General features: G+C 56.6%; 38 protein-coding genes, 1 tRNA gene and 3 pseudogenes. 23 read left to right on the forward strand and 19 right to left on the reverse strand.

Going from position 1 to position 56871, the window contains the following annotated elements:
- Nucleotides 1-316: pseudogene (locus ACFR9S_RS15470) on the forward strand (phosphomannomutase); the annotation flags it as partial.
- 7 nt (nucleotides 317-323) lie between these two features.
- Here ACFR9S_RS15470 and ACFR9S_RS15475 read toward each other — a convergent pair.
- Entirely contained in the window at nucleotides 324-752 is a 429-nt protein-coding gene (locus ACFR9S_RS15475) for a CoA-binding protein (protein ID WP_379730352.1), read from the reverse strand.
- Between the two features lie 38 nt (nucleotides 753-790).
- Nucleotides 791-1399, reverse strand: coding sequence for an RAD55 family ATPase (locus ACFR9S_RS15480; RefSeq protein WP_379730353.1), 609 nt, complete (start codon nucleotides 1397-1399; stop codon nucleotides 791-793).
- Nucleotides 1400-1611: 212 nt separating this feature from the next.
- On the opposite strand from ACFR9S_RS15480, the gene ACFR9S_RS15485 reads away from it, so the two are divergent.
- A tRNA-Arg gene (locus ACFR9S_RS15485) sits at nucleotides 1612-1686 on the forward strand.
- A gap of 225 nt (nucleotides 1687-1911) precedes the next feature.
- Here ACFR9S_RS15485 and ACFR9S_RS15490 read toward each other — a convergent pair.
- Nucleotides 1912-2250 (reverse strand): TraB/GumN family protein, encoded by a 339-nt coding sequence (locus ACFR9S_RS15490; protein WP_379730354.1) that lies wholly within the window; start codon nucleotides 2248-2250, stop codon nucleotides 1912-1914.
- 81 nt (nucleotides 2251-2331) lie between these two features.
- A complete protein-coding gene (locus tag ACFR9S_RS15495; RefSeq protein ID WP_379730355.1) occupies nucleotides 2332-2634 on the reverse strand; it encodes a hypothetical protein in 303 nt (100 codons plus the stop codon).
- A gap of 616 nt (nucleotides 2635-3250) precedes the next feature.
- On the opposite strand from ACFR9S_RS15495, the gene ACFR9S_RS15500 reads away from it, so the two are divergent.
- From ACFR9S_RS15500 to ACFR9S_RS15550, 11 genes are all read left to right on the forward strand, one after another.
- Nucleotides 3251-4168: a hypothetical protein gene (locus ACFR9S_RS15500; protein ID WP_379730356.1), complete on the forward strand. Its 918-nt coding sequence runs from the start codon at nucleotides 3251-3253 to the stop codon at nucleotides 4166-4168.
- Nucleotides 4169-4326: 158 nt separating this feature from the next.
- Nucleotides 4327-5169, forward strand: coding sequence for a hypothetical protein (locus ACFR9S_RS15505; RefSeq protein WP_379730357.1), 843 nt, complete (start codon nucleotides 4327-4329; stop codon nucleotides 5167-5169).
- Nucleotides 5170-5267: 98 nt separating this feature from the next.
- A complete protein-coding gene (locus ACFR9S_RS15510) occupies nucleotides 5268-6707 on the forward strand; it encodes a ribonuclease H-like domain-containing protein (RefSeq protein WP_379730358.1) in 1440 nt (479 codons plus the stop codon).
- Between the two features lie 2 nt (nucleotides 6708-6709).
- Nucleotides 6710-9145, forward strand: a complete 2436-nt coding sequence (locus ACFR9S_RS15515; protein WP_379730359.1) for a DEAD/DEAH box helicase — start codon at nucleotides 6710-6712, stop codon at nucleotides 9143-9145.
- A 117-nt stretch (nucleotides 9146-9262) separates the two neighbouring features.
- Complete coding sequence (locus tag ACFR9S_RS15520) at nucleotides 9263-11356, forward strand: minichromosome maintenance protein MCM (protein WP_379730360.1); 2094 nt, start codon at nucleotides 9263-9265, stop codon at nucleotides 11354-11356.
- Between the two features lie 235 nt (nucleotides 11357-11591).
- Nucleotides 11592-12995, forward strand: coding sequence for a metallophosphoesterase family protein (locus ACFR9S_RS15525; RefSeq protein WP_379730361.1), 1404 nt, complete (start codon nucleotides 11592-11594; stop codon nucleotides 12993-12995).
- The gene (locus ACFR9S_RS15530; protein ID WP_379730362.1) at nucleotides 12992-15715 is read left to right on the forward strand and encodes an AAA family ATPase; all 2724 of its coding nucleotides are present in this window, start codon (nucleotides 12992-12994) and stop codon (nucleotides 15713-15715) included. Before ACFR9S_RS15525 ends, ACFR9S_RS15530 begins: the two co-directional genes overlap by 4 nt.
- Nucleotides 15715-16947 (forward strand): DNA double-strand break repair nuclease NurA, encoded by a 1233-nt coding sequence (locus ACFR9S_RS15535; RefSeq protein WP_379730363.1) that lies wholly within the window; start codon nucleotides 15715-15717, stop codon nucleotides 16945-16947. Before ACFR9S_RS15530 ends, ACFR9S_RS15535 begins: the two co-directional genes overlap by 1 nt.
- A 34-nt stretch (nucleotides 16948-16981) precedes the next feature.
- Entirely contained in the window at nucleotides 16982-17659 is a 678-nt protein-coding gene (locus ACFR9S_RS15540) for a hypothetical protein (RefSeq protein WP_379730364.1), read from the forward strand.
- On the forward strand, nucleotides 17656-19314 hold the full coding sequence (locus tag ACFR9S_RS15545; RefSeq protein WP_379730365.1) for an ATP-binding protein: 1659 nt from the start codon (nucleotides 17656-17658) through the stop codon (nucleotides 19312-19314). Before ACFR9S_RS15540 ends, ACFR9S_RS15545 begins: the two co-directional genes overlap by 4 nt.
- 155 nt (nucleotides 19315-19469) lie before the next feature.
- Nucleotides 19470-21548, forward strand: coding sequence for a RecQ family ATP-dependent DNA helicase (locus tag ACFR9S_RS15550; RefSeq protein ID WP_379730366.1), 2079 nt, complete (start codon nucleotides 19470-19472; stop codon nucleotides 21546-21548).
- Here ACFR9S_RS15550 and ACFR9S_RS15555 read toward each other — a convergent pair.
- Complete coding sequence (locus ACFR9S_RS15555; protein ID WP_379730398.1) at nucleotides 21545-21754, reverse strand: hypothetical protein; 210 nt, start codon at nucleotides 21752-21754, stop codon at nucleotides 21545-21547. The genes ACFR9S_RS15550 and ACFR9S_RS15555 overlap by 4 nt on opposite strands.
- 65 nt (nucleotides 21755-21819) lie before the next feature.
- Here ACFR9S_RS15555 and ACFR9S_RS15560 point away from each other — a divergent pair, with 65 nt between their 5' ends.
- Together ACFR9S_RS15560 and ACFR9S_RS15565 are read left to right on the forward strand one after the other, a co-directional pair.
- On the forward strand, nucleotides 21820-23067 hold the full coding sequence (locus ACFR9S_RS15560; protein ID WP_379730367.1) for a hypothetical protein: 1248 nt from the start codon (nucleotides 21820-21822) through the stop codon (nucleotides 23065-23067).
- A gap of 144 nt (nucleotides 23068-23211) precedes the next feature.
- Nucleotides 23212-23340, forward strand: a pseudogene (locus tag ACFR9S_RS15565) (DUF6884 domain-containing protein); the annotation flags it as partial.
- A 91-nt stretch (nucleotides 23341-23431) separates the two neighbouring features.
- Here ACFR9S_RS15565 and ACFR9S_RS15570 read toward each other — a convergent pair.
- The gene (locus tag ACFR9S_RS15570) at nucleotides 23432-23662 is read right to left on the reverse strand and encodes a hypothetical protein (protein ID WP_379730368.1); all 231 of its coding nucleotides are present in this window, start codon (nucleotides 23660-23662) and stop codon (nucleotides 23432-23434) included.
- Between the two features lie 648 nt (nucleotides 23663-24310).
- On the opposite strand from ACFR9S_RS15570, the gene ACFR9S_RS15575 reads away from it, so the two are divergent.
- Together ACFR9S_RS15575 and ACFR9S_RS15580 are read left to right on the forward strand one after the other, a co-directional pair.
- Nucleotides 24311-24772: a helix-turn-helix domain-containing protein gene (locus ACFR9S_RS15575; RefSeq protein WP_379730369.1), complete on the forward strand. Its 462-nt coding sequence runs from the start codon at nucleotides 24311-24313 to the stop codon at nucleotides 24770-24772.
- Between the two features lie 83 nt (nucleotides 24773-24855).
- Complete coding sequence (locus ACFR9S_RS15580; protein WP_379730370.1) at nucleotides 24856-25785, forward strand: transcriptional regulator TbsP domain-containing protein; 930 nt, start codon at nucleotides 24856-24858, stop codon at nucleotides 25783-25785.
- 594 nt (nucleotides 25786-26379) lie between these two features.
- Here the strand turns inward: ACFR9S_RS15580 and ACFR9S_RS15585 are convergent.
- The 4 genes from ACFR9S_RS15585 to ACFR9S_RS15600 are packed head-to-tail and all read right to left on the reverse strand — an operon-like array spanning nucleotide 26380 to nucleotide 30560.
- Entirely contained in the window at nucleotides 26380-26832 is a 453-nt protein-coding gene (locus ACFR9S_RS15585) for a hypothetical protein (protein WP_379730371.1), read from the reverse strand.
- A gap of 1 nt (nucleotide 26833) precedes the next feature.
- Nucleotides 26834-28909, reverse strand: a complete 2076-nt coding sequence (locus tag ACFR9S_RS15590) for an AAA family ATPase (protein ID WP_379730372.1) — start codon at nucleotides 28907-28909, stop codon at nucleotides 26834-26836.
- The gene (locus ACFR9S_RS15595; RefSeq protein WP_379730374.1) at nucleotides 28906-29082 is read right to left on the reverse strand and encodes a hypothetical protein; all 177 of its coding nucleotides are present in this window, start codon (nucleotides 29080-29082) and stop codon (nucleotides 28906-28908) included. Before ACFR9S_RS15595 ends, ACFR9S_RS15590 begins: the two co-directional genes overlap by 4 nt.
- Before the next feature lie 53 nt (nucleotides 29083-29135).
- On the reverse strand, nucleotides 29136-30560 hold the full coding sequence (locus ACFR9S_RS15600; RefSeq protein WP_379730375.1) for a DEAD/DEAH box helicase family protein: 1425 nt from the start codon (nucleotides 30558-30560) through the stop codon (nucleotides 29136-29138).
- A gap of 104 nt (nucleotides 30561-30664) precedes the next feature.
- Here ACFR9S_RS15600 and ACFR9S_RS15605 point away from each other — a divergent pair, with 104 nt between their 5' ends.
- A complete protein-coding gene (locus tag ACFR9S_RS15605) occupies nucleotides 30665-31726 on the forward strand; it encodes a transcription initiation factor IIB family protein (RefSeq protein ID WP_379730377.1) in 1062 nt (353 codons plus the stop codon).
- 13 nt (nucleotides 31727-31739) lie between these two features.
- Here ACFR9S_RS15605 and ACFR9S_RS15610 read toward each other — a convergent pair whose 3' ends face one another.
- The 8 genes and pseudogenes from ACFR9S_RS15610 to ACFR9S_RS15645 form a co-directional block, all read right to left on the reverse strand.
- The gene (locus ACFR9S_RS15610) at nucleotides 31740-34580 is read right to left on the reverse strand and encodes a DEAD/DEAH box helicase (RefSeq protein WP_379730378.1); all 2841 of its coding nucleotides are present in this window, start codon (nucleotides 34578-34580) and stop codon (nucleotides 31740-31742) included.
- A gap of 99 nt (nucleotides 34581-34679) precedes the next feature.
- Nucleotides 34680-35570: a hypothetical protein gene (locus ACFR9S_RS15615; RefSeq protein WP_379730379.1), complete on the reverse strand. Its 891-nt coding sequence runs from the start codon at nucleotides 35568-35570 to the stop codon at nucleotides 34680-34682.
- A complete protein-coding gene (locus tag ACFR9S_RS15620) occupies nucleotides 35570-36517 on the reverse strand; it encodes a hypothetical protein (RefSeq protein WP_379819000.1) in 948 nt (315 codons plus the stop codon). The genes ACFR9S_RS15615 and ACFR9S_RS15620 overlap by 1 nt, the downstream gene beginning before the upstream one ends.
- 527 nt (nucleotides 36518-37044) lie before the next feature.
- Nucleotides 37045-37956, reverse strand: coding sequence for a DNA adenine methylase (locus ACFR9S_RS15625; protein WP_379730381.1), 912 nt, complete (start codon nucleotides 37954-37956; stop codon nucleotides 37045-37047).
- Between the two features lie 59 nt (nucleotides 37957-38015).
- The gene (locus tag ACFR9S_RS15630; RefSeq protein WP_379730383.1) at nucleotides 38016-39899 is read right to left on the reverse strand and encodes an ATP-binding protein; all 1884 of its coding nucleotides are present in this window, start codon (nucleotides 39897-39899) and stop codon (nucleotides 38016-38018) included.
- A gap of 58 nt (nucleotides 39900-39957) precedes the next feature.
- Nucleotides 39958-40572: pseudogene (locus ACFR9S_RS15635) on the reverse strand (transposase); the annotation flags it as partial.
- A gap of 308 nt (nucleotides 40573-40880) precedes the next feature.
- Nucleotides 40881-44501 carry a UvrD-helicase domain-containing protein gene (locus tag ACFR9S_RS15640; RefSeq protein ID WP_379730384.1) on the reverse strand — a complete coding sequence of 1207 codons (3621 nt, stop codon included), beginning with the start codon at nucleotides 44499-44501 and terminating at the stop codon, nucleotides 40881-40883.
- Entirely contained in the window at nucleotides 44498-48022 is a 3525-nt protein-coding gene (locus ACFR9S_RS15645; RefSeq protein ID WP_379730385.1) for a PD-(D/E)XK nuclease family protein, read from the reverse strand. Before ACFR9S_RS15645 ends, ACFR9S_RS15640 begins: the two co-directional genes overlap by 4 nt.
- A 136-nt stretch (nucleotides 48023-48158) precedes the next feature.
- Here ACFR9S_RS15645 and ACFR9S_RS15650 point away from each other — a divergent pair, with 136 nt between their 5' ends.
- Genes ACFR9S_RS15650 through ACFR9S_RS15660 form a run of 3 tightly spaced genes read left to right on the forward strand, consistent with a single transcriptional unit; the run spans nucleotide 48159 to nucleotide 53272 of the window.
- Complete coding sequence (locus ACFR9S_RS15650) at nucleotides 48159-51233, forward strand: hypothetical protein (protein ID WP_379730386.1); 3075 nt, start codon at nucleotides 48159-48161, stop codon at nucleotides 51231-51233.
- Nucleotides 51226-52587, forward strand: coding sequence for a hypothetical protein (locus ACFR9S_RS15655; protein WP_379730387.1), 1362 nt, complete (start codon nucleotides 51226-51228; stop codon nucleotides 52585-52587). Before ACFR9S_RS15650 ends, ACFR9S_RS15655 begins: the two co-directional genes overlap by 8 nt.
- Nucleotides 52577-53272 carry a hypothetical protein gene (locus tag ACFR9S_RS15660; RefSeq protein ID WP_379730388.1) on the forward strand — a complete coding sequence of 232 codons (696 nt, stop codon included), beginning with the start codon at nucleotides 52577-52579 and terminating at the stop codon, nucleotides 53270-53272. The genes ACFR9S_RS15655 and ACFR9S_RS15660 overlap by 11 nt, the downstream gene beginning before the upstream one ends.
- 208 nt (nucleotides 53273-53480) lie before the next feature.
- Here ACFR9S_RS15660 and ACFR9S_RS15665 read toward each other — a convergent pair whose 3' ends face one another.
- A complete protein-coding gene (locus ACFR9S_RS15665; RefSeq protein WP_379730389.1) occupies nucleotides 53481-53645 on the reverse strand; it encodes a MarR family transcriptional regulator in 165 nt (54 codons plus the stop codon).
- Between the two features lie 559 nt (nucleotides 53646-54204).
- On the opposite strand from ACFR9S_RS15665, the gene ACFR9S_RS15670 reads away from it, so the two are divergent.
- Together ACFR9S_RS15670 and ACFR9S_RS15675 are read left to right on the forward strand one after the other, a co-directional pair.
- Complete coding sequence (locus tag ACFR9S_RS15670) at nucleotides 54205-54513, forward strand: hypothetical protein (RefSeq protein ID WP_379730391.1); 309 nt, start codon at nucleotides 54205-54207, stop codon at nucleotides 54511-54513.
- Nucleotides 54514-54670: 157 nt separating this feature from the next.
- Entirely contained in the window at nucleotides 54671-56776 is a 2106-nt protein-coding gene (locus ACFR9S_RS15675; RefSeq protein ID WP_379730392.1) for an acetate--CoA ligase family protein, read from the forward strand.
- Nucleotides 56777-56871 lie beyond the last annotated feature (95 nt).

Raw genomic sequence — 56871 nt, forward strand, 5'->3', positions numbered from 1 at the left:
CGCGGAGATCCCGCTCGCGGAGCGCCGCGAGCCGATCCCCGAGCGCCCGTACAGGAAGGTGAGCGTCCCGTGTGCCGACGACGCCAAGGTCGACGCGATGGCTCGCCTCGCGGAGACGCTGCCGGAGCGGTTCCCGGAGGCGACTGTCGACGACGAGTACGGCGTCCGACTGGAGCTCCCGGACGCGTCGTGGGTACTCGTGCGACCGAGCGGGACCGAGCCGTACCTCCGGATCTACGCGGAGAGCGAGGACGTGGAGACGCTGTCGGAGGCGGCGCGGACGGTCGTCGAGGACGCGATCGCCGAAGCAGAGTAGCCCGGCTCTACGCTGACGCGATCAGTCGGTCGTGCTCGATCTTGATGCAGCGGTCCTGCACGAAGTCGAGGCCCGCCTCCTCGGCCAGTTCGGCGGCTTCGTCGTTCTCGATTCCCAGTTGGAGCCACACCGCGTCGGCGTCGCCCCGGCTCTCGTGGCGGTCGATCACGTCCTCGACGACGCCCGGCGTCTCCTCGCTGGGCCGGAACACGTCGACGAGGTCGATCTCCTCGTCCACGTCGGCGAGGGAGTCGTACGCCCGCTCGCCGAGGATCTCGTCGGCGTAGGGGTTGATCGGGACGATCCGGTAGCCGTGCTGCTGGAGGTAGTTCGGGACGTCGTGGGCGGCCTTCCCCTCGGTCGTGGAGCAGCCGACGACCGCGATGGTGTCGGCGTCGAGCAGTTCGCGCAGGCCGTCGTCGTCGGTGATGGGCATGGCTGTCGGTTGTGGCTCCACGGTGATAGGTGGTCGGCTCAGGCGTCCGCGAGGTGGATCACCGGCTCCTCGTCCTCGCGTATTTCGACGACGCCGTCGAACAGCTGTTTGAGCGTGTTGAGCGTCTGCTGGTCGTGGGCCGTCTCGTCGATGCAGTAGAGTCCGAGGCCGTCGACGCTCTGGACGCGGCCGGTGAACACGTGGAGGAAGCGGAACACGGTCTGGAGGTCCGAGTACATCAGCAGCGTCGTCAGCGAGTGGAGCATCACGCGGTTGTTGGTGATGTTCCGGTCCTGGTAGAACGCCTGCAGGAACTCCGAGAGCTGGATCCCGATGCCGGTCATGTCAACGGGCGATGAGGCGTACTTGACCCGGTTTCGCTCGGGCACGTCGTCACCCTGCTGTTTCGTCACGCAGTCGACGACGGCGACCGGCCGGCTCTCGTAGCTCGTCCGCTCGGCGAAGCGTTCGAGCATCACGTCGCCGCTGTCTTTGGTGGTGACGATGATCGACCCCTCGCCGTTCTCGGTGCCCGCAGCCAACAGATCGAGACAGAGCGCCCGCTTGCCCGAGAGCGGCGGTCCCGTGAACAGGATGTTGGTCCCGGGCTCAACGGTCGCGTCGAGATGTGGCTGGAGATCGTACATTAGGCGGCGGAGAGCGGACAGCGGGTAGATCCTACGGTGACGCGGTACCCAATCTGCCCAGGAGTCATCGGATGGTTAGACGATGCCCTGAGGCGTTATTATTCTTTGTGATTGGTGGATGATCGGGGGCGCCGACGACGCCGACGCCGGCGGGCGAACTGCCGTTCCGAACCGAGTGACTTAACTGTGGGTCTGCAGTACGAAGGCGTGTCGGGCGCTTAGCTCAGCCTGGACAGAGTACTTGGCTTCGGACCAAGCTGTCGCGGGTTCAAATCCTGCAGCGCCCATCCTTCTGCGTGACGATCAACATTTGGCAGACGGCGGTACGACCCTTATAAAGTAACCCCTCCGCGGCCGTGTTGATTTCATCACGCTCCGGAACGGGGGTCGCCGGTGTCATGCGATTCGCCTACATTTGAATATCACTCAGGACACATAATACTTGGGTGGCAGTCGATCTGCGCCTACTCGCGGTCGTCAAACGAGGTCGAAGATCGGTTCCGCCGCGAAGCTTATCGAATCCCGCCCGGCTGTGTTGATGAGGCGCTAGAGTACGGCGAGTCCCGCGGGAACAACTGATAATCGACCACCGGCGGGTTCTCGATGAGGTCATCAGGGATACTCGCCGGATCGCGCAGCAGATCGAGCACCCCAGTCAGATGTTGGACGCCGACTGCGGCGACGATCGTTTCACCCTCGTCTTGCTCCGCGAGCGCGTGCAGGTGACCCGCCATCACGGCGTCGCGGTCAGCAATCACGGTCTGGAACTGATCCGGGACGCGTTGTTCCGTTATCTCGCGCCACCGGCGAATCGCCGGAAGATTCAGTTCGCGGTACGTAGAGCGCGTCAACTCCTCCGGCGAGTCAAGGTACCCGAGTTCGGTAAACGCCTCGGCGTCGATTTCCGCGAAGTCCGCCGTGCTCTCGTACTCTCATGTGTCGATCCCGGCGAGTAGCAGGTCGTACCAACGGTCCGTGATGTACGCCGCAGCCTCGACTTCGTCACGAGGTGGCCGCCGCGCGTCCTGCACATCCGGGTGGTACTGCTGGATCGCGTCGGCACACGCTTCGACGGCGACGACATCAGGCCCGTACCGCGTGATCGCCCCGGTTACCCGAGCGATCGCAAGTGGAGTACTGTGCAGGACTCCCAGCACGTGGATGCCGCCGACGCGTCCAGCCGTGTCGCTGTTCGTGATCCCGGTCGCGTCGATAGGTCGCCGGTCCTCAGGCATCGCCGTCCACCCCCTGGGAGGCAGTTGAACAGCCTGCTTGGTGGAAAACACCCCCGGTGAGCCGTACTTTCACGAGTCGTGCATTCACATGTCGGAACTGCTTCATACGGGCGACAGTCGAGAATCCACTTAAAAAATTGCAAAGTTGCCGCGCCAAATCTCAACAACTCTCGACCGAGTCAACAGGTGTTGCCCACTGTTCGACGAAGAGAGACCGACCGTCAATCTTCGAAGAGCTGTCGTGCGTACCGATAGATCGGCGCACCGAGCCAGTCATGTCCCTCTGGGATCTTCTCAAAGGCGGTTTGCGCTCGTTGTTCGGACCACGTCCCTCGATTGACAAGCGCTCGGAGCACGATAGGGGACAACATGACATCGGCGTCCACCAATTCTTGAAGCTCGGGGAGCGCTCGATAGTCGTCGGTGACAAGAAACGATGTGTCCCGGGTTCGCGTCGCCGCGACGCAACTTGCCTCACCAGCATCAATGCGGCTAGTCTCAAACGCTTCGGCCTGTGTTTCGATGATACTGAACGCGTCCTCGCTGCCGAGCAGTTTGACGGCCGGTCAGTACCTGAGCCCCTACGTTTTTCGTATCACGCTTCCATCACTCGCCCGTGAACAGAACCCTGCTCACCTTCGCACACGACCAGCAACCCCGGTACTTTGCTCCTGGTCACGATCTCGAGGTGTACGACGAAGACGACGACACGTGGGAACCACTCGGAGCCTCTCCGTACTCACTGTCAGATTTTGTCGATACAGAAACAACCACTGCCAAGGCTGGCCCAGTCCCGATCCGCATCGCCAGCGACGAAGCAGCGCAGTACCTCGAATACTGCCAAGCCGGGAAGATCGGCGACACACTCCACGCTGAGACCGAACTCAACCGGACTTGCCTCGTCGCACTCGCAGACGCTGGGTACACGAGCGTCGACGACCTCCTCGGTACAGCCGACGCCGTCGACATTGAACGAGACACGGGTGTCGACCGTGACATCATCCAATCGGTCGCAGCGAACCACGTCGGTGGATTCTCCACCGGCGACGCATTCACGAGCGGCGGTCGATTAGCCGGCCTTGACCCGCAAGACGAATTCCACGGGTGGGAGTTGACGGCCAACAGTTCGAGCCGCATCCGCTGGGAATCCACTGGCGGCTTCCGATTGACGGCCACACCGACACCTGACGGGACAACAACGATCACGACGAACGCACCTGATGACCACCGGCATTCGTGGTACCGGAAAGGCTGGTCCCCATCGGTGAGCGATGCGGATGAACTCGATCCAGAGGCAGCACTCGAAAACGCACACGAATGGTTGGTGGACAACCAGCTCGAATTCACCGACGACTTACAAGCAATACAGCACATCGGGCCCGCGACCGCGGACTACCTCGCATTCGAATACGAAATCACGTCCTTCGACGCGCTCGCGACGTTCATTGACGACGAGCCGGGAGAGTTCGACGCGATCTTCGGGGAGCAAACTGAGGAAGTCGAAGCAAGTCTGGAAGCGGAACGAGAACAATAGCGACGCTGAGAATTTGCGGATAAGCAACTGAGTAGCCTGCACTCCTGTGGCTTCACTACTACTTAAATAAACAGTCAATATGATTACCATTATCGCTATACGGCGGCGGATTTCGTGAAATGAGGAACCCTATGGTATATGCGAGTCTATGATGTGACATGGCTGGGAGCACGGGCCACAAACCAGCGCCCTCGCAGATCGCCCAAGACCAGTTATCCCTGTTCGACTCGCTGTCGGACGCCGATCCAGAGCGGATCCTCCCGCTCAGCATGCTCGAGACACAGCACTACTGTGAGCAGAAAGCACAGTTCCAACGTGACCAGGGCTGGGATGAAGAGTCACTCCCGGAGCGGCTCGTTCGAGGCCGCGAACAACACAGCGAACTCGCCGAAACAACGGCCGCAACCGATGACGAGTATACGCTTGAGGACGTATGGGATGAGATCCAGTCAGGGGATGTGTCGCTGATCTACCCCCCATTCGCACACGAACTCGTGAACATGGTACTGGTGGGCCGCCCGATGTTTCTCCGGTTCACCGAGAGTCAACCATCCCAACTGACGCTCGTTCGCGGCGTCACCAAAGACCCGTACACGGAACGACTCTTCCCAAACGAGGAGTTCCTGCTGTGGTGTCACGGTAACTTGCTGGACCGGATCGGGTTCGACGTCTCAGACCTTTCGGTTCGGTACCTCAAGTACCCGCAGTCGAAGTTCGACGCCGTCGAAGTGAGCAGAGCACAGCTTCTGCTCGCCGCCGAAGACGGTGACGACATCACCGTCCAACTCGACGAAGACTCCTCACTGCATCCGAACATTCGCCGCCATCCGATCACGTACGAACGGGACAGTGAACGCGGGAAGCAACTCCGGGCGTACGCAGCGTTCTGGCGAGACGGTGGCGATGACCCTGACGGTGCGAATCACTGGAAGCAATGTGCAAGCTGTCGCTTCCGCGCACAGTGTGACTTAGCCCTCGTAGACGGGGACCACCGCGGGTGACCACTCATGAATGCACACACGCCGATCGGCCGAATACTGCACAGTCGAAGGCAAGCACCGGAGCCAACACTCCGACCAGCAGTAACTGGAGGTAGTCCATGATCGGTCTCACGGTCCTCCCCGGGACGACGATCGAACGGTGTGGAAGAACCCAACTCAAAGACATCGTCCACTACTTCGACTCTGAGATCGTCTTCACCCCGGACCAGGTCCACGAACCGTTTCTCCAAGACACGCTCCCGGATTCCGTGGAGGTGATGACCCAACCGCTTGCCCGTGGCCGGGCCACTCAGATCGCGTGCGATGACGATACGCGGATAGTCTGGGCCTCGACACCGGCCGAACTGGAGGAAACCATCCAGTTAACACAAACTGGTGCGCCCGAGGATCGCCCGGAGTGCTATATCCTCTCCGATCAGTTGAGCGTCTCCGTCGATCTAATCGACTTGGAAGCCCATCTCGACGGCCTCGCAGAGTACCGAGCCCCGTTCGACGAGCACGATGCCGTTGACGCGTTCACGCACCTCACTATCGAAGCGAACCCGAAGTACCGCGCAGAGTGGGACGGCATCGATGTTCAAGGCGTAATGCCCGGGGCAAACAAACAGCAAGGAGCCAGCGGCGCAGGCGTCGCACACTTCGAACTACAGGACGATGGTGTCGTCGGGGAAAGGACGAGAGAACTGGGGAACTTCGGGCTTCAAGCCGTCGACCAGGTCGGCCGGGCACGCGCCGCGACGCTCAGGGACGCCGGCATTCAATCCCGACAGGACCTCGCATCAGCCTCAGTACACGAAATCTCCCAGCTCTCGAAGTTCGGGCAGAAAACAGCCAGAACAGCAATCGAATCCGCACAAGTCATCGAACACGGCGAGATCCGGAAAGCACCGGGAGCAAGCCTTCCCGCGAACGACCCGATCTTCATCGACATCGAGACGGATGGCCTCAACCCAACGGTCATCTGGCTCATCGGCGTCTACCTCCCGTCACAAGACGACCGGTATATGCCGTTCATTGAGACCGACCCGGCGAAGCCAGCAGCGGCGCTCGAAGCATTCCTCTCCTGGCTGTCCGAACACGGTGCCAACCGGCCGATCGTCGCCTACAACGGGTGGGACTTCGATTTCCCGGTCATCGAGGAACACATCGTCGAGCACTGCCCCCAATACTTCGACTTCTGGGACAGCACACACCGATTCGACCTGTACGACTGGGCAGTTAGACAGAACAACGCACTCCTCCCCGGGTTAACGAACAAACTCGACGACGTCGCGCCAGCACTCGGCTGGGACCCACTCGACACCGGGCTCACGGGCGCTGAAGTCGGCCGGCTATTCCAACGATACGCTGCGAATCCGTGCCCCGCCACCGAGCTGGATTGGGAGCGACACAAACGGTACTGCGAGGACGACGTTCGTGCACTCGCCCACATCTATGACCAGGTCGAAACAGCAACGCAGCGACTGACGACCAGCAGCCGCGGATCCACCTCAACAACCGAAGACAGCACGTCCCAAGGAACACTCGACGACTTCTAACAATGAGCAACACCACCCCTTCACTCGACACGGTCCTGAACACCGACACGCTCGAAGAAACGTTCCCCGAGTACGAAGGCCAACTCGTCGACACGATCACAGACCCACCGAGAGAGGCAGACCGAGTCCCCGCCACCGACGTGCTCCCCGAGACGCTCGCAGCCTCACTCGAACACGACCTCTACAGTCATCAGGCCGCGGCGATCCAGGAGTTACAGGCCGGCAACAACGTCACCGTCTCCACGTCCACATCCTCCGGGAAAACGTGGATTTACACGCTGTACTTCTGCCTTCGGAAACTGCAGGACCCGGACGCCCGCGCCTTATTCCTGTACCCAACGAAAGCACTGAGTTCAGATCAGGAACGAGCGATTAACGACCTGTTCGATCAACTCGGCATCGACGCCCTCGCCGAGACGTACGACGGTGATACGAAAGACGACCGGAAGAAACTCATCAGGGACCGCGTCGACGTCGTCATCTCCAATTTCGCCGGGATGAACCAGTACTTGGAGTCCCACATGAAGTGGCGGGACGTCTTCCAGAACTGCGAACTCGTCGCCGTCGACGAGTGCCACACGTACACCGGCGTTCACGGAATGCACGTCGCATGGGTCATCCGGCGACTCCGACGACTCCTCGACCACTACGGCTCCGACCCACAGCTCGTCTGCTCAACAGCCACCATCGGGAACCCCCGCGAACACTCCGAGCTCCTGACTGGGACCGATTTTCAGGTCATCGACGACGACGGCAGCCCGCACGGCCGCCGGGAAATCGCGTTCTGGGAGCCACCGCTTCAAGAAACAGACGGGCCCGTCGATGCGTTAGAAGAGGACGAAATCCTCCCGTCGATGCGTCGGAACGCCGACGACGAAGCCGCAGGCGCCCTCGTCCACCTCGCTAAAAACGACGTGCAGACACTGATGTTCACCGACTCACGCCAAGGCACAGAAATCGGTGTGAAACGCGCGATCGAGGCTGCCCGGGACCATCCAGACAGTAACTATGTCGACATCGACCCGTACCACGCCGGCCTCAGCAAACAGAAACGCCGCGCCATCGAGAACAAACTGAGCAGCGGCGATCTCGACGGTGTCATCTCAACGAGCGCCTTAGAACTCGGAATCGACATCGGATCGATGGACGCCACCGTACTCGCCGGGTACCCTGGCACCCGTCAATCCTTCTGGCAACGAATCGGCCGCGCCGGCCGCGGCACCACCGACTCCCTCTCCGTATTCGTCCCGCAATCCGACGCGATCGACCAGTACATCCTGAACAACCCGGCGTACGTCCTCGAAGAAAACGTCGAGGATGCCGTCGTCGACCTCTCAAACAACCCCGTCTACGCCAAGCACGTGCTCTGTGCTGCCTCCGAACACCCACTCACAGAAGCCGATGCGGAGTGGTTCGGGTCCGAAGACCGGCTCGCCCAGGCCATCGACATGTGGCAGGCGGCTGGGCAGATGGTCGGTGATTTGGACCGCGGAGCGCAGTACAACGGGTCCGCCCGGCCCCAAAGCGACATTTCGATGTACGCCACCACGGACGAACAGTACGAAGTCCGGCAGGAAGACGGCGACATCGACATGGAACCCCTCGACAAAGAACGGGTCTACCGCGAGTTCTACCCCGGCGCGCTAATCCTCCACGATGGTGTTCAGTACGAGGTGCAAGACGTCGTTGAAGACCGCATCCGCCCGCACGTGACCGTCAAAAAGTCCCACTCCCCGAACTACACGCAAGCAATCCACGATAAGCAAATCACCGACCTAGAAGTCGACCGCTCGTACGACCTCGGAAACGGGTACCAGCTCTGTGCCGGCATGGGGACCGTGCACATCAACTACAGCGCCTACAACGTCATCAACATTCACACCGGCGAAGTCGTCGAACCGCTCGTCCCCATCGACCTGGACCCGATCTCAATCCGAACGCAACTCATGTGGATTGCGTTCCCCGACCAAGCGATCACCCAAGTCCTTCGAGAAATCCCAGCCGATTCCTACATTCAGCCGACTGAGAAATCTGAGTTCGCATCGCTGGGCGAAGAAGAGTACACGATGACCGGCGGCCTTCACGGCGGCGAACACGGCATGATCAAAATGGCCCCCCTCGAACTCCGATTAGACAACAGCGACATGGGCGGACTATCTACCCTTCACCACCCAGAGGTCGAATCCCCCGTATGGTTCATCCACGACGCCGTCGAAGGCGGCATCGGATTCGCCCACAGCATCTACGAAAACTTCCAAGCAGTCGCACAGCGAACCCTTGACCGGATCGACGATTGTGACTGCGGGCGTGATGTCGGCTGCCCCGCCTGCCTGATGAGCAACCAATGCGGGAACCAAAACGAACCACTCCACCGACCAGCCGCCGTGAGTCTCCTCCGAAAAGCGATCAACCAAGTCGAAACAACCACATCCAACTGAGTTTACAACCCCGGATTCGCCTTCTCGGTCAAATAGGCAGCCCCTCAAGAGCCATCGGGAGTAGTGACACTCTCTTCGAGGAGACTGTTTATTTGTGCAGCAGTTCTCGTTCGAACCATGCCCCCCAAGGAAACACAGGAACTCACAGAACGGTTCACTCAATTCTACCAGCACTTCTACGAAGACGAGATTGAGGAACTCGCTGACGCATACCCGAACGACCGACGCTCACTCTACATTTCCTACACCGACCTCTTCACCTTTGACCGTGATCTCGCTGAAGACTACCAAGCGAAACCAGCGCGAATGCGAGAGTACGCTGAGGAAGCACTCCGCCAGTACACCCTCTCAGCAGACGTGAGCCTCCACGACGTCCACGTCCGACTACATAGCCTCCCGACAGAACACGAGCGGAGACTCACCGACATTCGCAGCGATGATCTTAACGACCTCATCCGCATCTCTGGAACCGTCGAATCAACCTCCCGAATCAAGAGCCGCGTCGTCGAAGCCGCGTTCGAGTGCCAGCGCTGTGGGACGATGACCTACATACCGCAACCGGCTTTCGGAGAGAAAGAACCACACGAGTGCCAAGGCTGTGAACGACAAGGCCCATTCGAGATCCACGACGACCAATCCGAGATCAAAGATTTCCAGCGAGCACGGATCCTCGAACGAACACCAGGAGACGGCGACGAACTCAACCGCGAATCAATCGTCATCCACCTCGCCGATGACCTCGTCGACGAACTCACACCCGGTGAGACAGCCTCGATAACCGGCATTCTCACACGAATCAGCGACAGCAACAACTACTACGACGCCACGATCCACGACAAATTCATCGACGTCGTCTCGACAGCAGACGCAGCCGAGTACCCGCATCTCACTATCACCGACGAGGACATCGCCGCGATCGTCGAACTCTCAAACGATCCCGACGTCATCGAGAAGATCAGTCAATCCATCGCCCCAACCGTCTACGGCTACGACCAAGGAAAGCAAGCGCTTGCGATGCAGCTCTTCGGCGGCGTCACAAAACGACTCCCCGACGACTCACTAATCCGCGGCGACATTCACCTCCTGTTCATCGGCGACCCCGCCACGGCAAAGACGACACTCCTGAAAGCAGCGTCAAACCTCGCACCGCGCTCCGTCAACGTCAACGGAGCCCAGTCAACAAAGGTCGGGATCACTGCCGCCGCGACACCCTCAAGCGGCGAATCCGACCCGTGGGAACTCCAAGCCGGAGCCATCGTCCTCGCCGACCACGGACTCGCGTGTATCGACCACCTCGACGGGCTGCCTGAAGACGCACAGATCGCATTGGAGGGACCGATGGCACAGCAGGTCCTGAACATGAGCAAAGCCAGTGTCACGGAAACACTACCGGCTGAAGCGTCCGTACTGGCAACAGCGAACCCGAAGTACGGGCGGTTCGACCAGTACGAACCAATCGGCAAGCAGATCGACCTCATGCCAGGACTCATCTCCCGGTTCGACCTGATCTTCACGTTCACCGACCAGCCCGACCCGGAACACGACAGCGAGTTAGCCGAGCATGTGCTTACGACCAACCAAGCCGGCGAGATAACCGCCCAACAAGAGAACTGGCAGAACGGTGAAGTCCCTGACTCAGCCGCCGAGAGCATCGAAGCAGTGACCCCAGCCATCGACGCCGAGTTACTGCGGAAGTACATCGCCTACGCCAAACGTAACGTCTACCCAACGATGTCTGAAGCAGCGAAGGAGGCAATCGAAGAGTTCTACGTCGACATGCGAGCAAAAGGAGCCGACGAAGATGCCCCCGTGCCGGTAAGCGCGCGGAAGCTAGAAGGATTAGTTCGGCTTGCCGAGGCCTCGGCACGGATGCGGTTATCCGATACCGTTGAAGAGCGGGACGCCGAGCGCGTCATCGAAATCGTTCGCTCAACGTTGGAAGATATCGGCGTCGATCCTGACGCGGGAGAGTTCGATGCAGAAGTGGTTGAGACGGGAGCGAGTAAGTCTCAACGAGACCGGATCAAGAGTGTAAAAGCGCTAATCGGTGACATTGAGGAGGAATACGACGCAGGAGCGCCTATCGAGGAAGTGTTTGATCGTGCTGGGGAAGTCGGTATGAGCGTCGATAAAGTTCAGAGAGAGATCGAAAGCCTCCGAAATAAAGGAGAGTTGTACGAACCTGTCGAAGATCACCTTCGGACAACATAGGCACAATCGTACCTTCGCGAGTGGTCACGGTTACCTATCGAGGGCTACTGGACCCAGCTACACGCATTTATACCTGAAACGCATCCTCGTGAGTTATTACTTTCACCGCGGTGTAGCTACTTTTAACAGTTCTGTTTCCTATACTATGGTTATCGAAAGCATGCGTGGCGAGACTACATCAGCGACGAGTTATCGTCTGATCGGCAAAGCATCATCAGCTGGGGGGTTCTGAACTATGCGCTTGGCACACGCGGCCGATATCCATCTTGGCCATCATCAGTATGGACTCAAGCAACGGGCAACGGACGCTCGCTTATCGTTCCAGCATTTCTTGTCACAAGCACGTGAACGCGAGACGGACGCGATTCTGATTCCGGGTGATCTCTTCGATTCTCGGGATATCCGTCCGCAGACGCTACAGCAGACCGAAAAGGTACTCGAAACGGTCTCACAGCCTGTTATCGTCTCGCCCGGCAATCACGACGAGAACATGAGTCGGCGACGAGACCTGACGTGGCTGGAATACCTGAACAATAAGGGTCTGATAACACTCCTGTCGGCGGAACTGGCCGACGACCGAGCGACGTTCGCACCGACTGATGTGACTGATCCGCGGCAGGGCGGTGGCGGCTACGTAGATCTCGAACGCGACGACGAGCTCGTTCGTTGCTTCGGCCTTCAATACCGAGGCGCGTACATCGAGCGAGACCTTCCGAACGTCGTGGACGGCATCCGAGCAGTAAACCAGAGCGAAGACGAACCGGACACAACGGTTCTCCTCGCTCACTTCGGCATCGATGACGCTGTCCCCGACTTGGGGGCGAACGTCGCGCGAGCAGCCCTCACCGACCTCGAAGATCTCGTCGATTACATCGCCCTCGGCCACATCCACAAACAGTTTGAAAGCGGGACGGGAGCTCGAAATCCCGGTAGCCTCGAAGCCTTTGACATCCAAGAAGGCCGCTGGGAGGACAGCCACGGCTACTACATCTACGACACCGTGTCGGATGCCGCCGATCATCACCTCTCCAAGCGTCGTCCGTATTATACGCTGAATTTCGACGTTTCAGGGTACCGGACGTTCGAAGACCTCCGCACCGACTTCGAAACGGAACTGGAAAACGCACAGCCAGACGTCGAGGACGTTTGTCAGCGCGACATTCATGTTGATGCTCGAGGGAACCGGCGGGAGCCGATCATCAACGTCCGCTTCGACGGCACGCTGCTACTCGACCACACCACATTCGACGTCGAGACACTCACCGACCTCGCCGAAGAAGAGTTGGATGCACTGTACGTCCAACCGACGAACCACACTGAGCGGAAAGCAGTCCAAGAGCTACTCGGTGATCTCGAACGCGATGAGGCATTCAATCCGGACGGAACCGTCAACACGGATGCCCTGCAGGAGAAAGTGTTCACGACGATCGCCGGCGAGTCCAGATACAGCGGGGAAGCAGAAGAGGTCGCCGCAACGTTAGACCAGGTAGAGGATTTGGTCAACGAAGACGAGCAGAACGTCTCTGAAGTCGCGGATTACCTCAGAGAGCGGCGCCGAGAGCTCTTCCCTGATGGGCCAGGTGAAACAGCCGACACAGGGGATGCAAACGAAGCGACGAACGAGGTGAGTTCCGAATGAGCATCGTCATTGATCAAGTCACACTGGAGAACTTCAAGAGCTACGGCGACGAGACGACGATCGACCTGGGGAACGGCGTGACGGCCATCCTCGGCGACAACGGATCTGGAAAGAGCACCATTCAGGAGGGTGTCGGCTACGCCCTCTTCGATACCCATCCCTTCCGAAATCAGGATCGGTTGGTCCGCGACGGCGAGAGTTCCGGACACGTCGAGGTCACGTTCACGAACCGAGCGACGGGGGAGACGTATACCGTTCGCCGCTGGGCGGGGCGGTCGAAGTACGACGTCTTGGACGAGAACGGCGACAACCTGGGGTTGGACACGAACAGCGAGGTCAAAGACTGGATCTGCAACCAATTGGGTATCGATGATCCGGACGACCTGTCCGAGGCGTGGGAGCGGAGCGTCGGCGTCCCCCAGACGGACTTCCTCTCGGACTTCACGAAGACCGAGAAGGACCGCATCGACACGTTCGACCCGCTTTTCGACATCGAGCGGTATCGGGAAGCCTACAAGTCGCTGAGCGGGCTGGAGGACGAGTTCGAGGACGACATCAACGAACTCGAAGAGGAGATTACGCGACTCGAAGCCAAGCTCGAGGATCTTCCCGAGGTAAAGGACGAAGTAGAGGAGCACGAGGAAGCCGTCGAAGAACTGGAGCAGGAACTCCAGTCGCTCACCGAAGAGATCGAGGAATTCGAGGAAGAGAAAGAGGAGTTAGAAGAACTCGAGAACAGTCTCCAGGAGGCCAGACAGGAACTGGAGTCTCTCGAAGAGACGAAGATCCCCGCACAGCGGAATGCTCTCGAAAACGCGGAGGAACAGCGTGAGGAGGCGAAAGAAGCGAAGGAGATCATCGAGGACGTCCAGGACGACTACCAGCGCCACGAGGACGCGCAGGATCGGCTCGACGATCTCGAGGAGAAACGCGACGAGCGTGACCAACTGGAAGACTATCTTTCCGACGTCGGGGGTCAGATCGACCGTCTGAAAGACCAGATCAGTCGCCACAAGCAGGACTTACGAGAGGCGAGGGAGGCACAGGGGACGGTCGAGGAACTGGAACCCAAGAAAGAGCGGTACGAATCACTCGAGGAGCAGATCAGCGACCTCGAAGACGACAAGGTCCGAATCGAGGAGATAGACGAGAGGCTAGAAGAAATAGACGACGAGATAGAGGAACTAGAAGAGGAAGCTGACGGAATCGAAGCGGAGATAGAAGACGCCGAGGCGAAGCGCGAGGAAGCCGACCGGCTTTCTGACCTCCAAGACGAGCGGCAAGACCTCATCGCTCGAAAGCAGACGCTGGAGAACGAGAGAGAGGATCTCCACGACCAGAATCAGGAACTCCGCGGGCTCGACCTGGACGAGGAGTCGGAAGTGTCCTGTCCGACGTGTGACCGGCCGGTCACTCCCGACCACCGCGAGAAGGTCATCGAGCGAAACGAGGCCCGTATCGAGGAAATCACCGAGGAAGAATTCCCCGAGGTAGCGGACGAACGCGAACAGATTGAGGAGGAAATCGAGTCGGCAGAAGACGCTAAGGAAGAGGTCGATGAAATCCCGCGGTTGGAAGACAAACTCGAACGTGTCGAAGGAGAGATCGACGACCTCCGCGAGGAGAAACAGGACCTCCGAGACGAGCAAGACGAACTCGAGGACGAAGTCGCAGCACTGCCGGAAAAGCGAGACGAACTGGACAACCTCGAAGGCGTCGTCGATGACTACCACACGGCGAAGGCCACGGTCGAAAGCGCGGACGACGTCCCGGGGAAACTCCGCGACACTCGGGACGAGCTGGGTGAGAAACGCGTCGAGTACCGCGAACTCCGGGACGACTTAGCGGAGTACGAAGGGCTCGACGACGAGATCGACCGCGTTAAAGAGGTCATCGATGAGACCGAGGACGCCCACACGAAGTACGTCAAGAACGTGGACAAGGCGGAGGAGCTCCCCGACCGCCGGCAGGAAGTTGAAGACGAACAGGAGGAACTCGAGGAACTGAAATCGGAACGCGACGACGTTGAGGATCGCGTCGAGTCACTTCAGGATGAGTTCGACGCCGAACGGCCCAACGAGGTCCAGGAAGAGCTCGGGGAATTGAACACGCAACACGCCAAAACGGAACAGAAACTCGACGATGCGCAGGAGGACCTCGAAGAGGCTCGAGATGAACTCGCGGAACTCGAAGAGAAGCAGGAGCGCAAGCAAGGTCTCGAAGACGAAGTCACCGAGTTAGAGCGCGACCAGGAGTTTGCTCGGTGGGCGCGCAACAGCCTCCAGCAGGGTGCTGAAGACCTGCGCGACCTCATCACCAGCGAGATCGGCGACCGCGCGAACGGCATCTTCCAGCAGCTCCGCGGCAACCCGACGGAGACGCTCGTCTGGGACAAGACGTACAACCTGCGGGTTCGCGTCCGCGGGCAGAACAAGCCCTTCGACACGCTCTCTGGCGGCGAAAAGATGGCCGCCGCGCTGTCCGTCCGGCTCGCAATCCTCGAACAACTGGCGTCCGTCGGCGTGGCGTTCCTTGACGAGCCCACCGCGAACCTCGACCGGCAGAAGAAACAGAACCTCGTGAGCCAGTTGGATGACCTCGACCAACTCAACCAACTCCTCGTTGTCAGCCACGACCGGACGTTCGAATCGATGACCGAACGAACCATCGAACTCGAAAAAGACGAAGATCGGGAAGTGACGCGGGTGGTGTCGGAGTAATGCCGTTCTACCCGGAGGCAGTCCTCAACGACCTTCGCGACCACGCAGCGGAGATCCGAGAGTTCGCTGAAGACGAGGAAGAAACAGTCGAACAGTATCGGGAAGCCCTCCGCGACGCGCTTGACGAACACAGCGCGTCCCCGCTTCGAGCTGTACTCGGCCCTGATCGGTATCCGGGCGCGTTGCCAACCACCGAGTGGGACGACGCCGACTCACCCATCATCACGTTCGACGAATCCGCCGCGTGGGACAATCACGAAGCGGTGAACGAGTACGGAAAAAACGTGCTGGAGGGCGTAACGACAATCGCCGCTGACGGGTCAGAACTCGGACCGACAGACGAATTCACGGTTCCACTCGGACTTGTACAAGTCGCGTGGAACGCGAATCATCATCACGAGGACGGCGACTACGAGGAAGGCCTCAACACACGCATCCTGGGACCGAATGCCGTCACCGAGAAATCCGATGACGAGGACGGTATCAGGTACCCGGACGGGCGAGCACCAGGGCACGAACGCTACCGCGACGAAGGACAAACAGTCATCGACTGCATCGAACAGTTCTCCACCTGCGATCCTCCGCCAGTCGTCATTTACGACGGCCCGCTTGTCCCGACGTTCGCCAACACGTACTCGCCAGACGTACGCGACGACTACTACCGGCGGACAATGGCCCGAGTTCTCGCCGCAAGCGAACACCACGGCGTTCCCGTCGTCGGGTACTCAGCTGGGAGCAGCCGGACGAACATCGCGAAACTCCTTCGGCGAACGTACCGCGACCGACTCGGGGATGAACCGTTCGTCGCAGACTCCCGCATCCTCGAAGGATTCACAGACAACTGGGGCGACCGCTCCCAAGCCTTCATCCACCGACAAGACGGAACCGTCGACGCCATGCAGTGCCGGTACCGCGGCGACGAGTACGAGTTTGGGACTGACGTCCTGTTCGGCTACCTCGACATCCCCGACGGGGACGCAATGGACTACCTCGAGTTCCCCGGGTGGGTACTTCGCGACGATCTTCTCGAATACGTGTTCGACGTCGTCCGCGCAGAGGCCGGCGTCGGCCGTGGTTACCCGGAGATCGTCCAGCAAGCGGACGCGAACGCCGTGCTCGACACCGGCGCGAAGCGACGGTTCCTCGCCCTTGTCCAGAACTTCGCCGAGGAAGAAGACCTGCCGATCGAGTGGAACGCCAAGAACCTGAGCAAAGAACGCCGCCGCCGCTGAACAGCCAATCCAACCGCCTCACCCAACACCAACCATGACCCAAAACACCCCGCCTCCCGAAGACCCAGCACTCACAGAGCACGACCTTACACTCGGCACCGTCGCACAGTCCCGGTCGCAAATGGACTACGTCGTCGAAGTGTACCGGGAACGCGAACGCGAACGGCCGCCGGAGAAACAAGACTACGAGTTCGGCCAGCCAGTGTACAGTACGACCACAGTCCGCGGTGACGAGTATGCCGTCGTCGGCGTCGTGTACGACTCACAACTCGTCGATCCTGACCAAGGACGCGAAGGCCCACGCCTCTCAAACCCCGACCAAGAAATGTTCGTGCCGGGGTACGTCGACGAGAAGCGAACGCTGCTGGGCGTCGCATTCCTCGGCTTCGCCCAACTCTCACCGTCCCCCAATGGGGACGGGCACGACTTCACAGCCGTCGAACAAGCGATGCCGCGATGGACCCTCGACATCGACGACCCGATCTCCAAACTCTCGCCCGAAGGGTTCAGGCAGTTCCACTTCCCCAACGACGCGCTTCACGTGCAGTACTACGACCGACTCATCTCGACTGCTGACCGCTTCGGGGCCGAAGTGACACTTTCCCTAATCGATCGACTCAGGACCGACACGCCAGCAGACGAAAACATGCTTGACGTCATTGAACAGAAAGTCCGCTGGGAAGCGAACGCCGACAGAGGGGTCCTCCGATGACCGACAACGTCCCCACGCCACCCGAAGGACGGGACGTCACCGCTGCGTCCGAAACTGTCATCGGGACCGTCGAGAAGCCCGGCGACTCCGCCGACGAGTTCCAGTTCATCGCCCCGAACGACATCGACGTCCGGACAGGCGAATTCATCGTGTCCGACACCGTCGTGGAGGGCGACCAACGCGACATCCTCGCTCGCGTCACGAACACGGAACAGGAACGTGGCCTTCCCGGTGACTTCCTCGCTGACCCGGCCGTCGAACCAGAGGCGATCGCCGGCGCACTCGGCATTCCCAGTGGCGACATCGAAATCGATCGAGTGACCGCCCGGATCATCGGGTACTTCGACGCCGACTTGGAGACGTTTGCAAACCCTCGCTCACTCCCCGCCCCCGGGTCAAGAGTCTACCTCGCAGCCGACGAGTTCCTTGAAGCCGTCCTACCGAACGTCGACTGGGAGAGCAACAGCGGTATCGCCCACGCCGGGTGGCTACTCAACCGCCCCGCCGGCGACGCGAACGTTTACCTCCCAGTCGACGCATTCTCCTCAACCCACCTCGCCATCCTCGCCTCGACGGGGAGCGGGAAATCGTACACGGCGAGCGTCATCATCGAAGAAATGATGCGCCCACAGTCACGGGCAGCGATGCTCATCTTCGACCCGCACGGCGAGTACGACACCCTCCCGGACATGCGGCAAGACGAGCACGCGTCAGTATTCCGCGACGACGACTACACACCCGAAGTCAACATCATTCAACCAGACGAGATCAACATCGCCATCCCCGACCTCAACTACGGCGACTTACTCGCGTTGCTCGACAGCCCGAGTGACAAGATGAAGTACGTCCTGCACGACGCCTGGCGGAACCTCCAAGAGGAGAGCAACGACATCAGCGTCCACGACATCGTCACTGAATGCTACGAAGTCGACGGTGAGAACAGCGATACAGCAAATGCGCTTGAATGGCGACTTCATCGGGCGCTCGACCGTGACTTGTTCGTCCGGGCTGCCCGCGACGAACTGACCGACTTCGTTGCCCCAGGGCAAGTCACCGTCCTCAAACTGAACCGATTGTCAAAAGAAGACCAGCAGATGCTCGCCGCCGCACTCCTCCGGAAACTCTACGAAGCCCGCGAAGACGCGATGCGCGGCGACGACGACCGACTCGACTTCCCCCTGTTCACACTCCTCGAAGAAGGCCATCGATTCGCACCCGACGGCAATGCGCGATCACTCAGCATCCTCCGAACAATCCTCTCCGAAGGCCGGAAATTTGGGTTCGGCGTCGGCATAATCTCCCAACGCCCATCCAAACTCGACGCCGACGTCCTCTCCCAGTGCGGCACGCAAATCATCATGCAAATCCAGAACCCGAACGACCAGCAAGCAATCCGGCAATCCGTCGAAAGCGCCGGCGAAGACGTCCTCGACGAACTCCCCGGACTAACACCCGGCCAAGCCGTCATCGCCGGCGACGCAATGAACACGCCCGTACTGACTCGGATACGAGAACGCCACACCCAACATGGAGCAGAAAGCCTCCCCGTGACGCAGGAGTGGCGGGACAGTTGGAGCGAACACAAAGAAGAACAGCGGCGGGGTGTTACGAATGCTTACGACGACGACGAAGAGGTTGACGACACACTCCTCTAAGCGAGATAGACAAGATTCTACAGTCTATCTGGATCGACCAACGAATCCACTAGGATTCGGGAATTAGAGAAGTTACCAGAGGCTGTCGAAACCACTAGCCCGAATTCAATCGAACACCAAGTATATGATGAGACATCGAGACTACACAGGTATCGATGGGTACCGGGACGGGCGACGATCTCAAATCGAGGGCCCAAGCATTACTTGAACGGAGCATCAGTCCTGACGCCGAGTTCCGGCCGCAACAATGGGAGGCGATCAACCGGCTTGTCGATCGCAACCAACGACTTCTGTTAGTCCAGCGGACTGGGTGGGGGAAAAGCACCGTCTACTTTATCGCCACGAAGCTGCTCCGAGAGCAGGGCGCGGGACCGACGCTCATCGTGAGCCCCCTCTTGTCCCTTATGCGGAACCAAATCCAGGACGCAGAGAACCAACTCGGACTCAACGCGTGGACGATCAACTCCAACAACACGGAGGACTGGGACGAGGCGAGAGAAGCAGTCGTCAACGGGGAATGCGACATCCTCCTGATCTCGCCTGAACGCCTGGCGAACACGGAGTTCCGAGAGAATATTCTCCTCGAAATGGACGACGAGTTCGGGCTCCTCGTCGTCGACGAAGCCCACTGCATCTCCGATTGGGGGCACGACTTCCGCCCTGATTACCGGCGGATTCGACGGATCCTACAGAACTTCCCGGACCACATCCCCGTCGCAGCCACGACCGCAACAGCGAACGACCGCGTCGTCGACGACATCACCGACCAAGTCCCAAACCTCCACACGATCCGCGGTGAACTCGTCCGCGACTCACTCCACATTCAAACGATCGAACTCGACTCGCGGGCCGAACGCATGGCGTGGGTAGCAGAGAATATCGGCGGCTTCGAGCATGCCGGAATCATCTACTGCTTGACGACCGGTGAGGTCGAAACCGTCGCCGCGTGGCTGCAGAACACCGGGTACGACGTCGAACCGTATCACGGCGGGATGGACGGTGACCGACGCCAAGCGCTGGAAGCCCGACTGATGGACAACGACGTCGATGCGCTCGTTGCGACGAACGCACTCGGCATGGGGTTCAACAAACCCGATCTCGGGTGGGTGATTCACTACCAGCGCCCCCCGAACCTGATCCGGTATTACCAAGAAATCGGCCGGGCCGGACGTGACCTCGATGAATCCTACGCCGTCCTGTTGAGCGGCGACGAGGACGACCGTATTGCGAAGTACTTCATCGAGAACGCCTTCCCGGACCCGGAAGACTTCCACGCCGTTCTCACTACGCTCGAAAATAGTGACGAGCAACTCTACAAGTACGAACTCTTGAAGCGAGTGGATGTCGCGTGGAAGGCAGCGACAACCTGCCTGAACATTCTCCGGGTCGAGAACGCGATCATCAAGGGTGAAAACGGGTTTGAACGGACGAGCAAAGACTGGTCGTACGACCACGACCGAATCGAATCCGTCACCCAGCACCGCTGGGACGAACTCGAACGAATTCAAGAGTTCGTCGCCACCGACGAGTGCCTGACCCGATTCATCGACGACGAGTTAGACGGGTCACTCGACACTAACTGCGGACAGTGCGCTAACTGTGCAGGGGATTTCGTCCCCCGATCAGTGCAGAACCACGATCTCGTAGACGACGCAGTCGAGCATTACCGCGAGGAAGCAGCCAGCGAAATATCCGCACGCTACTACATGCCCGAGGAAAACGGCCGGTCGAAAATCTCCGAGAGCCGGAAACCCGAAGACGGGCGTGTACTGTGTACGTACGGCGACCCCGGCTGGGGGGCACGCGTCAAAGCACAGCGCGGCAGTGATCAGTACGACGATAACCTCGTCGACGCAGCCGTCGAACAGATCAAAACGTGGGATCCATCTCCCGCACCTGAGTGGGTGACAGCCATCCCAACACGAGAGAACAGCGACCAAGTATCGTCACTCGCCGACCGAATCGCAGACGAACTGGGACTCCCGTACCTGAACATTCTCGAACAGACCGAAGAAATACAGCCGCAACACGAACTCGCCAATTCGTATCAGAAACGGTGGAACATCGATGGAAGTATGGATACGAATGGGCCCGTGATGTCCGAACCCGTACTGTTGATCGACGACATCGTCGACTCCCGCTGGACACTCACTGAAGCAAGCATGGTACTCAGAGACGACGGGAGCGGAACAGTCCACCCGTTCGCCTTAGCAGAAGTCGAAATGTCCCTCTAGCCGAGGTTTTGACTATTGTTTCCGAAGTACCAGCGTGTCGGCGCAGGTTTTTCTTCTGAGGTATAGCCCGGCCGCTCAGCGTACTCGATCGGGTCCTCGGCGCCGATGTTTTGGAACGCTTGCAGCCGGAACGCACAGGCGTCGTACGTCCCGCACGTCGGTTCTTTGCTGCGTTCGTCCGACGTGAACAACGTGCCGGAACGCATCATGGTTTCTCCTGATTACCTGATACCCCCGGTTTAATCAGCTTGGCACGGAAATGACGTACCTAATGGCCGCGTCACTCCCGGAACCTGCGGTTCTTGCTGCGGCGAAAGACACGCTCTACCCGGATCTCGACAACCGTTCGAACAAGTACGCCGTCACGGAAACGCAGTTCACGCAACCGACGTGGGGTGACTGGCCGATCCCGGACGCCGTTCGGCGTCGCCTCGCCCCGTACAACACGATCCGGCTCGCAGACGGCGAACCTGACTTGCTCGGCGTCGGCATGCCTACCGTCGACGTCTTGAACGCCAACGCCGCTACAACCCCGGTCACCGTCATCGAAGCCAAAGGCGACAACACCGACCCGACGGCCGCCGACGTGCAAACCGGGATCACGCAAGCCCACAGTCACCTCGGCGAAGCCAACCTCGGGTACGTCGCCGCCCCGACCCAAGCGATTACCGACACGGCCCGCGCCCTCGCACGCGACCTCAACATCGGCGTTATCGCCGTCGACACCGCGACCGACGCGACACTCATCGAACCTGCCCGCGTCACCGGTGCCGGTGACTTCTCAACGACGATCGACGCCGTCCGCTTCCAAGCCACAACTCACCGCCTCACTGAAGGCAGCTTCCCCGTCAACCACCCGAAAAACTACCTCGGGTACGTCCTCGCACTCGCCGCCGACCAAGACACGCGAGTCGTGTACACTGACAACGTCATCAACAGTGTATCGAGCGGTCGCCGCGGTGCACTCCTCCTCGGCCTCGTCGCCGACCACCCCGACGGGGACACGCTCACCCACCTCGGTGCAGACGCCGTCCGGTTCGCCCGCGACCAGCACGGCAGCATCACCGCCGCCCTTGACGAATTCGCATCGTGGAAAGGCCGACCCACCCGATTCACCGAACTCGCCCCGCGCTGGGCGCAACTCGCCCGGTCAGTCGCCATCCAATACGACCCCACACAACTCATCATCGAATCCCTCGAACGACTCCACAACCGCGGCATTACTCACCCGTCAATCGACGCCGTCGCCCGCGAAGCCTGCCGCATCAACCAACCCCTCGCCGTCGAAGTCTTCTTCACCCAACCCAGACGCGCAGACGTCCTCGGCCCCGACGGCGACATCGACGAATCAGCATTGGCTGATCCGACCGTGTACAAATCTGGGATCCACTTCCAATTCAAATACCACCTGTACCACGTCGGCCTGCTTACAGACGCCGGGACAGACGACAAGGACGAAGTCCTCTCGAACCCGTGGGCGTTAGCCCACTCAGTCAAACCTGGCACCGCGACGAACTAACACTGCACCCGTTCTATTGGCGACCGCTACCTGACTTATTTCTGGTCGGCGTTACGCGTCTCAGTATGGAAATCGGGCTCGTCTAGTTGCACGAAGAGCGAGCGGAGCCACGCCGCACCGCCACGGGACCTGTACGACGAGTCAGTGTTCTTCCGGAAAGCACACCAATTCGCTATTGAGAACCACGATGACTGGTACATCCTCTCCACAAAACACGGAGTCATCAATCCTAACGGTCCACCGATCGAACCGTACGACGACACGCTAAGCCGCGCATCAGTCGAACGAAAATTCGAGTGGGCGAAAATTATTCTCACGCAACTCCAAACACTCCCATCTCTTTCACGGTACTCGGTTAGAACCGTCATTCATCGATTGGTGTACGGAGATCCCGCCCGCGGAAATCGACCTCTTCGCCAGTTTCCAGTGCAACTCGATACAACTTTGAATCCTGCGATTGCCCGGTCACACTCGCCGCATCATCCTTGAACACAGTGACGATCTGGCCATGCACTCCGTGATACTCGTCATGTTCGGGATCACTCTCATCAGGAATATCGATCCTGACACGATCACCTTTCGAAAACCGTCGCATTACGACTAGCGATGAAATCAGTACTTATCAGCACTATGGTACGGTAATCCCCGTTATACTGGGTAGCGCGTTAACGACACGGTGCCCTTCGGGATCGAGAGTATCGTTACGAAGGTGTGATGACCACGGCACGGTTCACTTTTCCGAATTGCTAGCTCGAGGTAGAGCATCGGTATTGCATCACGGTCTTAAACGTATATCTCTCATCGAGACTGTTATTCAATGGTCTGTTGTCCCCGGCTAGCATGCAACCAAACGATTCAGGCAAGCAAGTAACCGATCTACATCGACATAGCATTAACTCAATTGTACGGGGTACTCTCTAGTGAAAACACACCACATTCGATTCCAGTGTTGCCGTACTGAACGAAATATAGGACGGAGACTATTCGCCGTTGATTCTGATATTCGACCCATCAACGGTAGCCCGTGACGGCTTCGCCGCCGGTGGTTCACTGTCCAATCACGCTCTCAATATTCAACATTCGCTATGTCCAACGTCTCTTTCGGCAATTCATGGCCGATTCTTCACATCAAAACCAACAAACTCTCTCGGTTTCCCTTTTGCTACCATATTTCTTCAGCCCATTCCTGTCGACTGCTACTGGTAACGAAATGTAATTGTATCCAAAAGCCAATGAGGGGGATGTGGTAATCCCGACTGGTGAGGAAATCAGAGATGTTCGGAAAGAACGGGGGATGACCCAAAGTGAACTCGCAGATGAGGCGGGAGTGTCACAGCCACTGATAGCACGTATCGAAAACGGAGATGTTGACCCTACCCTTGAATCGGTCCATTGTATTGTAACCGCCTTGAATGAGGCCCAGCTACCCATTGACGCCAAGGACATCTCCGTGATGTTGCCTGGAGCCCTCCGTGATGCCCGAAAGGGTACAGGATACACACAAGGGGGACTCGCCGATGCCGCGGACGTTTCTCAACCACTGATCTCACGGATCGAAAACGACGACGTGAACCCTCGGGCGTCGACACTCAGAGCAATTTTCGAGGAATTGGATATCGACGAGAGAGAGGATGATGCAGGATCTGACTCGGAAGAAGAGCAGGACATCCTTGCTCAACTAAACGCAGAGTTCAAAGAGTTCTGAAATCGCACTTCCTAATTTACTGTGAATGGTTTGGTTCCTTCAGGAGTATCTTTTTCAGCGTTCAACCCCCGACAAGATATATAATGCCCGCAATAAGTGTGGAGAAATCACTTGTAGATGGTCGAATCTCCATTGCTAGCTCAGTTTCGGTGCCCGATATCCTCGAATCACTTGAATCAATCTCGGTGGAGGGGGCAGATATTCTAATTCCCCAGTCAACTATTGATGAGGTAAAAAACACATTCCCGCTTAATTCGTTTTTCCGGCAGTTGATAGACGAATCCGAACTCTCCGTCTATGGTATCGAAGAGAGTGAGCTACCGACCTTACTAATCTCTGAGGATACAATCCATTTTAGAATTCTTCTCGGTTCGGTCGGACAGCTCGTAGATGTACCGCGGGATAGGGAGTTCGAGGATCTCGTCGAGCAATTCGATTCACTGGCTACAGAGGCTACAGTAGCTCAGTTCGATACTCCTGGCTGGGAAACCATTCTCTCTCGACTTGAAGAGGAAGTTGGAGAAAACACACGGCTCGAATTTGAACGACTCATACTGGCAGCACATCTTGAGGAGCTGGGGGCATTAGATGAAGTATCGGTTGCCGTAATTGCGGCCGCACAGAGTGGAGCACTCCAATATAACCTTGGGAAGTGGGCGGAAGATATTGGTCTAGCAAGCAAAGCCACTATCTCACGGCGAAAGTCTAATCTGGTGGATGACGGCGTTATCGTGACCGAATCGGTTCCCGTTGAGGTGGGGCGACCACGGGAACGACTTCATCTGTCAGACGATGTCCAGAGGGTAGAGATCGCCGAGGCTCCCGATGGCAGGGAACTGGATGTATCGATGCAGTCTCGCTCCGATAGAGAGGACCTCAAATCTTCTGAACCAACAAAAGCCGATGACACTGCAAGTTCGAACCCTGGAGAAACCGACTCAGAGCCCGGTAAGGAGTCAGATATCCTCGCTACGATGGAAAAGGAGATTCGGGACGTATTAAAATCGAGCTGACGAAACCCAGAGATTGCAGCCTTGCTGTATCCGTATGGCCAGGTAACCATCTAGACCGATATCCAGACAATGACCAATGTTGATTGCACACTAGTTTCGGTAACCGCTAATAGGGTGATAATCCCGGCTATTAGGTAGACCTACATCTGTCTCGAGGGACAAGTGTGCGTTCTCCTTGGCGATGAAGTCACCGTCGATCGAATTGAAGAACCTAAGAAGCTGGCCTTCGATCGCCTAGTTCGGTGTCAGGTACTTCCTCCGCAATTGTTTTTGCGAGGTCATGGTTCCGTTGTCCAAACTCCATCCCACCGGATGCATGACTCCTTGGCGTCGCAGTATGCGACCAAGTTGAAGCTCATCAACTCGCGTGTCTAGAATGAGCGTTAGCGGTCCCTCTGTAGAGATCGCAATATCGAAATCTGGCACGAAATTGTAAAGCTCATCAATCGCGCGGGCCTGTTGGATCGAAACACATCATAGGAATGGTGGGATGAATGTATCGACGGTCGATTTGGGTGGCAGTATGAGAGATCTATCAATGTCCCGTCAGAGAAATTAGACAACAGGTAGTGAGATAATCGGAGTCCTGGTGTACTACATATTCATGTCCTTCCGCAGCTTCTCGAGTGCGGAAACTCCTCCTTCCTCCTCATCGGAATCAGGTTCGTACTGCTTCACGTCGTTCAGGAGACTGTTCAATGGCGACCCCTTGACCTCACCGTAATCATCCTGCAGAATGTCTGCCCCAGCGGAGGCATATTGTGCTAAAATATCTAGTTGCTCTTCGTGGTCCATCAATGAGTTCGGATCGTTCGTCGTCTGGTAGGCGATACAGGCGGCAGCGGCACGATGGAAATCTTTGTTTCCGAAGTGCATCCAGAGCATCTCGGCATCGCCTTTGTAATCCGACTGATCGCGTTCACCCTCGGCGTATCCACGACATGCTGCGAAGACGAACAAGTCGACATAGCTGTCGAATATCCCCTCTTCGTCCACGAGTCGTTCGTAAATGTCGGTCTTCCGGTAATGTATTCGAACGTCTGCCATATTACTGCACCTCCTTTGCAGCCACCGTTTCCTCCCTGACCGTTGTCATTGGCGTTCCGTGTGCTCCACCGTGTTGCTCGTATTCAAGGTAGAACTGGCGACCGATTCTGTCCAGCATGCTCTCTTTCACGGGACCCTCCCATTGCGAGTCAGTCGCCAGAACAATAACCTGGTTTGCGAGCTGGGGGATCGTTTCGCTAACATCCCGCCGGTGTTGGTTGTCAAGGCTACCGAAGGGAGAGTCCATCACGATTGGGTAGATACCGCCACTGAAGAACTTGTAGTCCTCTTCAGCCTCGTACCGTTCCCTGGCAATATCGACGAGACTTCCAATGAACGACAGGCTCGCAACCTGGCGCTCCCCCCGAGATTTGTTGACTGGAAGCGCCTGATCATAGTTGGGGTCGTAAATTTTCAACCCAAAGTCATCGGTGATTCGGGCCTCATAGTCGGATGTGATCACGTCCTCAAAGGTCTCAGAGACACGTTTGTTGGCCCGTTCGCGAACAGTATGCTGGAAGCCTTCGTACGTCTCTTCCATGTCTTGGCGAACGGCCTTCGCCGTCTGCATCCGCTTTCTGGCTAAGTTTGCCTCCCGCTTTTCGGATTCTGCGGCGTCAATCTCCTCTTGGAGGTCCTCGATTTCTTCATCAAGAATCTCGATCTTGTCTTCCAACTTGCCGATTTCTTTGACAACAGAGCTCTTTTCCTCTTGTTTTTCCTGTCTAGCTGCTTGAAGGTCACTCGGGGACTGGATATCCTGCTCATCCCAGTCAATCCCCGTTTCATCTGCATAGTCGTCGAAATCGTCGGTTAGCTCTTCGATCTTGACTTCGATGTCATCAACATCTCCACGAAGATCATTTATTTTCGCATCGACCCGCTCACGCTCTTCGATAAGCTCGTCAGTATCCTTTTTAAACTCCTCTGTTGCCGATTCGATTTGAGTAAAGTGACTGATTAGCTTGATAGCCGTCTGGTCGAGTCCGTCAGCATTGACGGTCGATTTGTAGCCTTTGACCTCCTCGTAGTGGGGTGTTCCCTCGACGAGCTCACGACCACAGATACATTCTCCAGACTCCAACAAATCATCGACAAATTCGTTGCTTAGTTCGCTCGGGATTTCGCCGGCTTCACGGAGTTCATCCAGATCTTCGGCCGTCTCTTTGAACGCCGGCATCGCGTAGGTGAGGAAGCCGTTCTTCGATAACTGCGCCTCCAGTTTCGAATTAATAGACTGCTTGTGGTCTTCGAGGTCAGAAATTCGATCCTGGAGGTTCTGCCGTTTCTCCTCAAGCTCAGCGGTTTCGTCGAGTTGTTCGAGAACGGCAGAAATATCGTTGATTTCCTCCTGAATCCTCGCCTTCTTCCGTTTCTTGTCTTCGAGCTTCTGCTCGATTTGTTGCTGTTCCTCCTCCTTGCTTTCTTGTTTGTTAATGAGCTCCTGAAGTTCCGCTCCTCCAGCGTTCTGGAGCTCCTCCCGGAACTGTTTCTCGACCCATTCTAGGTGGTCAGTCGAGCGATCTAAAATCGTGAGGCCCATCATTTTCCGAATTGCCTCACGGATTTCGCCTTGATTGTCGATGCCGCTGAGATCGTTGATATACTCGCCGTCGAAGAAGAACAAGTCTGAGAGATCACGGGGGATGATCTGCCGGATATACCGCAACTCTGTGTTCGGTTCGACGACTTCCCCCTGTTCATTCAGATATTCGACCGTCAGTTCTTCATCGATAACCTGTCCAATTTGGTCGTCCTCGGACCGCTTTTGAACTGTATGTCGGCGAGTCACCGTGTGGTGACGGCCATCATGTTCAAACTCGAGAACAACCTCTATCTGAACCGACTCACCAGGGTCGGTTTCTAGAAACGCTCCCTGATTAACGAGCTGGTCCTGATTCTCAAGTGAGCGGAGATCCTCGTACAGGCCCCACAGGAACGCGTTCATGAGAGTAGTTTTCCCCGAGCCATTCTGCCCGTGGATGACAGTGACGTTCCGATCAGAGTCCGTGGAGAATTCTAATTCGATATCACGAAACTGTCTGAAATTCCGTGCTTCGAGCGATTTCAGGATCATTCTTGTAGGTTCTCCTCAGTGATCTCCTGCTCGATAATCTCCTTCAGATCAGGACGAATCTTTGGTGGTCGCTTGTAATCCAGTAATTCCTCTTCCTTCTCCAAAACACGAGCTTTGATGAATTCAAGCGTTTCTTCAGAGACCCCCTCAACGCTGGATGCACCCGATGCCATAGCCTAGATTCTAGTCCTCAACTTACTAAACCATTGTGTGAGCTCAACACCCCTCAGAGATCGAGTAAATTGAAACGTCGTTTGAGGTCTTGGAGGCTTGCCTCACTGGTGGGAATCCCATCAACATCAGCATCTGGGTGGTTGCGGGCACTTTCAGCGAACATCATCACTCGCTCTAGCTCTTTCCGCACGAGGGACCGCTCAGCCGAAAATACTGGGCCATCACCATCCGCTAGGCGCTGCGGTGGTGAAACGATGAAGTCATGGACCACTGCGAACTCCTTGTTCTTGTGTGGTCGGAGAATCCGTCCCCGGCGCTGGACAAACTGTCGAGGGTTGGATGAACTAGCGAGGATATAGGCGGTTTCTGTCGCTGGAACATCGACGCCCTCATCGAGACAGCGAATCGCAACGAGGGCCTCTAAATCACCGCGTTCGAACTCGGCCAGCAACTCTTCCCGTTCGTTCTGGTCTTCCTCAGCCGTGAACCGCTTAGCTCTGACACCCAAGTCTTTCCGGAGCAATTCAACTGTTGCATCCACATGCCGCTTCGTCCGGCCACTAGATTCCCTCTCAACAGAACCGTCACCACAGTAGACCAGCATATGGTGAACGTCTCCCTGTTCGGGGACAAGTCTCGATAGCCGTTCGAGTTTCCCTTCAGCGGTTCCCAGCAGTCGAGCGCGTTTGAATAGCGCTTGTTTGAGTTTGTAATTCGACTGTAGATCAGCATCCCCTAGATCATCATCAATACGCGAGGCGAGCCGACCAATTTTGCTTGACAATTCTTCGTATTCCAACGCCTCCTCATCGGTCAATTCGACAATATGCGGAATGTAGTAGTATTCACATAGTGCGCCATTTTCGATTGCTTCCGCGAGAGAGTATTCATATACCACACCACCACTGAAGTACTGATTCAGCGCCTCGGTTCCCTCTTCATCATACCACCGTTCAGGCGTCGCCGAGAGACCCATCCGCATTGGGATTTGATCTGGGAGAGCTGATTTGAGATGTGGAGCGCCCATGTGGTGCACCTCGTCAGCGATCAGCATTTGATTCGCCTGGCTGATTCGGCTAAGTTCGCTTTGGAACGCCTCGGTAGCGAACGTATTATGAGTTGTAATGACGGTAAAGGTCTCCCGGGCGCCAGTATTGAACGCTAGAGCCTGCTGTTGGAACGGCTCTTGCCAGTAGTTTCGTGACTTATAGGCCAGGATAGGGTCGGCCCCAAATTCACGCACATCTTCTGCCCACTGCTCTACGAGATGCTGATATGGAACTGCGACAATTAGCGCGATATTTCCATCGAATACATTCGACACATGCTCGGCAGCGAGAAGAGAGGTGATAGTCTTCCCCGTGCCCGTAGCCATTTTGAGAATCCCCTGAGCATTGCCGTCAACCCACTGTTCGACAGCACGGGATTGATACGGTCGTTCTTCCACCCAATCTGGGCGAGTAAACTCAGAGGTCACGATATGGTCCAATTGGTGGGGGCTAAACTAGTATTATCGGACAGCGAACCGGGGAAGTGGTACTACCAGCAAGCTCATTGTCTAGTCTGAACATATGTCTGGGGATGGCAGATAGCTCGGAGCTAAATGAGGAATTTGACCAGGAGCTCGATCAGCTCCTTCCAGATAGTATCTCACTGGAAGATCCTCCTGAGGAGCCACGTAGCGATTCCGCTGATAGTCCTACCACCTGGCAACAGCGGGTGTCGAATTGGCATCCGAGCCATGGGGTAACCGCGGAGCGGCAACTTGAGCTCGCCAACCGTGAGATCGACCGGTATTGTGAAGCTCTCGATCTTCCAAAGAGTGTGAAACAGATGGCTGAACAAACCTTCAAACAGTATACGGCAACCACAGATGAGTTCCTCATTGAGCTTGTTGTCGCCGGGATAGTCTATTCATCCGCAAAGCTCAACGAGTACCCCATTACGCCGGAAGATATCGTTCGGACGAGTAATGAGATGGTTACCAGAAAGATCCTGTTGCGAACATCGAAAGAAATCGTCTCAGAGCTAGGGCTCGACCCAACTGCGTTTTTCGACGCCTCGATGTACGTAGGCCGGTTTTGTGAAGAACTGAATCTTGTTCCAGCAGTCGGTCCTCGGGCAAAGCAAATCCTGGACTACTGTAATGAAGCAGAAATCACAAGTGGAAAAAGTCCAACTGGGCTGGCGGCAGCTGCAATCTACAACGCTTGCAGGGAGCAGGATTACGATATAACGCAGTCAGAAATCAGCGATGTCGCAGAAGTGTCGGAGTTAACAATTCGTAATCGCTACCAAGAGCAGCGTGAAGTAGTAAATGAGATTGAACGGCCAGAAGATGACGTCACAAAGGTCGTAGAATGGGCAATCGACCGTATCAAGCTCCAGCCCGAGGTCAGGTCTGAAATCCGTTTTGTACTCGATTTTGTTGATGAGTCCAAAGAGTTGGTTCACGAGTCGGAAGAAATTGACGATGAACCGGACGAGAAACCGCTACGGTGGGGAATGGCGATAGTGATGGTCGGTGCACGGCGAGCCGATTACGATCTCAATTATTCAACGCTGAAAGCACTATCCGGGGTGAAAACCGACGATATTCGTTCGAATGTATCCCTGCTACAGGCAGTGACTCCTCCGTCCTAATGCTACCATAACTCTACTCGAAGATATCGTCATAATCATCGGGTTCTTCAGTTAGACTGCTGGAAGAATCTTCTTGAGAATCAGTCTCTGGATCGTCCGTTATTCGTGTAGGGGTGTCCTCTTCTTGGAATTCGTAATCGTCGTCGACGGTGCCGAGGAAGATCGGCTCACCATCGATAAATGAGAGGACGAATCCATGTTCTGTGATCTTGATACGGCCGCCTCCTTTCTCCCGAAGAACGAACTCGACGGCGTCTTCCAGGGGGCCCGGCTCAAGATATTCGCGTCCGGCCCGGCCCTTCCTGAATAGTTTCCCCCGACTGTCGACGCTCAATTCGCGGGCCTGTTCCCACGGACCGTCGTAGACTTCACCGAAGTCTAGGTCTTCAGCAGGTGGAACCTTTTCCGGTCGTGGTGGGAGTTCATCGGGTTCTGCTGGCCGAATAGTCCCTGACGTAAAGGAGTCATCGTCACGCTCCCAGACCCGGTGCTCAACTTTCGCACTCGCCAATTCTTCTTTCCAGTCGTATTCACGGAAGATCCGTTCATCGACGGTGTCCCGGGCATACAGAACATATAACGTCGACTCCTGACTCGCGTCTTCTCCCGTCCGAAGAATTCGGCCGAGGGTTTGGATACGCTGTCGAATGCTACTACTGGAGACACGGACGATCCCGACGTCTGCGCTCGGGACGTCGACGCCCTCCACCAATGCCTTCACACTCAACATCACGTTAGCCATGTCGTCTTCACGGAACCAGTCCATCGAGATATCGTTCCAGACGTCACGTCGATGGCCGGAGTGGTACATCACGGGCCAGAAATCCGACTGTGCGAATAGGTTCTCGATCTCCTGATCGACTTCCTCTAACCCGTCGAACGTCTGGTAGAGGCGTTGTCGAGAGGCCGATTCGGTATCGGCGACCTCCTTTGTCCCGGCGTCGATACCTCGGTGCTCCCACGGGGCGACCAACTGTTCAAGCTGTTCGATACGCTCCTGAAACACGATGGTCTTGTCTCCTCTCTCCACCGCATTGTCCAGTAATTGAAGCGTAATCGCCTGCCGAGAGACGGCATTAGCTACTAACTCGCGACGCTCCTGTGTGAATCGGAAGTAGTCTGCAATCGCACCAGTTGGTCCCTCGACCTCGTTGCGGATGGTCTGAAGTTTCTGTGAAAACCCGCCCGGGAGTTCATGTAGCCGCCCCTGGTATCGCTCTTGGATCTCCTTGACCGCATCAGAAACCTGCCGGGACAACTCTTCATATTCATTCCGTTCAGGGCCTGCAAGGTCGAACCCGACATACTGGATAGTGAATTCGGGAATAAGCCCTCGATTGATACCTTCATCATAGCGGAGCCGATAGTAGATGTCTCCCAACTCCCTGAGAAGGAGCTTATCGGAGTCCGTTAGGTCATCTTCACGAGAGAGGGGTGTCGCAGACAGACCGAGGGAAGCCGCTCGTGGATAGGTGAAGATATTGGAGAATTTATCACCAGTATAGCGGTGGCACTCATCGGCGATCAGCAGATGTTCTGGTGTTCCAACCGCTTCCAATGCATTGCCGAGGTAATCGTCTTTAACGGCGCTATTGACAATACTGACAAGGATTTTGCAGTCCTCGAAGTTGTGTTTCGTTCCGCCGCCGGCCCATCCGATATCGTCGATCGGGACGTTAAGTGTCGAAACCAGCTCTGTAAGCCACTGGTGCATGAGGACCTTCGTAGGGACAACGACGGTCACCACACGATCCTCATCGGATTGTTGAAGCCACCTTCGAACAACCTCCAGTGCCATGACTGTCTTGCCTGCGCCTGTCACTACCTGTGCAATACCAGATTGTGCTTCGCTGCCCTGCCCAGCTTGGAACCATTCGGAAGCTGCTTCTTTCTGCCAATCGTACAGGCTGAATTCCGAATCAAACGTGTAAGCAGGGCGATCGTCTGTAGCAAGGAGTTCAAGATCCGCTTTCGACATGCCGCTCCCTGCGGACAACTGGATCCGATGAGCTTCTTGTTGCGAGTTTGCGGATTCAATTCGCTCTAGAACGCTGGTCGATAGGCCACTCAGATCTTGGCTCTCGAAGGAATCATACCGGGAAACGATCTGGTCACGGAGGGATTTTCGCTTTGAATCGACATTTCGGTATTTGTCTTTCCGGCGGAGTTCAGATCCAGTGTTTCCGTTCCGAGTCTCTGGTTTGAGGTAATCCTTCCAAAACGTCCGGTACCACTGGCCCCGCTTAGACCAGCCCCCCGATTCACGGTACATGTAGTACTTCATCAAATCCCGCTTTGCCGTGTCACTAGGGGGCGTGACGAGTGATCCCTCTCGCTTCAGATGTGCCTCAAGGGTATCAAAGACGTCTGTCGATCGGAACCGACGTTTATACCGTTTAACAGTCTCTGAGTCTGCTATCGAGTACGTGTGGCCCTCCTTCTCGAATATTCTCAGGAGAATTAGCAAGTCTGGATATCCACGGATGCCCTGATCGTTGAACTCGTAGTCGTCTTCGGCCGCTAGTCGGGATTCAATCTCGCCCAATTTGAGGCCGCCTGAGGTATCCTCAACCGTTTCCATTACCGCCGAGAGACCCTCAATACCTTCCGGCTTCTTGGCTTTCGCAACCCAACTGCGTTTGAGGCATCTCCAGAGAAATTCCGCAAATGGGATCTCACCGGACCGGTACTCATCCGCGAATGGCGCCGCTCGGACAACATCATCTTCGCGTTCAATAACCCCGATTTCAGCATACGTCGACAGTATCCGACGAATATAGGAAACCGAATATCGATCGCCATCCGATTTCCGGATCTGCTCGTGACATCGCTCCTTGAAGCGCTCCCAGTCCATTCCTGTGGACTCGTCAGCAAGGACATCCAGAACGGTTCGATATCGGGATACGTCCGTTGGAACGCCGATAATCGGAGTCGGAAACCGTCGAGTCATCGATTATTGGTCGGAGAGTTCCTCAGCTCGGGCACAGGCAACATAATACGTCTCGTCTTCAACAACTGGGCGGGGGATAGCGCCATCATCAAAGGTCGAGAGGTGGCCAAGGTAAAGTGGCAGGTGTCCCGCTTCTGGATCCCCATCACCAGTAACCTTCAATCGGCGCTGGACTAGTCGCCGGGCTGCCTGGTCGCCATTTCGTTCCGCCCTCGACTGCCAATCAGTGTATATCTGATCGATTTTTGTCTTCATCGACGACGGGACTTCCTGTCTTGGAACGTTTACAAACACGTGGCCGTTCTCGTTGATGTAGAGTCGACCGGCAGTCGTTCGGAACTGCTCATAAGCCTCGATGAGTTCCGGGTGATCGAAGGCAGACTCAAAGCGGTAATCCTGCCATTTCCAAATGAGGTTGCCATCGTAGCTAACGGCCCATCTTTCACCGTGGTTGAAGGGGAATCCGCCCCAGACCGTCGTCTCAGAAACATCAGGGTCGTTGTCAATGTCGAATCCGAGATCCCCATTGAGCCTCCCAAGATAAACAGGGATCCAACCGGAATCCGCCGGGGCTTTTGATGCGTTGACGTAGCTGCCATGGCGGATTTTGGTAAGCACTTCACGGTCGGCAGTGATACGAATGGACCCTTTGCCACTGCCTCTGGACTTGCCTAACTCGGTCATCTGTCGAAGTAGACCTTCCGGCGGTTCGACGATGACGTTGAGGTCATGGTACTTCCACTGGAGGACAGTCCTGTTGTGTCTTCGAGAATCGATGACACTGTATTTTGATCCGCGATAGGCAGACGGCCACGGATCACCGGCCTGGATTTCGACGCTTTGGCCATTTGCGATCGGGACGGTCGTCGAATCTGGTTCCAGCGTTGCACCCATTACTCAGGTCCTCCTTCGATATCGCGTCGAATCCAGTCCATGGGATCGTCTTCGAATTCGGGGCGGGGTTCATTGTCATCCTCAGATTCTTCTGCCCCGCTTGAATCCGAAGACGACTCGCCACTATCAGAACCGTTGGTAGCCTTGTGACTGCTTGCTGTTGTCGTTGAAGTTGAACCGAGACTACTTGCCCACGACGCAAGATCTTCTTGCTCCTCCTCTGAGAGAGCGTCCGAAAGCGACCGGGGGTCGGAAAGTTCCGGGGACCAATCCCCGATGTTGCCTATGTAGATTGGGAGCATTTCGACGCCCCGCTCTTTCCGGAGCTTGATGATGTTCTGGACGACTCGTGGAAGATCGCTGAATTGCTCTTGAACGAGGTTCGGAGCCGGATGGCTCGGGATGAGTGTAATTACGTCACCCCACGGTGTGATCCGGAATGACCCACCCTGCCGTTTGTATTGTTGCAGCCGCCCGAGGACGGATGCTGGCAGTCCGTTGTCGACGGTATGACGTCGGTTCGTGGAGCCGTTGTTCCACCAGACACGTTCGTCGACGAAGGAATATCTCGCTCCATCATAGACACTCGGCCAGAGGTCCCCAGGTTCGAGATCTTGCGGTCGAACAGGTACACGATACTCTGACTGTCCTTCCGGGAGGAGATGTCCATCTAGGTCGACATTACCAAGATAGACACCTGAGTATTCATCGTCGTCCTCCACACGCGTGAGGACATCACCTTGCTCAGTGACGTGAATGCGCCCTCCTTGGCGTTTTTCGTCGAGGAGGTTCTCTGCGATTTCCGCGTACCCTGGCTCTAACTCGAGTCGGTCAGTCCCATTGTAGAGCTGCCACCAGATCGTCTTGTCAGGACTAACTGTTAGCCGATATCCTCGGTAGTGATGAGGCCAAGAGTCCCCAGGGGAGAGATCGTCATGCGTGCCCATCTGTCGAACTAAATAATGGTTAGTCGGAAAGCGCTTTCGTATTTCGAACCATTGTCAATATAACCCGCTACACCGGGCAGTATCAACTTGTCAATCATCAATACCTGTTGAATTTGGACACCTGCTCAGCGCCTGTCTTCCACAGAAGAACTATTCCAGATCCAGCGAAAGTGTCTGCTCGATATATCGCGCGATGCGTTGTGACTTATCCGTCCTAGTTGATACATAGGTCACTGTATTCCCATCCTGTTTCTTCACGATACGTATCCGACTCCATCCAATCATTATAGGCAGTAAATAGCCTAGAAGAACCATCCGATAATACCTCAGATGCTGAAACCTCCCCGATCCCGAAAAGATGGCTCGAATCTCCGAGTTTTCCAACAGCTAGAGAACGATTTTGAAAGTTGTATGGGGACTCTGAACAGAAGGTCAGGAGTAGTATAGCGGACGCTATCGGGTTTACCCGGTGGGAGGTCCATTGTTCTGCGAAACAGAGTATGTACCGTAGATCCTACAGCCTTGCCTTACCGATATTCGTCGAACGTCCGTTGTTGAATAAATGGATCGAAGTTGGAGACGATAATATCAGTCGCACCAATCCCACTTCGTTGGGTTTCATCGCTGTTGATCCGCCGTTCACCCTCGATATGACTAATATGGAACCGACTATAGAACTCCTCGTGTTCTGTGTATAATTCCTCAGCAGATGGTCCGTTCGTAATAAGTACGTCCGTGCCTTGTCGGTCTAATTCTAAAGCTAAGTCACGGAGCTTGATCTGCTCAGCTTCATTGAACCCACTGGGGTCATACTGGTTGAATTGCGCCGTCTTCGACTCTTCTGGATATGGTGGATCGAAGAAAACGAGGTCATTTTCGGTAGCCTCGTCGAGGACGTACATAAAGTCCTGAGAATGGATCTTCGTATCATGAAGAACGCGGTAGCTCTTGCGAATTTGGTCCTCGATGTTAGATATCCGCGTCCACCGTGACCCCATTGGCACATTGAATTCCCCATCCTGATTTGTTCGATAGAGACTATTCCAACAAGTCCGGTTCAGGAACAGCATGAGGACTGCCTCCCGGAATTTGTCCTTACACTCACCAGACTCCGTTCGGAGTGAGTTGAACTCGTCGCGATATTTGTAGTAGATCTCCTTTTGTTCGCCCTCAGAAAGCCCTTCTAGCTCCTCGTCCAATTCGCGGTTTGCTTCAATAATTTGCTCTGGCCCGTCCCTGATTTGCTCATAAAAATTCATCAGACGAGAGTTGATGTCATTTATATTTCCGTTAGAGGGTTCTAATGCAAAGAAGACAGCACCCCCACCAAAAAACGGCTCGAAATAGGTATCGAATCTATCTTTTGGCGGAAGACGCCGCAATATATCATCTAGAATATGGCGCTTTCCACCCGCCCACGCAAGAATAGGGTCGGCCATATAGTAAAGAGACGTACATTCGGAGATGGTTAAAACCGCTCGGTATCGATCACCTCAGGTCATTTAGATTGGGTGTCCTGAACCAATTCTTTGAATTGCATCTCAAGATTACCCCAGATGATTTCATCGACAGCATCGGTCTCGATGCCAAGCAAGCGACAAAGTTCGGGGCGATTTAACTCGAGTACTTTTGCTCCACGCTCATCGTCTGATTCACCCCCAAGAACTAGGAAAATCTCAGCTGTTTCGTCTTTTACTTTTTTATCCGCGGTCCGATCTGTATGAACATAGCCGGTAGGACCAACATCGTTGGGATCTGAATTCAGTTCATTCTGATCTGTTCCGATCTCACTTGGTGTGGCTGGCAATTCCTGTTTAATATCCTGTCGCTGTGGGACATTTTCTTCCTGTCGTTCAATGTATTCCCGATAGCGAGGTTCCTGCCATTCCGTTAGTTCGTCCGGATAATAGACACCGTTCTCAAGATGAATCCGCGCAAGTTCATTAATCCGGCCAGCCACTTCATGGGGGTCATCTACCACATGATCTGGTGGGAGTTCAGATATTGAGACGAGATTATCCAGATTCCGGTCAGTCTCTCGATCTAGCTGGCTCTTGTATGCCGGAAGCTGCCATGAGTCGAGGACATCTGAGCAGGATATTCGTAGTGTAGCGTGAGCAGCCGCTTGCTTCTTGATATCTTCAATTTCGGTCAGATCTGTGTCGGGTCGATGATCGGTGACGATGCGAGTCCTATTAGAGTAGTCTAGTCGGACCGGCCATCCATCATTTACTGCAAATTGGCTCTCAGAGTCGTACGGTTCAACGAAGGCCGTCGCCACCTTGTCGGCGTCTAAATTGAAGTAGTCCTTAACCGTTCGCCGAACCCAATTGTAAACACCCCGCGTATCGGTTGACCCGCGCATAACCGGATTATGTGGGTCGATAGAGGATTTCTGCGTGTCCCATGGCAACTTCTGGCCATCACCCTCTGTCTCCAATTCAAGAATAATCTTCAGTCGTTCATGCCGGGCACTAAATTGGCCAAGCGACTCTTTCCCTGTTCCGAATCCACCTTCTGTGCCACGGAGATTAGAGGCGATTTTTCGCTTTTGGATGTAGATATCCGTCCCAGAGTTTTGAGCGTCCTTTTTTGTTAGCAATCCCACCGTAATATGTAAGGTCACAGGTTCGTCCATCCCTGGAACATTTATTTCGATGTTTTCGAATCGGCGTGGGTGGATTCCATCGAAGGGACTGAATGACCAGTTCGGGATACCTTCGGGGTCAACAGATTCACCATCTACCCTAATTGTGAGATTATAGCTGTTCCCGTGGTAACATTGTAGTTCATCACTTAGGAATAGATTATAGGCCTCACCAAGCTCTTCCCGAAGAAGTTCTCCCGTCTCGTCAGTCCATTCGTAATTCAAATCCTCGATCTTGATTTCCGTAACCCCTGGTTCGATGTCCTTCCTTTCACGGATCGGGACTGTCCAATCCTGATCATCTTCAAACCATTCATCAGTGATTCTATATGACCATCCTTCGTTGGCATCTGACGCACGAGAAGAAATCTCAAAAGGGACCCCTAAATTAACAAGACTTTTCTTAGCCCCTACACCGTAGGTTCCAATTGAACCAGAGATGTGTTCCTTTGCGGTTTGGCCGAGGCCAAACAACATCGCAGCATCTTCACGCGGAACTCCACCGGCATTATCTCGAATCGTTAGAGTCGTTGCCTTTCCAGATTGGTTGACGTCAATATCAATCGTCATATCACCCTGACGATTGTTTGTCCGCTTCCACGCGTCAAGCGCATTATCGCAGAGTTCTAGACAGGCAGATTCTAGATTAACGTCTGATTTCAGTGCGGTGAGAGTATTCTTTGTCGGTAGAAGTCGAGCCCTTTGGGGAGCAGAATCTTCGTGCCGCTGAGCCATTATTAATCTGTTTTGTGATCGTCCAGTAGAAAAGCGTTCGGTCCTCTCATGTTCTATCTCAACATCTCGTAAGCTGCTGGTTAATTAGGTGTTTGGCTTCAAAGTACTGTCTAGTAAAGTAAATCTTCAAAAGACGTTCGTCCATTTTCAATCGAAGTCCCTTGTGAAGTGATGTGAACTCACGATGCTTGATTAGTGAACGAACCTCGTATTGACGGGCAAGTCGCCTGATTTTCTGATCGTCGTAGTCGTCACCGAGAAGAATGTCAATACTCTCGGGTTTGCGCTTGATCAGCGATGGGGCGATCTGACTATCGTGTTGTAGTCACGTGGAGATCGAGAATTGCGTTCACCTTCGTATCGACCAATAGCCTCACTTTGAACTGTTGAATCGTGAGTTCAGTATGTTTTGTGCAGTTTTCGAGGCGTGACTGCGGTCAAACCCTGACGCATCATCCCAACAACGTCTGCTGTCAGAAGTAGCGCCGCTGAGAGAGTGAATAAGATACACCAACAGCCATCTCAAATCGATTGAACGCCTTTCAGATCGTTGATCCGATAGGAAGCTCAGATAATTCAAGATCCTGGCTGATACGTGACATCTCGATTAGTTCGTCGAGCAGGCCATGGTAGGTCGTATTCTTCCGAATTTGAGACACAGCAGAACAACGTGCTAACGAATCGCTGCAGCCAGCGTGTACGGGGCCTCCCAATATAACGACCGGTCGCAGCTTCTCGAAGACATTCGAGGCAACCTTGTAACGGGCACTGTTGTTCGTTCTGTATACGACTCGGAGAGGACCGAATAGGGCTAGACGATCAGTATTGGAGTGTTCACGACCGTGCGCTGGTCCGATGGCGAGCCGGTCGGGAAGCTACCTACAGGGAAAATCTACGGCTCTCAAAGATGTCGTCGGCGTCATGTGCGTCAAGGTCGCGTTCATACCGTCACCGCCCGATCAACTTGCCAGTCCACTCAGATTACTTCTCCTTCCACACTGGACAAATGCTCTTGTATGGACAGCTTCCGCATCGTGTATGTGGATTCTCGGGAGCTTCCGTCTCTGACGGCGCCGGGTCCGGATCGGTTGGCAATCCTGCCTCGGGTTCGATCTTCAGGTCGTCGGATAACTGGTGGAGATACGTCTCAAAGTCGCTCCAGTCGGTGGTGATGTCGTGGACCGACCCGTCTTGGACGTAGAAGAGTCGTGTCCGAGTGACTTCGATATCGTACTCTTCGTTGAGCATCCAAGCATACGTAGCGAGTTGCCACCGGTACTGGTTCGCCAAATACGACCCCGAGCGTGGCTGCTCACCAGTTTTGAAATCGATGATTTCCCAGCCATCTTCGGTCTGTACGAGTAGGTCAACGAGCCCCGAAATGTGAACCTGCGGCTCAGTTGGGTGGATAGCAGAGAGTTCGTACTCGGGAAGAACCGTCGTCGCGTTTTGGACCGTGTTCCAGACTTCTGACTCCCGATACTGTCCGATGAGCTCGGTGAGCTGCTCGCGAACACCATCGTGCCGGTCCAGGACCGAATCCAAGTTCGATGACACCCCTTCGTCCGAGTCGGCAGAATGGCTGTCGTTGTGAAGAGCCTCGAAAGCTTCGTGGACGACAGTTCCCCAGTAGCTCGGGGAGTGGTCCTCCGGAGCGTTACTTCCGGGTGGCGAATCGCCACGAGCTTCACTCACCTCCTGCAGAGCTCGATACTGATAACGGCGAGGACAAGCAACGAGGTCATGAAGCGTCGATGGACTGAGTTCGCGTGGGGCGAACGGCACTCCCTCCCATGTCGAGAGGTCCGTGGCTGGCTCATCTGCTGACGTCTCGATCTCTGGGAGGCCAATCGGAGCTGTCTCTTTTGGGTCGGGGCGATCGAGCTGTCCGATATCGAGTGGGATCGTTGCAGGTGGTTCGTCCTCGGCGTACATCGCACTCGCGTCGAGGTCGAAGGACGTCCCACCGGTACCTGATTCCGTCCACCCGTCGCCAGTCTGGAACACGTCGATCAGTGGATGCGCCCAGGAGGTCCATTTGTGGTGATGGGTGATCTCGTGACCGAGTGGCAATAGGAGGTGGTCTTCTGCTCGCGTGAATGCAACGTAGAGCAGTCGCCAGAACTCCGCGAACTCGTCTTGAATCGCCGGATTGTACGGATGGTCATATTGGAAACGGCCCTGGTCGTCGCGGTCAGGTGCCAGCCAGATCGTTGAACGGTAGTCATCCTGGACCCAGACCGATCCTGGCCCATCGTCAAACGGCACTGGATCACTGGCTGGCCGCGGTCGAAGGGCAAACCGCCGCTCGCCAGTCATCGAATCGCGGAAACTGACGGTGTCGCGTGCTTGTACACGGCCACCAGGCCCTGCGAGAAGGTCTGCAAGCACGACCACACCGAACTCGAGGCCTTTGGCGCTATGAACTGTCCGGAGCTTGACCGTGTCTTCGGCACTGCTGTCGGCAATCTGCGCGACTTCGAACGATTCATCGTTCGACCGGGCCATACGACGGTAGCGCTTGAGCCGGTCGACAAATTCTCGGTAGGCGAGTAGCTCTTCGTCCTCCCAGTCGCGAGCCAGCTCAACCAACATCCAGAGGTTGCCGTACCGTTGCATCGCATCGTCACCGGCTAGCAGGATCGCCTCGAGGCCGGTGTGTTGGATGATCTTCTGAATGAGCTCCGCCTTCGATCCCTCGCGGTCCCAGCGGAGATCGCCCCGAAGGTCAACCAATCCCTCGAGTCGGTCGTAGTCACTGGCTGGTAGGGATCCATCGGGCCACTCTTCGAGCGCACGGGGGAGGTTCCAGTCGTGGCTCGCGAGGAACCGAAGGGTCGAGTCTGCCAGTGCCGTTACTGGCGAACGGAGAATCCGGAGTAATGAATCCTTGGAGTGGGGGTTTGCAAACCAGTCGAGAACGTCCACAAGGAACCCGATTTCTTCGGTCTTGAAGAGCCCTCGTTCGGCTACGATCGCGTTGTCAAGCCCGTGATCGTCGAGTGCCGCGCGGAACGACTGCATGTGGGTTCCACGCCGAAACAGGATCGTGACGTCGCCGGCTTGCACCGGGCGTTCGTCTTCTCCATCACCGACCATAACCTCGTCCCCATCAACCATGCCACGGATGGCAGCTGCCGTGACCTCCGGATCCCGATCTCGCCATTCATCCGCAGTATCTTGGTCGAGCGGCAGTACATGGAGGTGTGCGGCTTCATCATCTTGCCCCGGACGATGCGGTTGAAGCGGTTGGTACTCTATCGGGAAGGTCCCGATCGCGCCCATTCCCGGATCCCGGAACACGCGGTCAAATAGGTGATTGCCGGCGTACACGAGATGCGGGTGGCTGCGGAAATTGGTCACCAACTCCGTCCGCGTCCACCCGGCTGCCTCGAGATATGGATCGGGCTCGTCCGATTCCGTATCTGCATGCGCCAGAATACGGGCGAAGATTTCTGGATCAGCCGATCGCCAGGTGTAGATCGATTGCTTCACGTCCCCGATCACCAGGATATCACTCCCAGTTTCGCTTGGCTCGACGAGTCGGTTCAGGATCTGACACTGCGCATAGCTCGTGTCCTGGAACTCGTCGACGAATATCTTCGAGAAGCGGTTGGCGAGACTCTCAGTGAGCGCCGGACTCGCATCATCCTCGAGGTACAACCACACGATATAGGTGATATCCTGATACGAGAGTTGACCGGTTTCTCGGGTTATCGCGTCGTATTCGGCGTCGAAAGCGTCAATGAGGTCGTCGACGGCCGCGGCAAAGCCCATGCTGTGTCGGTAGTCCGCTTCGATTCCTCGTTGTACCCCGTCGTCGTCTGGTACCGACACGCTGGATTCTGCTTCTCCGGTGACGTGCGAGACGACATTCCGAATATCGGCTTCCGAAAACGGAGGGTCACGTTCGTTATATATGTCATCGCGGATCCCATCCTGGAAGATAGTTGTCCCTTCATCAGCATCCGGATCAGGGAACCGATAGCAAACCTCTCGGAGTTTCTGGTGGATGTCGTACAGATACTGCCGCGGGGTCGTCCCGTCGAGCTCGTTTTCGAGCGTTTCGAGCGCATCGGTATAGTCGTCGTCTTCGCGGAGTGTCCGAACGACATCCCGAAGGAGATCTTCCGTTTCCAACTCGTCCCGAACGTCGAAATCGGGTGCGACATGCGCCTCGGGTGCGATTTCACGCAGAAGATCGCCGACGAAGGAGTCGATTGTAGAAATATTGCTGTCGGTTTCGATCCACCGCCACAGTGCCGGATCGAACTCATCCTCCCCGTACGTTTCGTGATCTCGAAGCAGCTGTTTGATCTTCGTTTTGAGCTGGCCGGCGGCGTCTCTAGTGAACGTCGTAACCAGGATTTCGTCGAACGGGTTGGTGTCGATCTGACCTGGATTGGGACTCGTCATCCGGACAACCGTCTCAGCGACCACACGGGTTAGCGTCGTCGTCTTGCCCGTACCTGCCCCGGATCCGACGGCTACGCGACCGGATCCTTCATGGAACGCATGCATGACGTTCGCCTGGTCGGATGTGAACTCGAATTCGGGGTCCAGCGCGAGCGACAACTGGTCGCTCACCTCGTCGTGATTCATTGGATGTTCACCCCCGAATCTGGAATCGCACACAGATCACGGTACACACAATCGAGACAGTCGTCCTGGTTGACGAGTGTTGAATTCGCCTCGAGCGTAATCGGCCCATCCGCTTCAAGCGTGTCGGCCATCGTGGTGAAATTCTGCTCCCAGTCGCTGACGTTGTCTGTCCAGCCGTTGGGGTACCCACGGGCGACGAGTTGTTCGAATTCGGTGTCGTCATCACCGTGGATGCGATCCGTGTGATTGGTCTGAAGTGCAACGACACGGTCCCCGTCGGTTGGTCCAGCGTACTGCTCCTGCATGGCGATCCCGATAACCGTCTGGTCATGAACATCCGTCTCGTATCGGTGCCCGGCGAGCATGCGATGGTCGATGACGTATTTCGAGTGGTATTGACAGCTATCCCCTGACCCGCAGTTTAAGCACAGTTCGCCGGTCCGTTCGTCGGCCTCCCAGATCGCTCCATCAAAGCAGGCTTTGAGCGCACTCATGCCACGCTTTGAGAACCTCGTGAAGAACGTCGGGATCGCATAGGTACTCTCCCCATCATCGATCGTGTCCACTCGATAGGCCGGAACGCCGAGCACATGTCCATCGACAGTGACGGTGCCGCCATCGCGCCAGTCCCACGTACGGGTGATGCCGGCCGATAGTTCCGCCTCGACAAGCTGGCGTTCACCCTGGAGGTTCTGATAAATCGTGTTCAGGTCATACGAGTCGAAAGTCGGCTCTTGTTCGACCCATTCCCGAAGCTCTTCATCGGAATCGAACTGTGCAAGCCCGTCCGTGCGACTCTGTCTGTCCGGAAGAAGGTTCGTCACGATCTGTTTCCACTTCTCGACGTAACGCGGGTCGGCGTAGTTTTCCCGGACGATATAGGGGAGTTCCCCGAGCCGGTAGTGGGGATTCCCACTGTAGTATTTCGGGATCTTCGCCCGCTCAGGCTCGCCCCCCGTGTAGTTATAGAGGAACTGGTAGTAATAGTATTTCAAGCCACACTGTGAGGCCAGGTCCAATTCGTGTGGGAATAAAGGATCGCCAGTGACGGCTTCTAGGGACGTATCGGCAAAGGCAGGTTCGTCCGGCTCGATGGTGACTGCTGTTGGCGGCGTATGGTACCGGTCGACCCGAGGCAGGATTAGATCGGAGAGCGGCTGTGTCGCAAGTGTATCAACTATTGTGTCGAGATGGGCAGCCGTCACCTCCGGATCATCCTCAGGCGTGTCCCGATGGGCTTGATACAGCAGCATCCGCAATCGTTCACGTGGTGCGATCCTGTTCGCGAGTTCTTGCCAACTCTCCCCGCCGGACTCACGTTGGGGGATCCAATCGCCAACTGAAATCCGGTCAACTGGGCCCTCATCAGTTGGTTCTTCGTCCACATCGAAGAGATCGACGAACGGCGACCACGAGATGTCATTTCCTCGTCCGTCATGGTAGGTATGGACGAGCGTGATTTCAGTTTCGGGTGAAGCCGTCGAGAGTGCTGCCTGGTAGAAATCCAGTGCTTCACTATACACTGTCTCCCGGCTATCGAGATGATGATACGGCGTTTCTCCCCCTGCAGCACGGTCATGGACTGTGCGTCGGACCTCATTGTGAAGGAAGGTCGAAGTCGGAGCCTCTCCCGGGAAGACGTCCGCGTCCATGCCAAGCAGGTAAAGGTGGTCAGCCTCCCTGAAGTAGGCGTTCCCAGCATCCACAACGGGAACGGCGTACTGGTCCAGGTGGCGCTTACCGTACGTCTGCCCACCGATCGTCGTGGCAAACGCACGGGCAATCTCTTGCCAGCTTGCAGGTGCATCGAACAGTGTCTGCACTCGATCGTAATGAGCGCCGACGTCGTCCAGCGCGTTCCGGACTCGTTCAGCCTCACTCGTCGGATGGATCTCGGAGAGTGTGGTTCGAGTGGTGTCGATCGCCGGCCCAGTATAGAGTGACCGTTCGTGGTCCACCGTCTGGAAAACATACGTCCCGAGATACCGGCCAAATAGGTCGGTAAGGGCTTCCCCTGTCTCGGGTGGGCTATCTGCGAGAGCTGCGATATCCTCGAGGTACTCGTTGACGGCCTCCCATGGACCGGTCCAGTGTGGGATCTCGTCTATCAGGTCCCGCCACGTCTCAAAAGTGATCCCTTGATCCTCGTATCTGTCGGGATCCCGGTTGTAGAACTGCTGTTTCCGATGGATCTCCTGTTCTACTTTTGTAAATGACCGGCCATCGATCGGCCAGCGATAGCCCTGGCTGCCTCGAGGACAGTACCCCAATCGGAGCGGGTCGACCAATTCATCGAATGTGATTGGTTCATCGTTAGCGACGGCGTCGACGACCTCAACAAACGTCTGGAAGCACCTGTACGCCGGGATGTTCACGTATGGGCGTCTGGTTTCGACGTGGACTGGGACTTCGACCGTTTCGAATGCCTGTTCGATCAGCGATTGATACGAGCCGGCATCAGGAGCTACGATCAGGATATCTCGCGGATGTACCCCCTCCTGAACGAGTTCTCTGACCTCGGTCGCAACACGCTCAACCGCTCGTTGGTCCGTCGGAGCTTCGGTAAAGGAGACGGCCTCCGGAACATCCTCTGGAGCGGCACTCGTCGCACGGAACAGTGTGGCTGCGGCTGATGACTCCAAGTCAGGAAGAACCTGCTCAGGCGTCTCGTGAGAAGTCTCTACCGGAAGTGCATCGAAGCGGGCGGCATTGTACTGGTTGCTCCCGGAGCCGTTAAAAACGACAACGTCCGGTGCGGACGGCTCGGAAGCAATCGTTGCAAGGAACCGGAGGGTTGGGTTGTCAAATACACTGATGCCACTGACAGCGATCCAATCGACGTGGGAAAATTGCGCAGTCCATTGCTCACTGACATGGTCACGGGCGGCGTGAACGAGATGGCTTCGTGACTGCTGTCGGTCTATCGAATGGGTCTCAAGCCGCGCTTTGATGAACCGCTCGATACCCCGAAACGCAGACATGGACCGGTTTGTTTGCTGCTGGGCAAATCTGTTGTCAGCGGCTACAAGCGCTTCCATCGCGGGTGACACATCTGTAGCCGCGTCCGTCCATCGGAAGTAGTCATCAAGCTCCGTGAGCAGCGTTTCTCGCGTATCCTCTTCTGTATATGGGAGGCGGGACGCGAGCTCCGCGAGAGCATTGCGCTCTCTTGAGCCAAGGACGTCATCATCCTCGGGCGGGACGACCTCGTCGGGAGGCTGCGGATCGACGGCCGCCAGGATCCCCTCGACGAGTCGATCACGAACGCCCCCAGCCAGCATGCGGTGGGGATCATCCGTAGGTTCCAAAAGATCGGTCGCGAGTTCCTCGATCGTTGTGAAGTGAGCGAGTGGGGCCGTTGGGATCCCTTCCCGGTCGAGGTGGTCCTTCAGATTTTGTCTGAGTAACTGTCCGGAGAGGATACACATCCCTTGCGGGTGACGGGCAGGTGTACGGTTCGTGGCCTCCGAGCGCGCTTGGAGATATTCGATGAATGAATCGGTCCGTGCGCGAAGCGCCATAAACGGTTGAGATAGTCAGATCATATAATTCTTCTCACCCAACATTTTTCACTAATCATAGATTGAAAGATTGCGACGGCCCCGTGCACTACGGACCCCAAGGTTATTCAGTCCGTAAAGTGTTCACACTATGATAATGGAGACTCGTAAGGCGTCGCTGGATCGGGAATGGGAGGCACTAACGAGTAACCACGAACGAGAACTGGCTCGCGCTATCGACAGCTTCGAGCAGTTCCAGTCAGGCCACACAGTTGACCCCCTTGCGCTTGTTGGAGCCTATCGCTCAGGCAAAACGCAGCTCATCTACCACCTTTTCAACGAGGCATGGAACCGAGGGATTCCGGCGTTCTACGTCGGCGATCCGGGCGCGATGCTCTCTGAATTCGAAGCGAGCGACGAATCTGATCTCAACGAGTGGATCGACAGCCGGATCCAGGCACAACTCGAGGCATTCGAGAACGGGGCTGCCCCCGAGATAGATTGGTTCCCGAACGTTGATTCAGCGTCCAAACGCGATTTCGTGGAGGCACATGCCGATACCGTTGCGTCGGGAGATACGTCCCGGACGGCATTGTTTTTCGACGAGGTCGAGCAGTCCTACCGTGCATTCATCCAGGCAACCGACAAGGACGACGACAACCCACTCCGGAAAATCAACGATGGGCTCCAGGACACGATCAAGGTCTGGAGCTTCGGCATGATCTCGGCGTTCGAGTTCATTGGCGAGGCAGACTGGGGTCGGATGAAGGAGATTCGTATTCCACCGTTGTCAGTGGCTGACGTCCGAACTCTCCTTGCGGAACGCCGGCCCGATGCTACGGACCTCGCAAACATCATTTGGTGGCTTTCTCGCGGTCGTACCGGCATTATCATCAAGCTAATCGAAGAACTTCCGGATAACCCCGAAGAGGAGGCGGGCGAGTGGGTCCGAGATCTCGCCGATGCCAATTTCAAGGATACACGATTGATCAACAATCTTTGGACGGAACTCCCTCACGAGAGCTGGGACGATGCGATCACGTCGCTACTCTTCCAACCCGAGGGGCTTGAGAGCTGGCGGGTTCAGGGGGAAAAGGCCCTAAATTCGGAAACCTGTCTGACGATAGCGATCAACATCATCAAAGACGAATACGAGTTCGAGGACACGGACACCGGTCGGGACGCGCTTTCAATACTCGAACGGAACGTTGAACGGGTTGTTCAGGGGCTCGCCGTCGGTGAGGACCAACAGTTCCCTCAGTTCGGACTCCAGGACAATGCCCAAGCGGACGCGTTCTTGGACCTCATTAGTAACATGACCGTTTCCTTCGAGCCGGCAGGCGAAGAGCGACGGATGGCTATCGACGCTCTCGACGAACTGAAGGGCCGATTTGATACTCACTGGGTCCAGCGGGCATCCGACGCAGATGTCGTCGAAACGTCCGTAGCAACAGCAGCACCAGTACAAATCCGGGACGCCTTCCCACCGATAGCCGTCAATCCGGAGCGGGTGAGTGCGACCCCAAGTGACGACCTACGCCCAGAGATGGAGCGCGGGCTCACGCTTCAAACGGCACCCACCACGAACAAGACGGTCAGCATCCAGTTCTGCCCCACGGAGACGACGTTCCGGTCGGAACTGACCGAGCTCACAAACGGATTTGATATCACTGACCCAGCAATCCTCGTCGTTCCAGCTGACGAGGAATTCGATGCATCCCTTTCCGAAGCCGCAGAGGTGTATCAGCGACACTCTCTGCTCCAAGTCAGGGAATATCAGTCCAATCGGTTCTGGTCCTTCGTACTCAATCTCTTTGGCCGGCTCCGAAGCGAAGGATTCGACGATCCCTACACAGTCAACAACAGTATCAAATCGGACCTCCTCGGTCGCATCTCAGAACGTGAAGTCAGGAACACGATTGAAACCCTCTACGATCAGCTCGAACAAGTTGCCACAGAAGAGGCAGACTCGTTCGCAAGCGACTATCAGAACACGTATTCACTATCAACGAAGACGACGCTCCTCTGGGAGGAAGAGCGGCTTCAAGACGACACTCCTTACTGGTCGAACGGGCGGTTCGTCGAATCGACGATCGCGATTTCGTACCTGCCAGTCTTCGGCCCGGAATACGAATCTGGTCGAAATTACAGTCGGTTGCACAACCAGTTGAGTAACGCTATTTCGAATGATCTCGTGAGTGGGGGCGCGAATGGATTCAAATTCAAGGAATACTTCAGTGATATGTTCACCCAGAGCGGATATAGTGGCAACGTCACGACGGAACGAGCACACTATCGCGAAGGTGGACAGATTGCGCCGGCCGTGCAACAGACTCAATCCGCTCTTACCGCACTTGCAGAGCTGAATGACACCTCGAGCATAGTCTCAAAAATAGACAACCCTGATGTCGACGTCGCCGATGGGAATGTCCCTGTTGTCGGTGTCGCTGGGCTCTCGGATCTTGCATACGGTCTCTTCCGAGCGCTCCTGATACGGGGGCTGACAACTGGGTCCGATCCTGCCATCGACGTCCCGCAGCGGCTCGAGAATATCACGGACAATCTCAGAGATCAAAAAGAAACTGTCGAGGGATACATCGAGCAGGTCGAATCGCTTGACGAGAGGGTGACGCCTCCTGAATCGGTATCTGTTGGCACATGGATTGAGATCACTGCAGCTCGGCTTGAGCAGTACAAGACGAACCTCAAGGAGGTTATCAATGGAGTCACGGATCTTATAGACAAGTGTCAGGTGGATTCAACTGCGGCGCCGATCGGCTATCACTACTGGTTCCTTTTGCAAATCTACCTGGACGATATCTCGGATCAGATCGAAGACCTTCAGTCGGAAATTAGCCGTGCAAGTGTGAGCGATATCGATGAAGCAGTACAGCTGTTCGACCAAGTCTATTCGAGGGCAGAACATTCGGGGACCGTGTCAATGCATTTCTCCTCTCGTGAATCACTCCTCAAACGACTCGAAGACTACGGGAACGATGTGTTCGATCTCGAATCGCATCTTGGAGCAACATCGCTGAGTATCCCCGAAGATAGAGAGGACCTATCAGAGCTCAATGGAAGTGTTGAGACCCACAAACAGTATCTCACACAGCTCAATAACGACCTCAAAATGATCGAAGACGAGTCCGATGTTGTCGCCGAAGAATTGGAGCAAACCAAACGAGCATTAGTTGACCTCCTAGAGCCAGAGGAGGTGACGATCAATGACTGACGATCCTCCCGCTATTGTCACGGACGTGAGTGAGGTGGCCACGTCACTCGAAGAGCAGAAAAACGAGCTCCAGGACTTCCGGATGACGATCACGGAGTACGAGGATCGGGTGGAAAATATGAGCGAGTCAGAGCAGTCGGCTTTCTATGATAGTGCTGAGAACCTTTTGGAGACAGTTGACGATGCTACGACTGTCGATGATGTCCTGGAGCTTGAAGGGGAAGTGGAAGCGGCGATCCGGACCCCGCTCGAGCGAGTCGCAACCGAATCACTCGAACAGTTCTTGGATGAAGTCGAGCCTGAGCTGACGGACTCGACCAAAGAGGAGCTTTTCGAGGGACTATCCGATCGTATCCCGGAAGATCTCGAAACCATCGCCGAGACGTACCAAACACTAACGCCACGCGTCGGTGACCTGCCACCACACCTGCGCGATTCGCTTGCAACATATGTTGAACAAACACCGTCAGGCCTCTTGACGCCAACCCGGGATATCGAACCGCAAGTTACGAAGCTCGAACAGCGGTATGAGCAGCTTCAACGACTCGACACGGTTTTCGATGAGACCAGTGATTGGACACCGTCGATCACCTTCTCAACGACGGACCGTTTCTATAACGATCTAGACGAGACAATCCCTGTAGATCGGATCAACTCATCACTCGACACTATTCAGACCAAAGGGGAGACCTTGAGTGATGCGGGGCTTCCTGTCGAATCCCTCGTCACGTCAGAACTTGAAGAGGCGCTCAGCAATGCATCTGGGGACGATATCGATTCGGCCATCACTGACATCGCAACCCAGGTGACATCGCTCACAGAGAGGTACGAGAGCGTTGACCAACACATCGAAACGCTCGATACATTTGGGACTGAAGAGGGTCTGTTCGAAGAAGAAATAGACAGTCTACTTGCCCACCACAGAGAGCTGGGGATCGGCCCCTACGACTCCCTTGCCGATCTCGAAACGAGTATTAATGAATTAGACGCCGATATCAACCAGTTCATCGGGACGGTTCAGACCCGCCTGAAGGCACAGCGGAATATGGTCAACACACTCGAAAGTGAGGAACACGATGACCTCCCAGAGCTCAATATCGGGGCTGGAGGGCCAATCCTCCCTGTCCATGTTGAGGAGAATCTTTTTCAGGCACTCACTGATTGTAAGGCTCACGACGAATGGATCGCCGACCAGCTAGACACGTCTGGCCAGGATGTTGAGCGAGATGAGCTACTCGACATCTGGGTAGACCTCAGTGAAGGTGAGGAAGTCGAATTGACGGAGGAAGATAAAGAGGCTATCTTAGCGTTGGCTGACCGGCTTCCACTTAGCGTGGTGCTACGTGGCAACTGACGCACCTATAGACGACGTGGTCGCTGCATGCGAGGCTGGTGTAGAGTATCGTGGCGAACGTCGCGGATTCGATAAACAACGCGGTGTCCCCGATTCCGTGTTTTGGCTCCGACCGGCGGACGACCGACTTAACTGTCAACCATTACCCGTACTAATTGAGCTGGAAGGGACCTTTGCCGGCGCCGCATCCGATTTTGAGAAGTTCGCCGCACGACACGACGATACTGAGTATCAATACCACCTCGAATGGCCAGTTGTTGGAGCGACAAGTCGCGATCGGGTTGTCGAATCAATGCGATATGAGATCATCGGCATCCGGGCGAATCAACTCGCTAATTCCCATTCGATATCCGAGGGGGTCATGCACGAGGAGTTCAAGAGTTGGTTCGACCGATTTGCGCCGAAATTCGAGACAAGTGCAACGGTCCGTGATCATCTCTCTCCGCCTATCGTAGACTGGTCCATTGCGTTCAGGATGTTTGGCCATCGGTATGAGGTTCAGGTGCCGTTTTTTATCGGGGACGGCTCAGAGGTGGACTCCGACGTCCTTCGGCATGTCTCGACCCCCACCATACCCACCGTTGTTGTCGTGAACGGTAAGCACGATCAGCGGGATATCACGACTGCGTATCACGACACCGTCGTCGAATTCCCCTCGATCCACCCGATTCGGTTCAAAAGCTAGCTAATAGGCGCTCTAAGAAAATATCGTTAGTTACCCTGCTCTAGGTAGTGTTCAGATAAGCTGATTCCATGTGAAGGCGAACGTTTGAAGCCAATCTTCGACGGTATTTGTGTCGGGTGGCTGAAACAGTTTGAGAACTGGTTGGTGCGGCGTTTTATTCTCGAAAGATACGTTTGAGGTTCTGTATTCATCCTTATCTGAACACCGGCTATCGTGGATCCTCGACTAGTCGCCAAAGAGCGGTTGGTTCATGCAGATACTCCACACAATCAGCAGCATAGAGCCTATCCAAACGCTTCGTGACTGTAGGTCTGGATAAGCCTGTAAAGTCAACCAGAGCGCCGGTTGTGAGGTTCCCTCGACTTCGTCGCACCAGCGGACGAAGTGTCCGAGCCGGTACTTGTGGCCCGTGAGCGAGGCCTCCGAGAGTTCGTTTTCCTTATCTGCGAGGTACAGTTCAAGCGCGGTTTCGGCATCGATTGATTCGAGACTCATGGTCAGTTTTCTCCGGTCAGGCGAACCCCACGAGTCCCGGTTACTCCCCGTTCCGTTCCAACGGACGGAACGCCCGAAATAACCAAAAGGAAGCGCTGTCACGCCGAGTGACCAAGTCCTGCAGCGCCCACTTGAAACTTACCCGAACCAGTAACAACTGATTTCGGGGAGAAAAGTCCTTCTTCGCGGTGATTTCGCCGGAATTCGCTTTTCTCAGAGACGGCCATATTCTGATACCATCACGGTTCGTTGCGCGGCCCCCGCGCGTCCTGCGATTCCGTTCGCAAACGCGGGGGCTTGAACCTCCCAAACGCCGCGAGATACCCATTCCGACCGGAACACCAGAACCCCGTCGCACTCTGCCAATTCTCGACCGATCGGAACAGTCCGGAACCCTCCACACGAGGTTCATGCTTCCGACGTTCGCAGGACCGAGCATGGCGTCGAAAGGGAGTACCACAGGAGGAACTGTTGTCTACCGAACCGTCCAGAAGTCGCCGGCGATGATGGGTCGAACGGTCGGCCCGCTGTTCTCGACGATGGCGGAAGCGAAGGCGGTCGCCGAGGCGTTCGCGGAGCACGGACTGAACGCGGAGCCGACGACGTGGGAGCCCGTCGACGACCGCGGGACCGTGGAGATGGTGCCGGCGTCGACGCGGCACACGCTGGCGGTGGAGCCGGTGACGATCCACGAGTCGGCCGAGGAAGTGACGCCGGCGGAACAACGTTCGGGTGGTAGATCGTGAGTCGATGTGAGGGTCCGGACGACTCGACCAGCGACCCACACCCAACGAGGACTGACCCACCCCACCGCAGTCTGCGACGAGCACAGGGCACCCTGCGACTCTCGAACTGTGAGTCCCCGTCCCCGGTTTTAAGCACCGTCCGCGCGAGATAGACGACGTGAACTCGGACGCCGATATCGGTGGGCTGTTCGCGCCCGAACGCGTCGCCGTCGTCGGTGCGACGGAGCGTACGGGGTCGATCGGGGCCGCCATCCTCCGGAACCTCGACGACTTCGCGGGCGAGGTCGTCCCGGTGAACCCGAGCCGCGACACCGTGTTCGGGGAGCCGTGCTACCCGGACGTCGGGTCCGTTCCGGACCCCGTCGATCTGGCGGTGGTCGTCGTCCCCCCGCCGGTAGCCGTCGACGCCGTCCGCGGGGCCGGCGAGGCGGGGGTGCAGAACGTCGTGGTCATCACGGCCGGGTTCAGCGAGACCGGGACGGAGGGGGCACAGCGCGAGCAGGCGCTCCGCACCGTTGCCGCGGAGTACGACCTCAACCTCGTCGGGCCGAACTCGCTGGGCGTGCTCTCGACGCCGCCGGGACTCAATGCCACGTTCGGGCCGTCGAACGCGCTCCCCGGCTCGCTGTCCTTCATGAGCCAGTCCGGCGCGTTCATCACGGCGGTGCTGGACTGGGCCAACGACCAGGGTATCGGGTTCAAAGACGTCGTCTCGCTCGGGAACAAGGCCGTGCTAGACGAGTCGGATTTCCTCGCCCACTGGCGGGACGACCCCGAGACGAACGTGGTCCTCGGCTACCTCGAGGGCGTCGAGGACGGTCGGTCGTTCATCGACACGGCCCGCGAGGTGACACAGGAGACGCCCGTCGTGGTCGTCAAGTCCGGGCGGACCGAGGCCGGCGCCGACGCCGCCTCTTCCCACACGGGGACGATCGCCGGCAGCGAAGCGGCCTACGAGGCGGCGTTCGAGCAGGCGGGCGTCGTGCGCGCCGAGAACGTCCAGGAGCTGTTCGACTACGCTCGTGCGCTCGACGGGCTGCCGATCCCGGACTCCGAACGGGTCGGCGTCGTCACGAACGCGGGCGGCCCCGGCGTGATGGCGACCGACGCCGTCGGCGACTCGCGGCTCTCGATGGCGTCGTTCACCGACGGGACGCTCTCCGAACTCGAGGCGACGATGCCCGAGGAGGCGAACATCTACAACCCCGTCGACGTGATCGGCGACGCCGACATCGAGCGGTTCGAGACGGCGCTGGACACCGTCCTCGCCGACGACAACGTCGGCTGTGCCATCGTCATCTCCGCGCCCACGGCGGTCGTCGACTTCGGGGAGCTCGCCGCGGCGATCGCCGACCGGCAGGCCGAACACGAGACGCCCGTCGTCGCGTGTCTGATGGGCGGGGAGCGAACCGACCGCGCGGCAGAGCTTCTCAGCGAGGCGGGCATCCCGAACTACTTCGACCCGGCGCGGGCCGTCAGCAGCTTGGACGCACTCGCCGTCCAGCGGGAGGTAGAAGCCCGGAGCTACGAGGCGCCCGCTTCCTTCGACGTGGACCGGGAGCGAGCCCGGGAGATACTCGTCGACGGCGCCGAGCGCGGTGCGACACGGCTCGGCGTGGAAGCGATGGATATCCTCGACGCGTACGGTCTCCCGACCCCCGACTCGGAGCTGGTCGACGATCAGGCCGCCGCCGTGTCGGCTGCGGCGAGCATCGACGGTGACGTGGTGATGAAGATCGTCAGCCCGGACATCCTCCACAAGTCCGATATCGGCGGCGTGGCCGTCGGCGTCCCCCAGTCAGAAGTCGCCGACACGTACGAGACGCTCGTGACGCGGGCCCGGAACTACCAGCCCGACGCCACGATCCTCGGCGTCCAAGTACAGGAGATGGTGGACACCGACGCGGGGACGGAGACGATCCTCGGGATGAACCGCGACCCGCAGTTCGGCCCGATGGTGCTGTTCGGGCTCGGCGGGATTTTCGTCGAAGTGCTCGAAGACACGAGCGTTCGGATCGCCCCCGTCTCCGGGCGCGAGGCGGGCGAGATGATCGACGAACTCGACTCGGCACCCCTGCTCCGGGGGGCACGGGGCCGGGCGTCGGCGGACGAGGCGGCGATCGAGGAAGCCATCCAGCGGCTGAGCCAGCTGGTGACCGACTTCGACGCCATCCTCGAACTGGACGTGAACCCCCTGCTCGCCACCGCCGACGGCGTGCAGGCGCTCGACGTACGACTGACCATCGACCCAGACGAACTATGAACTCGCTACTCGTTACCTCGACGGACGAAGGCACCGGGAAGACCGCCGTCGCGCTCGCGCTCGCGCGACTCGCCGCCGACCGCGGCGCGGCGGTC

Origin of the sequence: Halolamina salina, from assembly GCF_042678005.1 — an archaeon.
GTDB classification, from domain to species: Archaea; Halobacteriota; Halobacteria; order Halobacteriales; family Haloferacaceae; genus Halolamina; species Halolamina salina.

What these genes read in the sequence shown, in the direction of transcription:
- ACFR9S_RS15475 (WP_379730352.1), bottom strand. Translation starts at nt 752, where the DNA reads ATGCCCATCACCGACGACGACGGCCTGCGCGAACTGCTCGACGCCGAC.
- ACFR9S_RS15480 (WP_379730353.1), bottom strand. Translation starts at nt 1,399, where the DNA reads ATGTACGATCTCCAGCCACATCTCGACGCGACCGTTGAGCCCGGGACC.
- ACFR9S_RS15495 (WP_379730355.1), bottom strand. Translation starts at nt 2,634, where the DNA reads ATGCCTGAGGACCGGCGACCTATCGACGCGACCGGGATCACGAACAGC.
- ACFR9S_RS15505 (WP_379730357.1), top strand. Translation starts at nt 4,327, where the DNA reads ATGGCTGGGAGCACGGGCCACAAACCAGCGCCCTCGCAGATCGCCCAA.
- ACFR9S_RS15510 (WP_379730358.1), top strand. Translation starts at nt 5,268, where the DNA reads ATGATCGGTCTCACGGTCCTCCCCGGGACGACGATCGAACGGTGTGGA.
- ACFR9S_RS15515 (WP_379730359.1), top strand. Translation starts at nt 6,710, where the DNA reads ATGAGCAACACCACCCCTTCACTCGACACGGTCCTGAACACCGACACG.
- ACFR9S_RS15520 (WP_379730360.1), top strand. Translation starts at nt 9,263, where the DNA reads ATGCCCCCCAAGGAAACACAGGAACTCACAGAACGGTTCACTCAATTC.
- ACFR9S_RS15525 (WP_379730361.1), top strand. Translation starts at nt 11,592, where the DNA reads ATGCGCTTGGCACACGCGGCCGATATCCATCTTGGCCATCATCAGTAT.
- ACFR9S_RS15530 (WP_379730362.1), top strand. Translation starts at nt 12,992, where the DNA reads ATGAGCATCGTCATTGATCAAGTCACACTGGAGAACTTCAAGAGCTAC.
- ACFR9S_RS15535 (WP_379730363.1), top strand. Translation starts at nt 15,715, where the DNA reads ATGCCGTTCTACCCGGAGGCAGTCCTCAACGACCTTCGCGACCACGCA.
- ACFR9S_RS15540 (WP_379730364.1), top strand. Translation starts at nt 16,982, where the DNA reads ATGACCCAAAACACCCCGCCTCCCGAAGACCCAGCACTCACAGAGCAC.
- ACFR9S_RS15545 (WP_379730365.1), top strand. Translation starts at nt 17,656, where the DNA reads ATGACCGACAACGTCCCCACGCCACCCGAAGGACGGGACGTCACCGCT.
- ACFR9S_RS15550 (WP_379730366.1), top strand. Translation starts at nt 19,470, where the DNA reads ATGGGTACCGGGACGGGCGACGATCTCAAATCGAGGGCCCAAGCATTA.
- ACFR9S_RS15555 (WP_379730398.1), bottom strand. Translation starts at nt 21,754, where the DNA reads ATGCGTTCCGGCACGTTGTTCACGTCGGACGAACGCAGCAAAGAACCG.
- ACFR9S_RS15560 (WP_379730367.1), top strand. Translation starts at nt 21,820, where the DNA reads ATGGCCGCGTCACTCCCGGAACCTGCGGTTCTTGCTGCGGCGAAAGAC.
- ACFR9S_RS15570 (WP_379730368.1), bottom strand. Translation starts at nt 23,662, where the DNA reads ATGCGACGGTTTTCGAAAGGTGATCGTGTCAGGATCGATATTCCTGAT.
- ACFR9S_RS15580 (WP_379730370.1), top strand. Translation starts at nt 24,856, where the DNA reads ATGCCCGCAATAAGTGTGGAGAAATCACTTGTAGATGGTCGAATCTCC.
- ACFR9S_RS15585 (WP_379730371.1), bottom strand. Translation starts at nt 26,832, where the DNA reads ATGGCAGACGTTCGAATACATTACCGGAAGACCGACATTTACGAACGA.
- ACFR9S_RS15590 (WP_379730372.1), bottom strand. Translation starts at nt 28,909, where the DNA reads ATGATCCTGAAATCGCTCGAAGCACGGAATTTCAGACAGTTTCGTGAT.
- ACFR9S_RS15595 (WP_379730374.1), bottom strand. Translation starts at nt 29,082, where the DNA reads ATGGCATCGGGTGCATCCAGCGTTGAGGGGGTCTCTGAAGAAACGCTT.
- ACFR9S_RS15605 (WP_379730377.1), top strand. Translation starts at nt 30,665, where the DNA reads ATGGCAGATAGCTCGGAGCTAAATGAGGAATTTGACCAGGAGCTCGAT.
- ACFR9S_RS15610 (WP_379730378.1), bottom strand. Translation starts at nt 34,580, where the DNA reads ATGGACTGGGAGCGCTTCAAGGAGCGATGTCACGAGCAGATCCGGAAA.
- ACFR9S_RS15615 (WP_379730379.1), bottom strand. Translation starts at nt 35,570, where the DNA reads ATGGGTGCAACGCTGGAACCAGATTCGACGACCGTCCCGATCGCAAAT.
- ACFR9S_RS15620 (WP_379819000.1), bottom strand. Translation starts at nt 36,517, where the DNA reads ATGGGCACGCATGACGATCTCTCCCCTGGGGACTCTTGGCCTCATCAC.
- ACFR9S_RS15625 (WP_379730381.1), bottom strand. Translation starts at nt 37,956, where the DNA reads ATGGCCGACCCTATTCTTGCGTGGGCGGGTGGAAAGCGCCATATTCTA.
- ACFR9S_RS15630 (WP_379730383.1), bottom strand. Translation starts at nt 39,899, where the DNA reads ATGGCTCAGCGGCACGAAGATTCTGCTCCCCAAAGGGCTCGACTTCTA.
- ACFR9S_RS15640 (WP_379730384.1), bottom strand. Translation starts at nt 44,501, where the DNA reads ATGAATCACGACGAGGTGAGCGACCAGTTGTCGCTCGCGCTGGACCCC.
- ACFR9S_RS15645 (WP_379730385.1), bottom strand. Translation starts at nt 48,022, where the DNA reads ATGGCGCTTCGCGCACGGACCGATTCATTCATCGAATATCTCCAAGCG.
- ACFR9S_RS15650 (WP_379730386.1), top strand. Translation starts at nt 48,159, where the DNA reads ATGGAGACTCGTAAGGCGTCGCTGGATCGGGAATGGGAGGCACTAACG.
- ACFR9S_RS15655 (WP_379730387.1), top strand. Translation starts at nt 51,226, where the DNA reads ATGACTGACGATCCTCCCGCTATTGTCACGGACGTGAGTGAGGTGGCC.
- ACFR9S_RS15670 (WP_379730391.1), top strand. Translation starts at nt 54,205, where the DNA reads ATGGCGTCGAAAGGGAGTACCACAGGAGGAACTGTTGTCTACCGAACC.